Source organism: Azospirillum agricola, from assembly GCF_020005195.1.
Taxonomy (GTDB): Bacteria; Pseudomonadota; Alphaproteobacteria; order Azospirillales; family Azospirillaceae; genus Azospirillum; species Azospirillum agricola.
Map to the genome: position 1 here is coordinate 2,170,288 of NZ_JAIFZR010000005.1, position 56,103 is coordinate 2,226,390.

General features: G+C 69.2%; 55 protein-coding genes (2 of these 55 cut by a window edge). 40 read left to right on the forward strand and 15 right to left on the reverse strand.

Annotation, left to right across the window (positions count from 1 at the left end):
- From fabG to JN22_RS25280, 5 genes are all read left to right on the forward strand, one after another.
- A protein-coding gene (gene fabG / locus JN22_RS25260) for a 3-oxoacyl-[acyl-carrier-protein] reductase (protein ID WP_085556512.1) crosses the window boundary here: on the forward strand, positions 1-12 show its 3' end. The gene continues 726 nt to the left of window position 1, outside the view; only the last 12 of its 738 coding nucleotides appear in the window; its start codon lies off the left edge, out of view; its stop codon occupies positions 10-12.
- Between the two features lie 182 nt (positions 13-194).
- Entirely contained in the window at positions 195-434 is a 240-nt protein-coding gene (locus JN22_RS25265) for an acyl carrier protein (RefSeq protein WP_085556513.1), read from the forward strand.
- A 93-nt stretch (positions 435-527) separates the two neighbouring features.
- Positions 528-1,790 carry a beta-ketoacyl-ACP synthase II gene (fabF, locus tag JN22_RS25270; protein ID WP_085556514.1) on the forward strand — a complete coding sequence of 421 codons (1,263 nt, stop codon included), beginning with the start codon at positions 528-530 and terminating at the stop codon, positions 1,788-1,790.
- 5 nt (positions 1,791-1,795) lie between these two features.
- Positions 1,796-2,809 (forward strand): endolytic transglycosylase MltG, encoded by a 1,014-nt coding sequence (gene mltG, locus JN22_RS25275; RefSeq protein WP_085556515.1) that lies wholly within the window; start codon positions 1,796-1,798, stop codon positions 2,807-2,809.
- A 103-nt stretch (positions 2,810-2,912) separates the two neighbouring features.
- Entirely contained in the window at positions 2,913-3,206 is a 294-nt protein-coding gene (locus JN22_RS25280) for a DUF2934 domain-containing protein (RefSeq protein WP_085556516.1), read from the forward strand.
- Positions 3,207-3,250: 44 nt separating this feature from the next.
- On the opposite strand, the gene JN22_RS25285 is transcribed toward JN22_RS25280, so the two are convergent.
- Positions 3,251-3,499, reverse strand: coding sequence for a hypothetical protein (locus tag JN22_RS25285; RefSeq protein WP_085556517.1), 249 nt, complete (start codon positions 3,497-3,499; stop codon positions 3,251-3,253).
- A 277-nt stretch (positions 3,500-3,776) separates the two neighbouring features.
- The gene (locus tag JN22_RS25290) at positions 3,777-5,861 is read right to left on the reverse strand and encodes a HAMP domain-containing methyl-accepting chemotaxis protein (protein WP_223677879.1); all 2,085 of its coding nucleotides are present in this window, start codon (positions 5,859-5,861) and stop codon (positions 3,777-3,779) included.
- Between the two features lie 158 nt (positions 5,862-6,019).
- Between JN22_RS25290 and JN22_RS25295 the strand changes: the two genes are divergently transcribed.
- The 6 genes from JN22_RS25295 (at position 6,020) to recG (ending at position 15,356) form a co-directional block, all read left to right on the forward strand.
- Entirely contained in the window at positions 6,020-6,940 is a 921-nt protein-coding gene (locus tag JN22_RS25295; RefSeq protein WP_085556518.1) for a CheR family methyltransferase, read from the forward strand.
- Positions 6,940-8,367, forward strand: a complete 1,428-nt coding sequence (locus tag JN22_RS25300; RefSeq protein WP_085556519.1) for a chemotaxis protein CheW — start codon at positions 6,940-6,942, stop codon at positions 8,365-8,367. The genes JN22_RS25295 and JN22_RS25300 overlap by 1 nt, the downstream gene beginning before the upstream one ends.
- Positions 8,367-9,464, forward strand: a complete 1,098-nt coding sequence (gene cheB / locus JN22_RS25305) for a chemotaxis-specific protein-glutamate methyltransferase CheB (RefSeq protein ID WP_223677880.1) — start codon at positions 8,367-8,369, stop codon at positions 9,462-9,464. The genes JN22_RS25300 and cheB overlap by 1 nt, the downstream gene beginning before the upstream one ends.
- A gap of 12 nt (positions 9,465-9,476) precedes the next feature.
- Complete coding sequence (locus JN22_RS25310) at positions 9,477-9,899, forward strand: response regulator (RefSeq protein WP_085556520.1); 423 nt, start codon at positions 9,477-9,479, stop codon at positions 9,897-9,899.
- Between the two features lie 24 nt (positions 9,900-9,923).
- Positions 9,924-12,890 carry an ATP-binding protein gene (locus tag JN22_RS25315; protein ID WP_085556521.1) on the forward strand — a complete coding sequence of 989 codons (2,967 nt, stop codon included), beginning with the start codon at positions 9,924-9,926 and terminating at the stop codon, positions 12,888-12,890.
- A gap of 384 nt (positions 12,891-13,274) precedes the next feature.
- Positions 13,275-15,356 (forward strand): ATP-dependent DNA helicase RecG, encoded by a 2,082-nt coding sequence (gene recG / locus JN22_RS25320; RefSeq protein ID WP_085556522.1) that lies wholly within the window; start codon positions 13,275-13,277, stop codon positions 15,354-15,356.
- Here the strand turns inward: recG and JN22_RS25325 are convergent.
- Together JN22_RS25325 and JN22_RS25330 are read right to left on the reverse strand one after the other, a co-directional pair.
- Positions 15,308-16,072: a DUF502 domain-containing protein gene (locus JN22_RS25325; RefSeq protein ID WP_085556523.1), complete on the reverse strand. Its 765-nt coding sequence runs from the start codon at positions 16,070-16,072 to the stop codon at positions 15,308-15,310. The genes recG and JN22_RS25325 overlap by 49 nt on opposite strands.
- 99 nt (positions 16,073-16,171) lie before the next feature.
- Complete coding sequence (locus JN22_RS25330) at positions 16,172-16,558, reverse strand: hypothetical protein (protein WP_085556524.1); 387 nt, start codon at positions 16,556-16,558, stop codon at positions 16,172-16,174.
- A gap of 188 nt (positions 16,559-16,746) precedes the next feature.
- On the opposite strand from JN22_RS25330, the gene JN22_RS25335 reads away from it, so the two are divergent.
- Complete coding sequence (locus JN22_RS25335; RefSeq protein ID WP_143268413.1) at positions 16,747-17,460, forward strand: Crp/Fnr family transcriptional regulator; 714 nt, start codon at positions 16,747-16,749, stop codon at positions 17,458-17,460.
- A 150-nt stretch (positions 17,461-17,610) separates the two neighbouring features.
- Here JN22_RS25335 and JN22_RS25340 read toward each other — a convergent pair whose 3' ends face one another.
- The gene (locus JN22_RS25340) at positions 17,611-17,805 is read right to left on the reverse strand and encodes a hypothetical protein (RefSeq protein WP_085556525.1); all 195 of its coding nucleotides are present in this window, start codon (positions 17,803-17,805) and stop codon (positions 17,611-17,613) included.
- Between the two features lie 41 nt (positions 17,806-17,846).
- Positions 17,847-18,041, reverse strand: coding sequence for a hypothetical protein (locus tag JN22_RS25345; protein WP_085556526.1), 195 nt, complete (start codon positions 18,039-18,041; stop codon positions 17,847-17,849).
- Between the two features lie 299 nt (positions 18,042-18,340).
- On the opposite strand from JN22_RS25345, the gene hisE reads away from it, so the two are divergent.
- Positions 18,341-18,736, forward strand: a complete 396-nt coding sequence (gene hisE, locus JN22_RS25350; RefSeq protein WP_085556527.1) for a phosphoribosyl-ATP diphosphatase — start codon at positions 18,341-18,343, stop codon at positions 18,734-18,736.
- A 22-nt stretch (positions 18,737-18,758) separates the two neighbouring features.
- Here hisE and JN22_RS25355 read toward each other — a convergent pair whose 3' ends face one another.
- Together JN22_RS25355 and JN22_RS25360 are read right to left on the reverse strand one after the other, a co-directional pair.
- Complete coding sequence (locus JN22_RS25355) at positions 18,759-19,352, reverse strand: hypothetical protein (protein WP_085556528.1); 594 nt, start codon at positions 19,350-19,352, stop codon at positions 18,759-18,761.
- Complete coding sequence (locus JN22_RS25360) at positions 19,349-19,990, reverse strand: hypothetical protein (RefSeq protein WP_143268415.1); 642 nt, start codon at positions 19,988-19,990, stop codon at positions 19,349-19,351. The genes JN22_RS25355 and JN22_RS25360 overlap by 4 nt, the downstream gene beginning before the upstream one ends.
- A 300-nt stretch (positions 19,991-20,290) precedes the next feature.
- Here JN22_RS25360 and JN22_RS25365 point away from each other — a divergent pair, with 300 nt between their 5' ends.
- The 4 genes from JN22_RS25365 (at position 20,291) to JN22_RS25380 (ending at position 24,258) form a co-directional block, all read left to right on the forward strand.
- Positions 20,291-22,048 (forward strand): ATP-binding response regulator, encoded by a 1,758-nt coding sequence (locus tag JN22_RS25365; protein ID WP_085556530.1) that lies wholly within the window; start codon positions 20,291-20,293, stop codon positions 22,046-22,048.
- A gap of 172 nt (positions 22,049-22,220) precedes the next feature.
- A complete protein-coding gene (locus JN22_RS25370; RefSeq protein WP_085556531.1) occupies positions 22,221-22,772 on the forward strand; it encodes a SiaB family protein kinase in 552 nt (183 codons plus the stop codon).
- Positions 22,773-22,801: 29 nt separating this feature from the next.
- A complete protein-coding gene (locus tag JN22_RS25375) occupies positions 22,802-23,200 on the forward strand; it encodes a DUF1987 domain-containing protein (RefSeq protein ID WP_085556532.1) in 399 nt (132 codons plus the stop codon).
- Complete coding sequence (locus JN22_RS25380) at positions 23,197-24,258, forward strand: sensor histidine kinase (protein ID WP_085556533.1); 1,062 nt, start codon at positions 23,197-23,199, stop codon at positions 24,256-24,258. Before JN22_RS25375 ends, JN22_RS25380 begins: the two co-directional genes overlap by 4 nt.
- 15 nt (positions 24,259-24,273) lie before the next feature.
- On the opposite strand, the gene JN22_RS25385 is transcribed toward JN22_RS25380, so the two are convergent.
- The 5 genes from JN22_RS25385 to ftsH form a co-directional block, all read right to left on the reverse strand.
- Positions 24,274-25,029 carry a response regulator transcription factor gene (locus JN22_RS25385; RefSeq protein ID WP_085556534.1) on the reverse strand — a complete coding sequence of 252 codons (756 nt, stop codon included), beginning with the start codon at positions 25,027-25,029 and terminating at the stop codon, positions 24,274-24,276.
- Between the two features lie 165 nt (positions 25,030-25,194).
- A complete protein-coding gene (locus JN22_RS25390; RefSeq protein ID WP_085557347.1) occupies positions 25,195-26,790 on the reverse strand; it encodes a SpoIIE family protein phosphatase in 1,596 nt (531 codons plus the stop codon).
- Positions 26,787-27,572 (reverse strand): substrate-binding periplasmic protein, encoded by a 786-nt coding sequence (locus tag JN22_RS25395; protein WP_085556535.1) that lies wholly within the window; start codon positions 27,570-27,572, stop codon positions 26,787-26,789. Before JN22_RS25395 ends, JN22_RS25390 begins: the two co-directional genes overlap by 4 nt.
- A gap of 111 nt (positions 27,573-27,683) precedes the next feature.
- Positions 27,684-28,298, reverse strand: coding sequence for a helix-turn-helix domain-containing protein (locus tag JN22_RS25400; protein ID WP_085556536.1), 615 nt, complete (start codon positions 28,296-28,298; stop codon positions 27,684-27,686).
- A 161-nt stretch (positions 28,299-28,459) separates the two neighbouring features.
- Positions 28,460-30,262, reverse strand: a complete 1,803-nt coding sequence (gene ftsH, locus JN22_RS25405) for an ATP-dependent zinc metalloprotease FtsH (protein WP_085556537.1) — start codon at positions 30,260-30,262, stop codon at positions 28,460-28,462.
- 257 nt (positions 30,263-30,519) lie between these two features.
- Between ftsH and JN22_RS25410 the strand changes: the two genes are divergently transcribed.
- The 4 genes from JN22_RS25410 to JN22_RS25425 all read left to right on the forward strand — a co-directional run bounded on the left by JN22_RS25410 (position 30,520) and on the right by JN22_RS25425 (position 33,786).
- Positions 30,520-31,344, forward strand: coding sequence for an ABC transporter ATP-binding protein (locus tag JN22_RS25410; RefSeq protein WP_085556538.1), 825 nt, complete (start codon positions 30,520-30,522; stop codon positions 31,342-31,344).
- A gap of 7 nt (positions 31,345-31,351) precedes the next feature.
- The gene (locus tag JN22_RS25415) at positions 31,352-32,155 is read left to right on the forward strand and encodes an ABC transporter permease (RefSeq protein ID WP_085556539.1); all 804 of its coding nucleotides are present in this window, start codon (positions 31,352-31,354) and stop codon (positions 32,153-32,155) included.
- 29 nt (positions 32,156-32,184) lie between these two features.
- Positions 32,185-33,213 carry an ABC transporter substrate-binding protein gene (locus JN22_RS25420; protein ID WP_085556540.1) on the forward strand — a complete coding sequence of 343 codons (1,029 nt, stop codon included), beginning with the start codon at positions 32,185-32,187 and terminating at the stop codon, positions 33,211-33,213.
- A gap of 135 nt (positions 33,214-33,348) precedes the next feature.
- Positions 33,349-33,786, forward strand: coding sequence for an ArsC/Spx/MgsR family protein (locus JN22_RS25425; RefSeq protein ID WP_085556541.1), 438 nt, complete (start codon positions 33,349-33,351; stop codon positions 33,784-33,786).
- A 137-nt stretch (positions 33,787-33,923) separates the two neighbouring features.
- Here the strand turns inward: JN22_RS25425 and JN22_RS25430 are convergent, their stop codons facing one another.
- Positions 33,924-34,598, reverse strand: a complete 675-nt coding sequence (locus JN22_RS25430) for an exopolysaccharide biosynthesis protein (RefSeq protein ID WP_223677881.1) — start codon at positions 34,596-34,598, stop codon at positions 33,924-33,926.
- Positions 34,595-36,490, reverse strand: coding sequence for an ABC-F family ATP-binding cassette domain-containing protein (locus JN22_RS25435; protein ID WP_085556542.1), 1,896 nt, complete (start codon positions 36,488-36,490; stop codon positions 34,595-34,597). The genes JN22_RS25430 and JN22_RS25435 overlap by 4 nt, the downstream gene beginning before the upstream one ends.
- Positions 36,491-36,696: 206 nt before the next feature.
- Here JN22_RS25435 and ndk point away from each other — a divergent pair, with 206 nt between their 5' ends.
- The 19 genes from ndk to JN22_RS25530 all read left to right on the forward strand — a co-directional run.
- A complete protein-coding gene (ndk, locus tag JN22_RS25440) occupies positions 36,697-37,119 on the forward strand; it encodes a nucleoside-diphosphate kinase (protein ID WP_085556543.1) in 423 nt (140 codons plus the stop codon).
- A 176-nt stretch (positions 37,120-37,295) separates the two neighbouring features.
- Positions 37,296-37,799: a hypothetical protein gene (locus JN22_RS25445; RefSeq protein WP_085556544.1), complete on the forward strand. Its 504-nt coding sequence runs from the start codon at positions 37,296-37,298 to the stop codon at positions 37,797-37,799.
- Between the two features lie 190 nt (positions 37,800-37,989).
- Positions 37,990-40,566 carry a hybrid sensor histidine kinase/response regulator gene (locus JN22_RS25450; RefSeq protein WP_085556545.1) on the forward strand — a complete coding sequence of 859 codons (2,577 nt, stop codon included), beginning with the start codon at positions 37,990-37,992 and terminating at the stop codon, positions 40,564-40,566.
- A 51-nt stretch (positions 40,567-40,617) separates the two neighbouring features.
- Positions 40,618-42,504 carry a response regulator gene (locus tag JN22_RS25455; RefSeq protein ID WP_085556546.1) on the forward strand — a complete coding sequence of 629 codons (1,887 nt, stop codon included), beginning with the start codon at positions 40,618-40,620 and terminating at the stop codon, positions 42,502-42,504.
- A gap of 211 nt (positions 42,505-42,715) precedes the next feature.
- On the forward strand, positions 42,716-43,375 hold the full coding sequence (locus JN22_RS25460) for a hypothetical protein (protein ID WP_143268419.1): 660 nt from the start codon (positions 42,716-42,718) through the stop codon (positions 43,373-43,375).
- Between the two features lie 603 nt (positions 43,376-43,978).
- Complete coding sequence (locus tag JN22_RS25465; RefSeq protein WP_143268420.1) at positions 43,979-44,317, forward strand: hypothetical protein; 339 nt, start codon at positions 43,979-43,981, stop codon at positions 44,315-44,317.
- Positions 44,317-44,778, forward strand: coding sequence for a phage baseplate assembly protein V (locus tag JN22_RS25470; protein ID WP_085556549.1), 462 nt, complete (start codon positions 44,317-44,319; stop codon positions 44,776-44,778). The genes JN22_RS25465 and JN22_RS25470 overlap by 1 nt, the downstream gene beginning before the upstream one ends.
- Positions 44,779-44,792: 14 nt before the next feature.
- Positions 44,793-45,872, forward strand: a complete 1,080-nt coding sequence (locus tag JN22_RS25475) for a DUF6402 family protein (protein ID WP_143268422.1) — start codon at positions 44,793-44,795, stop codon at positions 45,870-45,872.
- The gene (locus tag JN22_RS25480; protein ID WP_143268423.1) at positions 45,869-46,420 is read left to right on the forward strand and encodes a hypothetical protein; all 552 of its coding nucleotides are present in this window, start codon (positions 45,869-45,871) and stop codon (positions 46,418-46,420) included. Before JN22_RS25475 ends, JN22_RS25480 begins: the two co-directional genes overlap by 4 nt.
- Positions 46,421-46,470: 50 nt before the next feature.
- The gene (locus JN22_RS25485; RefSeq protein ID WP_223677882.1) at positions 46,471-46,800 is read left to right on the forward strand and encodes a GPW/gp25 family protein; all 330 of its coding nucleotides are present in this window, start codon (positions 46,471-46,473) and stop codon (positions 46,798-46,800) included.
- The gene (locus JN22_RS25490; RefSeq protein WP_085556552.1) at positions 46,797-47,639 is read left to right on the forward strand and encodes a baseplate assembly protein; all 843 of its coding nucleotides are present in this window, start codon (positions 46,797-46,799) and stop codon (positions 47,637-47,639) included. Before JN22_RS25485 ends, JN22_RS25490 begins: the two co-directional genes overlap by 4 nt.
- On the forward strand, positions 47,636-48,820 hold the full coding sequence (locus tag JN22_RS25495) for a phage tail protein (RefSeq protein ID WP_179166221.1): 1,185 nt from the start codon (positions 47,636-47,638) through the stop codon (positions 48,818-48,820). Before JN22_RS25490 ends, JN22_RS25495 begins: the two co-directional genes overlap by 4 nt.
- A gap of 19 nt (positions 48,821-48,839) precedes the next feature.
- Positions 48,840-49,577 (forward strand): hypothetical protein, encoded by a 738-nt coding sequence (locus JN22_RS25500; protein ID WP_085556554.1) that lies wholly within the window; start codon positions 48,840-48,842, stop codon positions 49,575-49,577.
- A gap of 14 nt (positions 49,578-49,591) precedes the next feature.
- Positions 49,592-52,762, forward strand: coding sequence for a DUF4815 domain-containing protein (locus JN22_RS25505; RefSeq protein WP_085556555.1), 3,171 nt, complete (start codon positions 49,592-49,594; stop codon positions 52,760-52,762).
- Between the two features lie 14 nt (positions 52,763-52,776).
- A complete protein-coding gene (locus tag JN22_RS25510; protein WP_085556556.1) occupies positions 52,777-52,956 on the forward strand; it encodes a hypothetical protein in 180 nt (59 codons plus the stop codon).
- A gap of 9 nt (positions 52,957-52,965) precedes the next feature.
- Positions 52,966-53,802, forward strand: a complete 837-nt coding sequence (locus tag JN22_RS25515; RefSeq protein ID WP_085556557.1) for a hypothetical protein — start codon at positions 52,966-52,968, stop codon at positions 53,800-53,802.
- Positions 53,802-55,004, forward strand: coding sequence for a discoidin domain-containing protein (locus tag JN22_RS25520; RefSeq protein ID WP_085556558.1), 1,203 nt, complete (start codon positions 53,802-53,804; stop codon positions 55,002-55,004). Before JN22_RS25515 ends, JN22_RS25520 begins: the two co-directional genes overlap by 1 nt.
- 35 nt (positions 55,005-55,039) lie before the next feature.
- Positions 55,040-55,747: a hypothetical protein gene (locus tag JN22_RS25525; protein WP_143268425.1), complete on the forward strand. Its 708-nt coding sequence runs from the start codon at positions 55,040-55,042 to the stop codon at positions 55,745-55,747.
- Between the two features lie 83 nt (positions 55,748-55,830).
- Positions 55,831-56,103: the beginning of a phage tail sheath C-terminal domain-containing protein gene (locus JN22_RS25530; protein ID WP_085556560.1), read on the forward strand. 1,143 nt of this gene lie beyond the right edge of the window; 273 of the gene's 1,416 nt are visible here — the first part of the coding sequence; it begins with the start codon at positions 55,831-55,833; the stop codon falls past the right edge of the window.

Genomic DNA, 56,103 nt, shown 5'->3' on the forward strand with positions numbered 1-56,103 from the left:
GCCATGATCTGAGGCGGTAAGCCTCTTGTGAAGCTTCGCGGCCCCCAGCCCCCGCGGGCGCTGGTCAAGGCTGCGGAAATGTGTTATCGGACGGGGCTTTTCGCAGCAGGACGGCACGCAGGCCGCGTGTCGCTCCGACCGGATTATCCCGAGCGGTTTCCCGAGCGATTTCAAGGATTGGAAGGTCAGATAAGATGAGCGACATCGCCGAGCGCGTGAAGAAGATCGTTGTGGACCACCTGGGTGTCGAGGAGTCGAAGGTGGTGGAGAACGCCTCCTTCATCGACGATCTGGGCGCCGACAGCCTCGACACCGTCGAGCTGGTCATGGCCTTCGAGGAGGAGTTCGGGGTCGAGATCCCCGACGACGCCGCCGAGAAGATTCTGTCGGTGAAGGACGCCATCGACTTCATCAAGGCGAACGCCCCGGCCTGATCGGGCAGGGACGCCTTTACCGGTGGCCAGGCGATCCGCGACGCGGTGGCCTGGCCGTCGACGTTTTTTCGAGGATAGGTCAGGAAACAGCTCATGAGACGTGTCGTCGTCACCGGCCTCGGTCTGGTCACGCCGCTTGGCGTTGGCCACACGGTGAACTGGGAGCGGCTGATTGCCGGTCAATCGGGAATCCGCGCGATCACGGGCTTCGAGACGTCCGACCTCGCCTCCAAGGTCGCTGGTCAGGTTCCGCGCGGTACGGGCGACGGCGATTTCAACGCCGATTCCTTCGTGCCGCCGAAGGACCAGCGCAAGATGGATGACTTCATCCTCTACGCGATCGCGGCGGCGCAGGAAGCCATCCGGGATTCCGGCTGGACTCCGCAGACCGACGAGGAGCGCGAGCGCACCGGCGTGATGGTCGGCTCCGGCATCGGCGGCCTTCCGGGCATCGCCGACGGCGCCGTGACCCTGCACGAGAAGGGGCCGCGCCGCCTGTCGCCCTTCTTCATTCCCGCCTGCCTGATCAATCTGGCGTCGGGCCACATCTCGATCCAGCACGGCTTCAAGGGCCCCAACCACTCGGTGGTCACCGCCTGCTCGACCGGCGCGCACGCCATCGGCGACGCCGCCCGCCTGATCATGTGGGACGACGCCGACGTCATGGTCGCCGGCGGCACCGAGGCGGCGGTCAGCCGCCTGGGCGTGGCCGGCTTCGCCGCCATGCGCGCCCTGTCCACGAATTTCAACGACACGCCCGACAAGGCGTCGCGCCCCTACGACAAGGACCGTGACGGCTTCGTCATCGGCGAGGGTTCGGGCGTCGTCGTCCTCGAGGAGCTGGAGCACGCGAAGAAGCGCGGCGCCACCATCTACGCCGAAATCGTCGGCTACGGCCTGTCGGGCGACGCCCACCACATCTCCGCCCCGGCTGAAGACGGAAACGGCGGTTTCCGGGCGATGAGCGGGGCGCTGAAGCGTGCGGGCCTGACCCCGGCCGACATCGATTACGTCAACGCCCACGGTACCTCGACGCCGCTCGGCGACGAGATCGAGCTGGGCGCCGTGAAGCGGCTGTTCGGCACCGCCATGGACAAGCTGGCGATGTCCTCCACCAAGTCGGCCATCGGCCACCTGTTGGGCGCCGCCGGCGCGGTCGAGGCGATCTACTCGATCAAGTCGATCAACCACGGCATCGTGCCGCCGACCCTGAACCTGGAGAACCCGTCGGAGAGCTGCCAGGGCGTCAATCTGGTGGCGAAGGTCGCCCAGGAGCGCCGGGTCCGCGCGGCGCTGTCGAACTCCTTCGGGTTCGGCGGCACCAACGCGTCGCTGGTCTTCAAGGAGTTCGCGTAAGCGGCATGGGCTGGGGCCTCCGGATCATCGCGGGGGCGCTGGTCGTTGCCGGCGCCACCGTCGGCGTCGGCGTCTGGGGTGCCATGCGGGTCATGGCCCCCGGTCCGCTCGAGCAGCCGGAAACCGTGGTCATCCCGCGCGGCAGCGGGATCGAGGCCATCGCGATCACGCTCGGCGACGCCGGGGTGATCGATTCGCCGCTGCTGTTCGTCGCTGGATCCAAGCTGATGGGGCTGATGGGGCCGGTGCGCGACCTGAAGGCGGGCGAATATCTGTTCCCCGCCGGAATCAGCATGGAAGCCGTGCTGGAGCAAATGCGCCAGGGCCGCACCGTGGTGCGGCGCTTCACCGTGCCGGAGGGGCTGACCTCGGCGCAGGTGGTGGCCCTGCTGGACAAGGAGCCGGCCCTGACCGGCGAGTTGGGCAAGGTGCCGAGGAACGGCGCGCTGCTTCCCGAAACCTACCATTACGCCTATGGCGACAGCCGTGCCGCGCTCGTCGAGCGGATGCAGACCGCGATGACCCAAGCGCTGGCCGAGGCGTGGAAGGGGCGCGAGGACGGCTTGCCGATCGAGACGGCCGAGCAGGCCTTGACCCTGGCCTCCATCGTCGAGAAGGAAACCGGCGTCGCGGCCGAGCGCGCCAGGGTGGCGGGTGTCTTTCTCAACCGGCTGGAAGCCGGGATGAAGCTGCAATCCGATCCAACGGTGATCTACGCCCTGACCGATGGTTCGGGCGAGTTGGGCCGGACGCTGACCCGCAACGACTGGAAGTTCGAGTCGCCCTACAACACCTACCAGATCAACGGCCTACCGCCGGGACCCATCGCCAACCCCGGCAAGGCGTCGCTTCTTGCGGTTGTGAAGCCGGAGAAGCATGACTTCCTTTATTTTGTCGCCGATGGTACCGGTGGGCATGTTTTCGCCAAGACGTTGCCGGACCACAACCGCAACGTCGCCCGCTGGCGTGAACTCCAGCAGAGCAGGCCTGGCGGCCACGGAGAAACGTCATCGGATTGATGGCCGATGCGCCGATATCGTTTCGCCCGGTTGCGGGATGTTGTCTCGTCCGGCACTCTTCGCGTCGCAACAGAAATTGTCACGACCCAGCGAGGAGAGTGTGATGAGCCTGGATGTCGAGCGGCGCATCCGCGATCGCGCCTACGCGATCTGGTTGGAGCAGGGCTGTCCGGATGGTTGCGACGCCGATCATTGGTTGCAGGCTGAACGCGATGTCGCGGCTCAGGCTGAGGAGACGACCGCACCGGCGAAGGCGGCGCCGCGCAGGGCGGTGAGGAAGGCCAAGGCCGAACCGGTGACGACCCTGTCCGCCGCGGTCGAGACGGCGGCACCGGAACTGGTCGCCGAATCTCCCAAGACGCGCAAGCCACGCGCCCGCAAGACGGTTCCGGCCTGACCGGCCGGTTCCCGCAATCGGAACAGTGAAACCGGCGCCGCCGTTCAGGCGGCGTTGGATGCCGCCAGGGCGATCGGTTCGCCGCTCGACGCCGCGACGACGACGCCGGCAACCCCGCCATAGGATTTGCGGGCGGCGCGCAGACGCTCCAGCGATTCCTGAAGACTCTCCTGGGCAAAACCGGGGGCAAGGCCGGCCAGTTCACCTTCCGTCAGGGCGATGAAACCATCCAGGAGGCGCGCGTGGATGCGGCTGGCCGTGCGGACTTCATCGGCGATCATCGGAGTGGGCATGTCGGCTTCCCTTGTCTTGGGTTGATCTCTGGGTGATCCGTGAATCGAAGGCCGGGATTGATCGTCCCGACGCCCCCAATAAGCCGCCAACACGGTTAAAACAAACTTAAATGCCATCTAACGCCGCGAAGGGAATAGGAATTACCACTTTTTCCCATTCGCTCGCCGATGAATTTTATTTCAGCCAGCCGCAGCCGCTTCGCTCGCTTCTTGAAAGCGATCTTCATCTCGTCATCCCCGCGCTCCGCGTGGGGCACCAGCGGCGAGTTCCAGGGTCTCAAACCGCCTTGAAGCGGGCCACCTGCCGGCGGGTTTCATCGGCCAGCCGCGAGAGGTGGACCATGGTCGCGGCGATCTCCTCCGACGCCGCGGCGTTCTTCGAGGCCACGGTGCGCACGCTCTCGACCGACCGCTCGATCTCCCTGACCGATGCCTGCTGCTGCTCCATCGCCACGGCGACGGACTGGAACGCCTTGTCGATGCGGGCCACCCGCTCGGCCAAACCGTCCATCATGCGGCGGGCCTGCTCGGTGACGGTCATGCCCTCCTGAGCCATGGCCGCCGCGGTTTCGACGATGTCGGCGATCTGACGGGCGCTCTCGACGGCGTTGTCGGCGAGCTTGCCGACCTCCTCGGCGACGACCTCGAAGCCCTTGCCCTGCTCGCCGGCGCGGGCGGCCTCGATGGAGGCGTTGACGGAGAGGATGTTGGTCTTCACCGCGATCTGGGTGATCGCCTCGGTGATGCGGCCGATGCGCCGGCTGTTCTCGGCGATGGTCTGCGAGACGCGCAGCAGGCGGGCCATGTCGTCGCGGCCCTTGTCGGCGAAGCCGGCGGCGTCCTTGACCATGTCCGAGGCGTCGCGGGTGCTGTCGGTGACATGGGCGATGGCGCGGGCCGACTGGCCGACGGCGGTGGCGACCTGATCGAGGTCGTCGGTCTGTTCCGACGCGCCGTCCGAGACGTGGCCGATGGCGGTGCTGGCCTGCCCGGCGGCGACGGCGACCTGGGTCGCCTGTTCGCCGATCCTCTGGAAAGCCGAGCCGGTGTCCTTCAGCAGCGCGATCATCTCGCCGTAGGCGCCGTGGAACTCCGATGCGGTCGCCGTTCCGGCCGCGCCGGTGGTCACGCCGGACAGCCGGTGCATCTCGTGGTGCAGGCCGTGCAGCACCTGGATCACGCTGACGGTGGCGCGGCCGATGGCGCCCAGCTCGTCGCGGCGGCCGGTGCCGGGCACGGCGGTGGAGAGGTCGCCTTCCGACAGGCGCTGGATCGCCCGCGTGGTCGCGGCGATCGGGCCGGTCAGGCTGCGGGCGATGACGATCGACAGCAGGATGCCGACGCCGAGCGCGCCGAGCGCGCCGCTCCACAGCAGGAAGGCGGCGCGGGCGCGGCCGGTTTCGCGTTCGGTCATCTGCATCTCGACCAGATGACCGACCCGCTCGCTGACGGCGGCGGCGGCGTCGCGCATCGCCGCGCGGGCGTTCAGCCGGCTCTGGATGATGTCGACGACGAGCAGGAACTCGGTCTCCACCCCCAGGACGCTGGCGGTCAGATCGTCGACCGCCTTCAGGGCGTCGGGATCGGGCGCGCTCCTGCGCATGTCGCCGACGACGTGGAGCAGCCTGTCGATGCCGGCGTTCAGCGCGGTGCCGCCCGATCCGCCATTCTCGATCAGGAACTGCTGGACGTCGAGCAGGGCGCCCCGCGTCTCCTGGACCAGCCGGCCGGCGATGCCGCCGAGCCGCACCGACGAGTCCAGCGCCGCCAGCGCCCCGTCATCGGCCGGAGCCTCGCGCAGCCGCGCCAGGAGCGTCCGGTAACGGTCCTCCTGCGCCGCCGATACGCTCTGCGCGGCCTCCAGCAGCACGGAGGTCTGCCGGCGCAGCTTGGCGAGTCCGGCGAACTTGTCGGCCTCCAGCTTCACCACCTCGTCGAAGGATTTGCGGTAGGTGGCGAGCTTGTCGAGCGCCTCGGACAGGATCTGGTGGTCCATCGGATGCGTGCGGTCGGCGAGCAGGGACTCGACGTCCGCTCTCAGGGCGTCGGTCAGGGCGCGGACCTGACGGCTCGCCGCCGGCTCGACGTCCAGCAGATAACGGGCCTCCTCCAGCCTTGCCTGGTTCAGCCGGGTGTCGAGCGCGGCGGTCCGGCTGGCGACGTCGACATGCTCCGCGTAGCTGTTCAGCCCCCGCCAGCCGATGACCGCGACCGTCACGGTCAGCAGAAGAACGGCGGCGAAGCCCATGGCGATGCGGGTCGAGATCGACATCCCGGCGGTGTCCTGCGTGGCGGTGGCGTCCATGGCGGCGGGGTGGCGAAGCGTCGGCCAGCCGCTCTTCGCCACCTCCTCCGATTTCACCTTGCGTCGGCCATGGTGCTTCCGGCAAGTCATTACGAACGGATGCCGTGATCCTGGGTTGTCTGTGAGGACCCTGTTGCCATGCCCGCTTCGGAACGCCAGCATGTTTTTCTCGAATTCGCTGCAATGGTGCGGCGTGGCGAACGCGTCCAGGCGCCATGACGGACGGCGGCGCCCTGGCTGGGGAGACGGCGGCCGGCGGAACCTCTCCCGGCGTTCTGGAAACGCTGGCCCGGCGCCTGCTGGCCGACGTGCGGCGCAAGGCGGGCATCCGCCATGACCGGCCGCTGGAGCGCAAGCTGGCCCGCATCCTGTCGGCGATGCCGCTGCCCGCGCTTGAGCGTTGGGTCGGACAGATCGAGGCGGCGCCGCCGGACAGCGCCGACTGGCTCAGCCTGATCGAGAATCTGACGATCCATGAAACCTATTTCTTCCGAGACAAGCCGCACCACGAGCATCTGCGCCGCCATGTCCTGCCGGCCCTGATCGCCGCGCGGCGGCCGTTGCGGACGCTGCGCCTGTGGAGCGCCGGCTGCGCCACCGGGGAGGAGGCCTACAGCCTCGCGATCGTCGCGCTGGAGGCCCTGGCCGACGCCGGCGAGGCGCGGCGCTCCGGGGACGGCGTGGCCACCGGCTGGAACCTCGACGTGCTGGGCACCGACCTCAGCCGGATCGCGGTGCGGCAGGCCCGCAACGCCTGCTACGGCGGGGAGGGGCTGAGCCCGTTCCGCGACCTGCCCGAGGAGTACGCCGGCTGGTTCGTGCCGCTGGGCGGCGAAGCACCGCTCCACCGCCGGGTGCGGGCGGATGCCCGCGCGGCCGTCCGCTTCGACCGGCACAACCTGATGGATCCGGTGCCGCCCGGATGCGGTTTCGATCTCGTGTCCTGCCGCAACGTCATGATCTATTTCGACGAGAACGGCCGGACCCGGGCCCTGCGGCAATTGACCGGCGCGGTGGCGGCGGACGGCTGGCTGGTGCTGGGCACCACCGACCGGCTTCCCGACGACGCGCCTTTCGACCGGCACCGCGGCGACCGTGCCCTGGCCTTCCGGCGCCATGGCGGGGGGGCGGGGTGATGGGCGGCTTTCTCGGCTTCGACATCGCCGGACTCGCCTTCGCCGTGGAGAGCGACCGCGTGGAGGAGGTCGCCGAGGCGGTCCGCACCACCCGGCTGCCGTTCGCGCCGCCGCATGTCGAGGGGCTGGCCAACGTCGCCGGGCGCATCCTGCCGGTGATCGACCTCACCGGCCGGATGCGCCCGGCGACGGGGACGGCGCGGAGCGATGGGAGCGAGGGTGGGGTGCTGGTCGTGCTGCGGACGGGCAGGGGGCTGCTGGCTTTGCGCGTGGGGCGCGTCGGTGGGAACCTGCCGGAGGAACGGGTGACGCGAACCGCTCCGGCGCCGGAGGATGCCGGCTTGCCGGTCGCGGCGCGGCTGGTCCAGGACGACCGTTCTCTGCGGCTTCTGGATCCCGACCGGCTGGAGATGGGCCGGCTGGAGATGGGCCGGCTGGAGCTGGGCCGGGACGTGGCCCTTGCGGGGCCGGCTGAGCGGCAGGGATTGGCCGGGGCCGCCGCCGCTCCACCCGCGAGCGCGAGAGGGCGCGCCACCGTCCGGCTGCTGATCGTCGAGGCGGGAGGACGCGCCCACGCGCTCGCCATGGACGAAATCCTGCTGGTCTCCCCGATCGGGGAACCGCGCCCGCTGCCCGACGCCCCGGCGCTGGTCTGCGGCATGGTGCTGGTGCAGCACCGGCCGCTGTTGCTGACCGATCCACTTGGCGCGGCGCCCGGCGCCGGGGGCTACGCGGTGGTTCACGCGACCCGTTGCGGGCCGGTCGGGGTGCGGGTCGACGCGGTGCGCGGCATGGTGCGCCTTCCCTTGGAGCATGGGGAGGAAGGCGGCGCCGACGTGGCGAACAGGAGCGTGGAGCAGGACGGCGTGCGGCTGGAGGTGAGGACCGCCTCGCGCATGCTGGGCGAGCATCTGGACGGGATCGGCCGCCTGGTTCCGCAGGGCGGCGATCCGGCCGGCCACCGCCTGCCGCGGCGCTTTCATCGCCGCTTCCTGACCGTCCTGGTCGACGAGCGTGTCTACGCGTTGGAGTTCGAGAGGGTCCGCCGGGTCGTCGGGGCGTCCGGCCGCCTGCGTCTGCCCCGGGGACGGGGCGGGGAAACCGGCGGCTTCGATGGGCTGACCGAGGTGGACGGCGCCATCCTGCCGGTTGTCGACCTGCGCCTTCTGCTGGCGCGTCGTCCGGTCGTAAACCCGCCCGCGGGTTCCGGCGTCGCCGTTCTCCTGGAGATCGGCGGCGGCATGGTCGCGCTGATCGCCGATGCGATCCAGCGCATCCGCAGGGTCGCCGGCGATGAGGTCGATCCCGTGGCGGACCATATGACCGCCGCCGTCATCCGGCTGGACGGCGCGCTTGTCCCGGTGCTCCGCCCGGAGGGGCTGGTCGCCGGTTCGGCCGGACCGTTCCGCATGACGGAGGACCGCTGATGATGGACGGTCCGCGCATCCGCCTGCTGGTGGTGGACGACAGCAACTTCGTCCGTGCCGCCCTGCGCAAGATGCTGGAGCCGGCCTCCGACATCGAGATCGTCGGCGAGGCGCGCGACGGCGCCGAGGCGCTGCGCCTGTCGCGCCGTCTGAAACCGCACGTCGTCGCCATGGACCTGAACATGCCGGTGATGGACGGCATCGAGGCGGTCCGGGCCATCGCGCGGGAGAAGGGGCCGCCCTGCATCATGGTGTCCAACGAGACGTCCGAGGGAGCCGGGGCGACCATCCGCGCGCTCGAGGCGGGGGCGGTCGATTTCGTCTGCAAGAACAGCTCCTTCATCAGCTTCGACATGGCCTCCATCGAACGGCAGTTGACCGAGAAGGTGCGCCATTGGGGGCGCTGGCGCATGGCGGCGCCGGGGGAGGGCGTCGTGACGTCCCCTCCGCCTTCCCCTCTCCCGCCCGTCTCCATGGATCACCCTGTGGATCATCCGGCTTCCCGGCACGGCTTCCACCATCGTCCGGATCTGGTGGTGATCGGCGTCTCCACCGGCGGTCCGGTGACGCTGGTGGAACTGCTGGGGGCGCTCGGCCCGCTGCCCTGTCCGCTGGTGGTGGCGCAGCACATGCCGGCGAGCTTCACCGCCGGCTTCGCCGCCTCGCTGGCGCGCACCCTGAAGCGCCCGGTCGCGGAGGGCGGCGATGGCATGGCGCTGGTGCCGGGCAGGATCGTCATCCTGCGCGGCGGCGCCGACTGGGTGGTGCGGCGGTTGGTCGATGGGCGCTTTGTCCTGCTCGCGGCGCCGGGCGGCGGCGCCATCCACCACCCCTCGGCCGACCGGCTGTTCCGCTCCGCCGGGCAGGAGGCCGTGTTTCCGGTCGCCGTCATCCTGACCGGCATGGGCGACGATGGCACCGCCGGCGCCGGCGAACTCGCCGCCCGCCGTTTCCCGGTGCTGGTGCAGGATCCGGACTCCTGCGCCGTGGGCGGCATGCCCGGAGCCGCGATCCGGGCCGGGGTGGCGACGGAGGTCCTGTCCGTCGCCGCCATCGCCCGCAGGCTCGACACCCTGTTCACCCCCACGCAAGCATAGGAATCCTGGTCCATGGCGAAGCCGACGATTCTGCTGGTCGACGATTCGGTGCTGATGCGCACCATCATCGGCGACATCGTGCGCTCCGACGAGGAGCTGTCCCTCGTCGGAGCGGCGGAGAACGGCAAGGTGGCGCTGGAGATGGTCAAGTCGCTGAAGCCCGACATCGTGCTGCTCGACATCGAGATGCCGGAGATGTCAGGGCTGGAGGTGATGGAGCATCTGTCGCTGACGTCGCGCGCCAAGGTCGTCATCATCTCCTCGGTGGCCCAGGTCGGCTCGCCGGAGGCGGGCGAGGCCCGCGCGCTGGGCGCGGTCGAGATCATCGCCAAGCCGTCCGGCACGATGAGCCTCGATCTGGCCCACAAGAAGGGGCACGACATCGTGGTGGCGATCCGCCGCGCCGCCGGCCTGCCCCTGCCGGCCCGGCCCTAGCGCCGCTCCCGCCATGGGCGAAGCATGAGCGAACTGATCGAAACCCTGTGGCGGCAGTTCGGCGTCGAGGCCGGCGAACATCTTGACGCCATCGAAGCGCTGTTGGCCGCACCGCCCGGCGGGACGGATGGGCCGCAGGGCATCGCCGCGCTGTTCCGCGCCTTCCATTCGCTGAAGGGCGCGGCGCGGGCCATGGATCTGTTCGCGATGGAGGCGGTCGCCCACCGCGCCGAAACCATACTGGGCCGGATCCGCGCCGGATCGTTGGAGCTGACGGGCGCCACCGCCGATCCATTGCTGGAGGCGCTGGACGCGCTGCGCGGGCTGGTCGAGCAGGCGGCCCGCGACCGCCGCGACGGCGTGGCGCCCGACGGGCTGCTGGCGAAACTCGACGCGCTGGGCGGGGGGAAGGGGACCGGCAAGGCCACGGCCGACCCGCCGAAGCCGCCGAACCGGCTGCATGGGAACGACAAGCTTCTCGGCCTGTTCGTCGGGCTGCTGCATGACGGGATGGCGACGCTGACCCGCGGACTCGACCCGGCGGCGCTGGACGGGGAGGAGCTTCGTGCGGTCGACGACACGGCGGAGCGGCTGGAGATCGCCTGCGAGCGGCTGGATTTCCTGCCTTTCGCCGACACGATTCGTGGTTTCCGCGCAGCGCTGGCCGACCGGGACTCCGACGCGGCCCTGCGCGCGCTTCAGGCGGTGGCGGTGGCAAGCGCCCGCGTCGGCCGCCTGTCGGGGCGGGACGCCGGGGCCGCGATCCTCGTCACCCTGCTCGCCGATCACAACGCCCAGACACTGGAAAGCAGCGCCGCCCGCGCGCTTGAGTTGATGGCCGACCCCCGCCTGGCGGAACCGGCGGTGGGCGTGGCGACGGGCGCGGAACTGGCCGGCGCGCTCGACCGTGTCGCCGCGACGCTGGACATCGTCACGCTGCCACGCGCGGCGGCGCTGGTCCGCGTTCTGGCCGACGTGACGCGGCACGCGGCTCCGTTCGGGCAGGCCGGCTGGCCGGACCTGCTGGCCGATTCCCGCATGGTGGTGGAGCGGCTGGCCGCGCTGGCGATGCTCGACCCGCCGGAGGATCTCGACGATGGCACGGCGGCGGAACTGGAGCGGCGACTGCGCGCCTACGTCGACGGGGCGTCCGCCGACGCGCGGTCCGGCGATGCCGGCGCCGGCCGGCCCTTCACCGCCGCCGAGTTGACGGATCTCGGCCTCGATGCCGGCCTGCTGCGCTTCCTGTCGCCGGACAGCGCCGCCGACCTGCGCGCGGCGGTCGCCGATCCGGCCATCGGGCTCTGCGAAGTCACCGCCTTCCTGGAAACCTCCGCCGAGGTGGCGTCGGGATTCGTCGCCTGGCTGGGCTCGCGGGTGCAGGCCATCACCAACTGGCCCGAGTTCATCGACGGCAAGACCTGGCTGAAGCTGCTGGTCGCCTCGCCGCTTGGTCTGGACGAGCTGCGCGGCGGCCTGTCCGCCATCGACCCCGGCGGGGAACTCCTGCGGATCCGCCGCTGTGTTCCCGGCGGGGCCGTGACGGACGATCCATCCGCGGCGATGCGGGAGCCGGATACGGCTCTCCCTTCGCCGGTCCCGCCGCAGCGGAGGCCGGCGGACCCCTCCGCGCCGCCGGCCGCTGTTGCGCCGGCCCAGCGGGCCCGGCAGCCGGCCGTGTCCGCCGGTGTGCTGCGGGTGCCGGGCGAAGTGGTGGACCGTTTCATGGCGCGCATCGACGGGATGGTTCTGCTCTCCGGCGACCTCAACGCCGCCGCCAGGGATACTGGGCTGGAGCAGGCGCTCGCCGTCCTCGCCGACCGGCTGGGGGCCGGTGATCCCGGCCTGCGCGCGGTGCAGGAGGCGATGGAGCGGCATCGGCGCGATCTGCTCGACCTCGACGCCCGGCTCAGCCGCTCGGTGGACCGGCTGCGGGAGACGGCGCTCGACCTGCGCGTGGTGCCGGTGGAAACGTTGTTCACCCCGTTTCCCCGCATGGTCCGCGAACTGGCGCGCGCCCAGGGCAAGTCGGTGCGCTTCGCGACGGACGGCGGCGATGTCCGCATCGACAAGAGCATGGTCGAGACGCTGCGCGACCCGCTGATGCACATGGTCCGCAACGCCATCGACCATGGCGTCGAACTCCCGGCCGAGCGCGAGGCTGCCGGCAAGCCGCCGCAGGCGACGCTCAGCCTGCGCGCGGTCCAGCGCAACAGCCGGGTGGTGGTGGAGATCGCCGACGACGGGCGCGGCATCGCGACCGGCGCCGTGCGTGCCAAGGCCGTCCGCAACGGTCTGGTCGGCGAGGAGGAGAGCCGCGCATTGCCGCCCGAGGCCATCCACGATTTCATTTTCGCCCCCGGCTTCTCGACCGCCGAGGCGGTGACCGAAACGTCGGGGCGCGGCGTCGGCATGGACGTGGTGCGCACCGCCATCGCCCGGCTTGGCGGCAGCGTCGCCATTCGCACGGCCGAGGGGGAGGGGACCGCCTTCGCCATCGACCTGCCGCTGTCCGCCGCCATCCTACGCGCCCTGCTGGTCGAGGTTGGCGATCAGGTTCTGGCGATCCCCGACCGCTTCGTCGAGGAGGTCTGCGGCCTCGCCGGCGCCGCCTTCGATCGGGAGATCAACGGCTGGGCCGTCCGTCACCGCGACCGGGCGCTGCCGGTGGTGCGGCTGGCCGACACGCTGGGCCTTCCCACGGGCGGCGCCTGGCCCCCGGACGCGGCCAAGGGCGGCGAGGGGCAGGGAATGGTCGTGGTCCTGCGCCACGGCGACCGCCGCATCGGCCTGGCGGTCGACACGCCGCTGCGGCGCGGCGACCTGTTCGTCCGCGAAAGCCACCCCAGGCTGGCCGAGGTGCCGGGGGTGGGGGGCGTCTCCCTGCTGAACGACGGGCGGATCGTCATCATCCTGGATGGTGACGCGCTGTACCGGCTCGCCACCGCCGCGCAGGCCCGCCGGGCGGAGAGCGTGGCCGGCGGTTCATGAAAACAAATTCATGGTGCGGACAGGCGCGGGACACATCGCGGTTGCTAGTGTTTGTCTCGTGACGGGAACGGTTCTCCCCCCAAGCGCCGGGCCCGTCGTTGAAGCGTTCAGTCTTCTGTTGTCTCTTCCGGTGGTTCCCTGCCACCGACCGCTGCCGTCCGGTTTCTCCCGCAAGCCCCCCGGACGGCCTCCTTCGGCGGAGCGCGCCCTGGCCTTCCCCACGGCCATCGTTGCCCCCCACATGGCCGCCGGTCACGGCGCGCTCCGCCACCTTCCTTCCTCCTTTGTTCTTCTTTGCCCGATGCGTCGCGCGGTCTTGACGAGCGCCTCGCCAACCGGCTTTCTGGGCGCGAGCGTCCCCGCCACTGCCCGTGAATCCCGCCCGTGCGTCCAGCCATCCTCTTCCCGCTGTTCAAGCCGGTGACGGCTCTTCCCGGTCTCGGGCCCCGCCTGGGCAAGCTGGTGGAGAAGCTGGCCGGCGCCCATGTCGTCGATCTGCTGTGGCATCTGCCCTGCGGCGTCATCGACCGCCGCTTTTCGCCCAAGATCGCCCAGGCGCCGCACGGTCGCATCGCCACGCTGACCGTGCGGATCGATTCCCATGTCGCGCCGGTGAACCCGCGCCATCCCTACCGGATCCGCTGCACCGACGACACCGGGGTGCTGGAGCTGATCTATTTCCATGTGAAGGGCGACTGGCTGGCCAAGCAGATCCCGGCGGGCTCCACCATGGTGGTGTCGGGCAAGGTCGAATGGTTCAACGACACGCCGCAGATCACCCACCCCGACGCGGTCGTGTCCCTCGACTCGAAGGACGACATCGAGGCGGTCGAGCCGGTCTACCCGATGACCGCCGGGCTGCCGGCCAAGACCCTGCGCAAGGCGGTGCGCGCCGCCTTCAACGACATCCCCGATCTCGCCGAATGGCAGGACCCGGCATGGCTGTCGCGCCGCCAGTGGCCGGCCTGGGCCGACGCGCTGAAGCGCGCCCACACGCCCGACGACGAGGCCGACCTCGTGCCGACCTCGCCGGTGCGCAGCCGGCTCGCCTACGACGAGCTGCTGGCCAACCAACTGGCGTTGATGCTGGTGCGGGCCAGCCAGCGCCGGCTCGCCGGGCGGGCGACCGAAGGCGACGGGCGGCTGCGCGCGGCGGCGCTGGCCGCCTTGCCCTTCGCGCTGACCGGCTCGCAGAGCGGCTCGCTCGCCGAGATTTTCACCGACATGGCGGCGGAGCGCCGCATGCTGCGGCTGTTGCAGGGCGACGTCGGCAGCGGCAAGACCGTGGTCGCCCTGATGGCGATGCTGAACGCGGTGGAAACCGGCGCCCAGGCCGCCCTGATGGCGCCGACCGAAATCCTCGCCCGCCAGCACGCCGAGAGCCTCGCCCCGCTGTGCCGGGCGGCCGGCGTCGAGATCGGCCTGCTGACCGGCCGGGACAAGGGCAAGGCGCGGCAGGCGGTGCTCGACCGGCTGGCCTCGGGGGAGCTGCCGCTGCTGGTCGGCACCCACGCGCTGTTCCAGGAGGACGTCGCCTTCAAGGATCTGGCGCTGGCGGTGATCGACGAGCAGCACCGTTTCGGCGTCCACCAGCGTTTGCAGCTCTCGGCCAAGGGGCGGGCGGTGGATGTGCTGGTGATGACGGCGACGCCGATCCCGCGCACCCTGACCCTGACCGCCTATGGCGACATGGACGTCTCGCGCCTGACCGAGAAGCCGGCCGGCCGCAAGCCGGTGCAGACGGTGACCATCGCGTTGGAGCGGCTGGAGGAGGTCGTCCACGGCATCCACCGCAAGGTGGCCGAGGGCGCGCGCGTCTATTGGGTCTGCCCGCTGGTCGACGAATCGGAGCAGAGCGACCTCGCCGCCGCGACCGAGCGCCACGCCTTCCTGCGCGCCACCTTCGGCGACCGCGTCGGGCTGGTGCACGGCAAGATGCGCGGACCCGACAAGGACGCGGTGATGGCCGCCTTCGCCGAGGGGAGCCTGGATGTGCTGGTCGCCACCACGGTGATCGAGGTCGGCGTCAACGTGCCCGAGGCGACGGTGATGGTGATCGAGCACGCCGAACGCTTTGGCCTCGCCCAGCTTCACCAGTTGCGCGGCCGGGTCGGGCGCGGCGAGAAGCCGTCGAGCTGCCTGCTGCTGTTCGACGGCAACCTGACCGAGACGGCGCGCGCCCGGCTGAAGACCCTGCGCGACACCGAGGACGGCTTCGTCATCGCCGAGGAGGATCTGCGGCTGCGCGGCGCCGGCGAGGTGCTGGGCACCCGGCAATCCGGCCTGCCGGGCTTCCGGCTGGCCGATCTGGCGGTGCATGGCGAGCTGCTGGCGGTGGCGCGCGACGACGCCCGGCTGGTGGTGGACCGTGATCCGGAACTGGCGACGCCGCGCGGGCAGGCGCTGCGGACGCTGCTCTACCTGTTCGAGCGCGACGCGGCGGCCAAGACGCTGCGCTCGGGCTGACCGCCGCCGGCCAGAGGGGGAAGGCCGGTGGCAACGGTCTGCCGGTCCGGCGGGACGACGATGCCGCCGGACATCACCAGCTTCAGCCCATCCTCGACCGGCATGTTCAGCACCGTCACCTCATGGCGCGGCACCATCACCAGATAGCCGGCGGTCGGCGGCGCGCAGGGGATGAAGACGTTGACCATCTCCTCCTCGCTGACCCGCTGGACGTCGGGATGGGCGCTGCCGGTGATGAAGCCAAGCGACCAGACGCCGACGCGCGGGTACTGGAGCACGACCACCTCGCGGAAGGCGTTGGATTTCTTCGCGAGCACCGTCTCGAAGATCTGCTTCACGGCGCCATAGACGGAGCGGACGACCGGCATGCGCTCCACCAGCCCCTCGCCCAGCCCCAGCACCAGCCGGCCGACATAGCCGGCGGTGAAGGTGCCGATCAGGGTGACGACGATGATGACGGTGAGGACGCCGATGCCCGGAATCGAGAAGGGCAGGTAGTTTTCCGGGTTGTAGGCCGCCGGGATCAGCGGCCGGATGTGCCCGTCGATGAAGGACACGAACCACCACGCGATGTAGATCGTGATGGCGATGGGGGCGGTGACCAGAACGCCGGCCAGGAAATAGGCGCGCAGCCGGCCGACGAACCCGATCCCTTCGCGGCGCGGGCGCGGCGGCTCCGCAGGTTGCCCGTTCTTCTCCGTCGCGTCCCTGTCCACGCTCGCCCACCCGTCGAAAGCCGTTTCCGGCCATAGTGATGCAAGCGGGGACGCGGCTCAACCACCGCAATGCGGGAAAACGGCGTTCAGCCCCATCCCTCAGCCCAGGGCGATGCAGAACAGGGCGACCGCGCCAGCGATGGCGGCACCGTCGACATGGTTGGGGAAGGCCTGCCAGAACTCGTCCTTGGACAGCGGTTCCGGCGCGTCGAACTCGTCCAGCCACAGGCCGGCGGCCATGCCGCCGCCGATCCGCTCGGCGATGGCGCCCGACAGGTGGGCGGTGGCGACCGCCAGATAGCAGAATTTGGCGAACTCCAGCACGAAGGCCAGAGCGCCGCCGGCTTCGCCGATCGGGTCGGTGACGCTGCCGGTGGCGGCGACGGCCGCCGCCATGGCGATGGCCGCCGCCAAGGGGATCGCGACGACCGAGAGCAGCCGCTGGGAATCGACGCGGCGGGCGTTGGGGATGGTCAGCGAGGGCATGGCGGTCGGGCTCCGGTCGGGAGGGAAGGGGCGGCGCGGTCCCCTCTTTCTCGGCCGTTAGGGTTAACGTACGGTTGACGCACCCTTTTGGTCACAGTCCCTCCCACTTTTGCGCGGAGCCGGCTATTCTTCCGGGGGCATGCCTCCCGCATGTTCCCCCGTTTCGGATCGAAGGTCAGCCTCACCCCGTGTCAAAGCCAGCCGATCCGCCGCTCGGAAGCCTCGACCGCATCGAACTGCTGCGCCCCTTGTCGGCGGAACAGCGGACGGCGGTGGCGCGCCAATGCCGCTGGCGCCGCTTCGAACCGGACGAGCAGCTGATCGGCCATTGGGCGGAAACCAGCGACGTCGCTTTCGTCGTCGAGGGGCGGGTGCGGGTGCTCAGCCATTCGGCGAGCGGGCGCGAGATCAGTTTCCACGACATCGACGCCGGGCAATTCGTCGGCGAGATGTCGGCGCTCGACGGGCGCCCGCGCTCGGCCTCCGTCGTCGCGCTGGCGGAGGGGGCTCTGGTCGCCTTCCTGGCGCCGCGGCCGTTCCAGGAACTGGTCGCCGGCCATCCCGACCTCGCCCTGGCGATGATGGGGCGGCTCTGCGACAAGCTGCGGACGGCGACCGACCGGATCATGGAGCTGTCGACCCTGGGGGCCAACAACCGGGTTCATGCCGAGCTGCTGCGCCTTGCCAAGCGCGGCCGGGCCGATGGAGCGGCCGCGGTGGTCACCCCGATCCCGATCCATTCCGACATCGCCGCCCGTGTCAGCACGACGCGCGAGACGGTCGCCCGTGTGCTCAGCGATCTGGCCCGCGACGGCCTGGTCGAGCGGCGGCCGGATGCGCTGGTGATCCGCGACGTCGGGCGGTTGGAGGATCTGGTCGAGGACGTGCGCGGCGGTGCCTGACGCCGGCTCTGGCTTGACCTTGGCGGTTTGGCCTCGGTGGAAACGCGCAAAGCGCGTGCGCGGGACGCCGTTCCGTCTTGGACGGCGATCCCAGGCAACGCGTGGACACTCGATCGGCAATGGATCGCCGGGTGGGGCCGGCTCGGACGGTCAGCGGGACATCATCCGCAGAGCGATGGACATCGGAGTCGCCTCGAACCAGGCCTTCAGGAAGCGGCCGACCGGGGGCAGCAGAATGGCGGCCGGTGTCGCCTCGTACCAGGCGGCGATGAAGCCGGCGGCCGGGCCGTGGGACGGCGTGGACGCATGGTCGTGACCGGCTTGCGGGAAGGTGACGATGCTCATGATGGCCTCCAGGGCGGAAGATGAAGGGAGACGGGGCGGGATCAGTGGAACAGCGCGCGCAGGGCGATGCCGGCCGGGGTGGCATGGACCCAATCCGTCAGGAACCGTGCGACCGGGCGTAGGATGAGAAAGGCCGGGGTGGCCTGGAACCAGGCGACCGGGAATTCGGCGACGCTGTGAAGGGAGTGAGACGAGGACTGGTCGGCGCTGCCGTGCGGGAAGGTCGTCGAGATCATGATCGCTCTCCATCAAGCTGATGGGGAAACTATAATCTGGTACACCAGATGCCAAATACGCAGACTGTGCATTGCTGGCCGCCATAAAAATTACGGCTGGGCAGAGATTTTCTTTGCCGGATATTCATCGTCGAAGATGATTTGTTACACTGATGATGCGCGGGGTTGGCGATATGTGGAAAAGACTTCGCCGCCTGTTGCGCCGCCTGTTGCGCCGCCGGGCGCCCGTACGGCTTTGGCCGTGCTATGGCGAAAGGCTCCGCTTGACGCGGACGGCAGCGGGACCGACCTCTCGATCAATGGTTCACTACATCGGCCCCGATCCCCTTCGCACGTTGTATGAGGCGGTGCAGACGCTGCGGCAGGATCCGTCGCCGGACGGCTCCCGCACGGCCAAGCTGCTGGCCCAGGGGCGTGCCCGCATGGCCCGCAAGGTGGGGGAGGAGGCGATCGAGGTGGCGATCGAGGCCATGCGCGGCGACCGGAACGCCACCCTCATGGAGTCGGCCGACCTGCTCTACAATCTGGTGGTCCTGCTGTCCGACCTCGGCATTTCGCCCGACGAGGTGATGGCCGAGCTGCGCCGCCGTGAGCTGGCCTTCGGCATCGCCGAGAAGCTGCCGAAAGCCGACGATCCCCCGGCCCCGGCCCCGACCTCCGTCCAGCAGAAGCGCCGCAAGGGGACGAAGGGCTGAACGCCGCCGCGGTCCGTGCCGTTCAACCCGGCTCCCGCCCGGCGAACCGTCCGTCCCTGCGGGTGAAGAGGGCGGCGGTGTCCTTGTCGTCCAGCGACGTCCGCTTGCGGAACAGATGGCAGGCCGCCGCGCTGCCGACCTCGAATCCCTGGGTACGGGGAAAACGTTGGGCGGCGCGCTCCATCGCCTCGCGCGGGTTGGAGGCGACCAGCAGATAGGTGCGCGGCGCCGGCCATGCGGCGGCCAGCCGGGGATCGTTCGGCGCGTCGCCCGCCCGGCGGATCTCCAGCGACCAGATGGTGCCGGGACGGGCGTCGAGCCGGTCGAAGATGTGGTAGCGCTCGGCCGGGGCGGCGCGCGCCCGCTCGTAGCGCTCCGTCAGATGCTCGACCGCCAGACGGGCCTCGTGGATCTGGTCGTCCAGTCCGGCGGTGCGCTGCCGGGCCTGCTCCAGGATGCGGCTGTTGTCGAGGATGCCCTGATCCAACTGCCGCAGCCGGTCCTCGTCGCTCCTCAGCGCCTTGCGCGCGGCGGCCATGCGGCGCTGGCCGATCCGGTTGGCGATGACGCTCGCCGCCATCAGCAGGACGGCGCCGTAGAGGAACAGGGCGGTCATGCCGCCCGCGGCCTCGGCGCGGCGGCGGCCATGCGCAGGGCCGGTCGCGCCGGATCCTCCCTCTTCTCATCCGTCCCGCCGGTTTGGCGCGGAGGAACGGCGGCCCGCTGCATCCGCGCGGCGGTGATGCCGGACCGGGCGCTGAAGGCACGCTGCACGGCGGCCATCGCCGCTTCCGGCGTCTCTGCCCAGACATGGACGATGTTGCTGCGCTCCCAGATTTCGCGGGCGAAGACGACGCGGCGCGGCGTGTCGCGGCCGGCGCTCGATTCGCCGCCTTCGCTGTTCGCGCGCAGATTACCCTGGAACAGGACGGCGCCCGGCGCCGGCTCGCCAACCTCGTGCACCATCTCGATCTTGGACAGCGTCAGCGCGGTGGTCGCCGCCTGGATGCGCGACCGCTCCGACAGCAGGCCGTCGAGCGTCGTCCGCCGGGCGAGCGCCTCCGCCTCGGCGCCGTCGAGGCGCTTCCCGAGATCGAGCGCCTCGTGTTCCCGTGCCTGGATGCGGCGGCCGACCAGCGTCTTGCGGGCGGCGGAAGCGCTGAGCCGCGACGCCTCGAAGATCACCGAAAGCCCGAGGGCGGCCAATCCCAGCACAAGGACAGTGGCACCGAACACATCGACGGTTGCAGGCACGGCATCACCATCCGAAGACAAGAGGAAAGACAGACGATGTTCCCTGCGAGCCGGTCGCAGTCGTTGCGGGTTTCGTGACAGGGCGACTCTTGTGACACTATACGGAAGCGATTGCCATCGCGACATGGTCGGATGGCAAGGATTGCCGGCAACGGGAAACGACCTCCGGTGATTTGCAACAAATTGCAACGAAACCACCCCGCGTTGCGGTTCCGGCTTGGAACCGGCGGCGTCCGGTGGTTCCATCCCGCCGGATGCCCGCGCCGTCCGGGCGTGGGGTCGGGTCTTCAGGGGCGGAACATGGCTGGATTGGACGACGAACCGCTGTTCGGTCCGGAGGATGGCGCTCCGGCGACAGGCCGGCCGGACCGTCCGATGGGCGAGCCGTGGCCGATCCTGGTGGTGGACGACGACCCGCAGGTCCACGCGATGACGGCGGTTCTGCTGCGCGACTTCGATTTCGACGGGCGCCCGTTCGAACTGGTCGGCGCCTTGTCGGCGGCGGAGGCGCGGGCCGTGCTGGCCGAGCGGCCGGATATCCCGGTGGCGCTGCTCGACGTGGTGATGGAGACGGAGGATGCCGGCCTGCGGCTGGTCCGCCATATCCGCGACGAGCTTGGCAACCGGCGGATGCGCATCATCCTGCGCACCGGCCAGCCGGGGCAGGCGCCGGAGCGCGACGTGATCGTCGGCTACGACATCAACGACTACAAGGCCAAGAGCGAGCTGACCGCCCAGCGCCTGTTCACCACCCTGGTCAGCGCGCTGCGGGCCTGGCGCGACATCGTCACCATCGAGCGGAACCGGCAGGGGCTGGAGCGCATCCTCAGCGCCTCGGCCTCGCTGTTCGAGACGCGGTCGATGCGCGCCTTCGTCGAACGGCTGGTCGAGCAGCTCTCGCGCGTCGTCGACCCCGGCAGCGATCCGGCGGTGCTGGCCTGCCGGCGGATGGAGCGCGGCGATGGCCGCGACCAGACCGTCGTGGTGGCCGGGCTCGGCCGCCACGCCTGCGGGATCGGACTGCCGGTGGCCGAGGCGCTGCCGCAGCCGCTCGCCCTGGCGGTGGAGGAGGCCTTCCGGTCGCAGCGCAACCTGTACGACGACGGCTTCTGCATGCTGGTCTTCCGCACGCGCGAGCACGGAGTCACCGTGCTGACGCTGGAGCGGCCGGAGCCCTACACCGCCGACGAGCACCGGCTGCTGGAGCTGTTCTGCAACCGCGTCGCCATCGGCTTCGACAATGTTTGCCTGTACGAGGAGCTGGTTGCGCTGAACCGCTCGCTGGAGCAGCGGGTCGAGCAGCGGACGACCGAGCTGGCGGCCAACCAGCGGGCGCTGATCCTCGCCAAGGAGCGGGTGGAGCGGGCGCTGGAGCGCGAACTGGCCGCCCGCGACAACCAGCGCCAGTTCCTCGGCATGGTCAGCCATGAGTTCCGCACGCCGCTGGCGATCATCGACAGCGCGGCCCAGCTTCTGGCGATGCGCGCTGAGCGGGTGGAGCCGGACATGCTGGAGCGCCTGTCGGTCATCCGCGGCAGCGTCCAGCGGCTGACCGGCCTGATCGACTCCCACCTGACCGACGAACGCCTGCAAAGCAACGCCCTGGTGCCGGAACGCGGCCCGGTCGATCTGCCGGAACTGATCCGCAGCGTCGCCGACCCCTTCCGGGTCGCCTATCCGGTGCGCCGGTTCCTGCTGGATCTGGACCACGCCCCGCCCCGGGCGGAACTCGACGGCCATCTGATCGGGCTGGTGCTCGCCAACCTCCTCAACAACGCGGTGAAATACTCCGATCCCGACGGCCCGATCCTCCTGCGCTGCGAGGGGGAGGGCCCGACGGTGACGATCGAGGTCAGCGACCGTGGGCGGGGCATTCCGGACGCGGAGATTCCGCGCCTGTTCGACCGCTTCTTCCGCGGCTCGGGGGCGCATGGCGTGCCGGGCACCGGAATCGGGCTGCACACCGTCCAGCAGATCGTCCTGCTGCATGGCGGGGCGGTCACGGTGGACAGCGCGGTGGGGGAGGGGACGACCTTCCGCGTCATGCTGCCGGTGTGACGCCGGCGGGCCGGTTCGGTCGCCGCGGTGCGGTATTATTGGGGTATGGTCCTTTGCCGGGGAAGGTGAGATAGTCCCGATTGCGCCCCGCGGTTGTCCGGCGGCGCCCGGCCGACCGCGGCGTCGCGCGCGCCCGACCCGGCGTGGACTTCGGTTTGGAAAGCGAAAGCCGATGCTTGCCCAGCAATACGCCGCCATCAAACGCGACCTCGACGGCAAGGGAATCATCTTCTCCTTCAGCGGCTACCTGTCCGAAGGGATCCTCTATTCGCTGGGCGAGGCCCTGCGCGAGAAGATGACCATCGAAGAGGCCGACGGGCCGACCGTGCGCCGGGTCTTCTCCGTCTTCGTCGAGCAGATGCAGAACATCATCCGCTATTCGGCCGAGAAGGTGACGGGTGCCAGTTCCCGTTCGGTGGAGTTGAGCGCCGGGATGGTCACCATCGGCATGGAGCGGGGCAAGGTCTTCATCGTCTGCGGCAACACGGTGCTGAACGCCGACGTACCGCGCCTGAAGGAGCGGCTGGACCATCTGCGCGGCCTCGACCGCGAGGGCATCAAGAGCTATTACCGCGAGCAGCTTCGCGAGGAGCCGGAGGACGGCAGCCGGGGCGCGACCATCGGCCTGATCGAGATCGCGCGGCGGGCCAGCGAACCCATCGATTACGATTTCGACCCCATGGACGGCGAGCGGAGCTTCTTCTGCCTCAAGGTCCGCATCTGAAGACCGCAGCGGGATACGGGCGAACCTCCATGGACATTCTGAGCATCGCCGCCACCGGACGCACACCGGGCGTGGCGTTCGACTTTCCGGCCGGACAGTTACGACTGACCGGGGAATCCTATCCCGACGACGTCGCGACCTTCTTCGGCCCGATCTTCACCGCGCTGCGCGACTATCTGGCGGTGCCCGGCGACACGCCGATCCGCTTCGACATGGAGCTGCTGTATTTCAACAGCTCCAGCGCCAAGGCGCTGATGAACATCCTCCAGATGCTGGAGGCGGTGGCGAAGGCCGGTCGGCCGGTCGCCGTTGTCTGGTCCCATGAGGAAGGCGATGAATCGATGCGCGAGCTTGGCGAGGATTTCGCCGAGGATCTGCGCCATGTCGCCTTTTCCCTGCGGGAAGTGCCGATCGGCGAAATCGGATGAGCTTCAACCTCTTCGCCGCCGAGGAACAGGCCGTCGAGCAGGCCCGCGCCCTGGGGGAGAGGCTGAAGGAGGTCGCGCCGGACTGCGTGGCCGGGTTCGAGGCGCTGATCGAGTCGTTCCAGCGCAGCATCCGTGAGCAGCGCCGCCTGCTGCGGGTCAGCGACCGGCTGCAAGCCCAGCTCGGCACCGCCAACCAGGAACTGGAGCGCCGCCGGCAGGAGGCCGAAACCGCGCTGGTCGAATTGCGCGAGGCTCAGAGGGCCATGCTGCAAGCGGAAAAGCTGGCCTCGCTCGGCGCGCTTGTCGCCGGGGTGGCGCATGAGATCAACACGCCGGTCGGCATCGCGGTGTCCTGCGCCTCCCATCTGGCCGACGCCACTGTCCGCCTGAAGGCGATGAGTGAGAGCGGCGGGATCAGCCGCGGCGACTTTTCCCGCTACCTCGCCACGGCGGCCGACACCAGCGACCTGATTCTCGCCAACTGCCAGCGGGCGGCGCAGCTCATCGCCGGCTTCAAGCAGGTCGCGGTCGACCGGGCGAGTTCGGAGCGCCGCCGGATCACTCTCGGCTCCTACATCCACGAGACCTTGGTCAGCCTCCAGCCGAAGCTGCGTCCGGCCGGGCACGGCGTGTCGGTGTCCTGCCCGGCCGACCTGGAACTGGACAGCTATCCGGGGGCGCTGTCGCAGATTTTGGCGAATCTGGTGATGAACGCGCTGACCCACGCCTTCGCCGAGGGGCGGTCGGGGGGCATGGCGATCGAGGTCGCGCCGGCCGAAGGCGACATGGTCCGCCTGACCTTCCGCGACGACGGCCGGGGAATGACGGACGAGCACCGGAACCGCGTCTTCGAGCCCTTCTTCACCACGCGCCGCGGGCAGGGCGGCAGCGGGCTCGGTCTGCACATCGTTCACAATCTGGTGGTCGGGGTGCTCAAGGGAAGCATCACGGTGGACAGCGCCCCGGATCGCGGCACGGCCTTCACCCTGCTGTTCCCCCGCTGCACCCCGGACGATCCGGCCCCGCCGGCGGAAGCGCCGGTGAATCCGCCCGCTTAGGATCCCCGCGTGGGATCAGGGGCCGCCCAGCACACGGATGGGGGCGGAAAAGACATAGCCGACGCCGTGCACCGATTTCAGCGGCGCCGTGCCGCCGATGGCGCCCTCGACCTTGTGGCGCAGACGGCCGACGACCGTGTCGATGGAACGGTCCTCGGGATTCCAGCGCCGGCTGTAGAGGGCCTGCGAAATCTGGTCGCGCGTCGCCGGCTTGCGCGCTTGACCGGCCAGCAGGCTGGTCAGCTTCATTTCCATGCTGGTCAGGCTGATGCGGGCGCCGGCCGGGCTGGTCAGCGACCATTCGGTCGGGTCGAGCGTCCAGCGCGCCTCGTCGCCGCCGTCCGCTCCCTGCGTCTCGGCGGAGGCCGCGGGCGGCAGTGGCGAGGGCGTCTCGGCGGCGCGTTCGCTGAGGCGCCGCAGCAGGGACTTGACCTGCGCCTCGAGCTCGCGCAGTTCCACCGGCTTGACCAGATAGGCGTCGGCGCCGATCTCCAGCCCGACCACACGGTCGACTGTGGAACTGCGCGCCGTCACCATGATGATGCCGGCCCCCTGGGTGTCGCGCAGCCGCGCCGCGATCTTGAATCCGTCCTCGTCGGGCAGGTTGACGTCGAGGATGACGACCGAGGCCGTGCGCTCGCCCAGGATCCGGTCCAGTTCGGCGCCACTGCGGGCACCGACGGCGTCGAACCCGCAATTGGCAAGGTACTCGATCATATCGGATCGCAGGGAGTTCTCGTCCTCGACAACCACAATCGTCGGTGCCGCCATGCTTTCCGCCCCTTCCGTCACCCGACCGGGTTGAACATATCGCATAATGTATAAAATTAAAAATAAATCCGAACGACGAAGAGTTCGCTACAAACCGTCGCATTTCGTGTCATATCGATAACATATTCCCGCACCTGTCCGAGGGAAGATTTTCGGGTCGCGGCATCAAGCCGCGTGGCGTGCCCCGCTGTCCGCCGAATGGCGGGTGCCGCCGCTCAGGCGCGGACGGAAGCCGAACAGCGTGATGTCGTCGCGCTGCGACCGCCCGGCCTGATGCCGGTCCAGGCTGTGCTCCAGTTCGGCCCGCAACTGGTCGAGCGGCTGGCCTCCCATGCGCTCCAGGGCTTCGCGCAGCCGCTTTCTGCCGAAGCTGCGGCCCCGCTCGCCGCCGTCCTGGTCGGTCAGCCCGTCGGTGCCCAGGCAAAAGGTCTGGCCGGGAAGCAACGCCATGCCATGATTTGTGAAGCGGACCTCGGGGGCGCCGGCCTCGCGCCGGTAACCCAGGCTGTGACGGTCGCCCCGCAGTTCGCCGACGCCTTCGGCGGTGACGATCAGCAGCGGGATGCGGGCACCGGCGAAGGTCAGCCGGCGCCGCGCCGGATCGACGTGGCAGAGCGCCAGATCGAGGCCGTTGTCGAACTGCTCGGCCAGGCTGCGCGCGAGGCCGTCCTGGTGCAGGGCGGCGCGGACCTTGCGGTCGACCACCGACAGCACGGCGGCCGGATCGCGGCCTCCCATCTGGTCGAGGGCGTTGTCGAGCATGGCGCTGGCGGTCATCGTCATGAAGGCGCCGGGGACGCCGTGGCCGGTGCAGTCGGCGACCGCGACGACGAAGCCGTCCGCCACCGCGCGGCACAGGTAGAAATCGCCGCTCACCACGTCGCGCGGGCGCCACAGCACGAAATGCTCGGTCAGGGCGGCGGCCAGCGTGTCGGCGTTCGGCAGGATCGAGGACTGGATGAGGTGCGCGTAGTTGATGCTGTCCATGATGGCGCGGTTGGTGGCGGCCAGCGCCTCGGTCCGCTCCTCCACGCGGCTTTCCAGGGTGCGGGTGTGGTCCTGGACGGTCTCGGCCATGCGGTTGAAGCTGTCGGCCAGCAGGCCGATCTCGTCGGCCCGGTCGGTCGCCATGCGGGCGCCGTAGTCGCCGCGCGCCATTGCGCGGGACAGCTGGGTCAGGCGGCGCAGCGGCCCCAGGACGATGCGGTTCAGCGTGATCCCCAGCACGGCGACGGCGCCGAGCAGCGACAGCAGCAGCAGCCCGACCACCGGAACCAGCGCGTCGATCGTCGCCTGCACCACCTCCGCCGCCGAATAGACGACGGTCAGATGGCCGACCGTTTCGGTGCGGCCCTCGCGGTTGCGCAGGATGATGGGGCGGTCGACGGTCACCCGCTCGGCGCCGTCGTCCGAGCCGGCCCGCGGGGCGGCGTCGGCCCTGGCGAGCGGCGCCTCGCGGTTGATCTCGTGCACGGCGATGGCGCGGATGGCCGGGTCGCGGGCCAGCAGCGCGTCGATCATGACCTGGGCGGCGCGGTCGTCCAGCTCCCACACCGGGCCGCTCAGCGCGTCGGCCTGGGTCGCGGCGACCAGTTCGGCGCGGCGCAGCAGATCCTGGTGGCGCTGGCCCTCGATGATGCGTTCCGACAGGCCGACGGCGACGACCCCGACCGTCACCGTGGTCACGAGGATCACCACCCCGACGCGGGCAAGCAGCGAGCCGCCCCGCCAGACGGACGCCTTGTGGAAACTGTCGCTCACGGCGTGATCCCGTTCCGGGTCCACAGGGCGCCCAGGCGTCCGTCGGCCTCCAGCCGGTCGAGCAGGGCGTTCAGCGCCTCCACCGTCACCGGACCGCCGCGCCGGACCAGGATGGTGTGCTCATAGATCTGGTCGGTGCGCTCGGACACCAGGATGCGTCTGGCGAGATCCGGCTCGCCCTTCAGGAACTGGTTCAGGAAGGACCGGGTGACGATGGCGAAGGTGGCGCGGCCGGCGACGACGTTGCGGACGTTGCCCTCGTGGGTGACGGTGACCCGCGTGTGATGGCGCTGCTCCAGAGTCTTCGGATCGGAGTCGAAGTTGGCGAAGGCGTAATGGTAGCCGAGCCGCCCGAGGATCGTCTTGCCCTCCAGGCTGTCGAAGATCGACTGGTCGATGCCGGGACCGGCCTTGGCGACGAACACCTCGGCGTCGCGCAGGAAGACGCGGGTGGCGTCGACCGGGCGCCCCTTCCAGCCCCAGGCGAGGCTTTCGAAGGCGATGGCGTCGAAGCGGCCCTGCTCCAGATCCTCGTAGCGCCGCTGCGGCGAGGTCGGCACCAGTTCGAAGCGCCAGTCGTCCTGGGCGGCGTTCAGCAGGTCGAGCAGATCGCGCGTGAGGCTGGGGCCCGAATCGGTGACGTAGGGGGGGAACTCGTAGGCGCCAACCTTGACCAGCGTGGCGGCTTGGGCCGGATGGGCAATCAAGGCGGGCATCACCGACAGAAGCGCTGCCGAAAACACCGCCGACAGCGCGACCCTGCGGGCGACGAACCCCGTCATGCTGCCCCTCTCGCGATGGATTGTCTTTTGTTCCTTTCACTCTAGCCCGGCATTGCCGCGGGTCGCAACGAAACAGAGACTTGTGCGGAGTGGGATGGAGTGGGGCATGGTTCAGGCGAACAGCGGTTCGACGTAGCTCATGACCAGATACAGCACCGCCTCGCGGTCGCCGGGGTTGCGGTAGGCATGGGGAGCGTCGGCCTCGAACAGGATGGAATCGCCGGTGTCCAACCTGTGTTCACCGTCGGCGGTGACGATCTCGACCGATCCGGAGGCGACGGTGATGTTCTCGGCCGTGCCGGCGGCGTGCGCCTCCGCCTCCTCGACCGTGCCGGGGGCGAGGCGCAGCTCATAGAACTCCACGCGCCGCTCCCCTTCGAAGGGAAACAAGGCCCGGGAGGTGAAGCCACCGTCCTGGGACGCCAGGACTTTCGACTCGGAGCGGCGCAGCACGGTGGTGCCGCTGGCCGGCCCGGCGCTGAACAGGCTGGAGAAGGGAATCTCCAGCGCGTGGCTCACCTTCCACAGCAGCGCGATGGTCGGCACGCCGCCGCCCTGCTCGATGGCGTCCAGTTCGGCGCGTCCGACCCCCGACAGGGCGGCCAGCCGCTCCACCGACAGGCCCTGGCCGAGGCGGAAGCGGCGCAGGTTGACGGCCAGGGAGCGGGACAGCGCCTCGCCCCCGTCCGCCGGCGGCTGCGGTGGCTGTGGCGTGGTGGCGGTCATCGCTGAAAACTCCAATTTCCAAGTGTTTATTGTCAGTATATCCCATTAACAATATAGGAAATAAAAAACGGCGCAACGATGCCGGAGAGGAATTCCGGGCAGCGCTGCGCCGTATGGGTGACCGTCCGCGACGGACGGAGGGAAAGGGGGAAGCCGGGGCGTCACGCCGCCTCGGTCGCGCGCTCCTCGGTGATTTGCTCCGCCAGATCCATCAGTTCGGGGCCGCTCAGCGTCTCGCGCTCCAGCAACGCCTGGGCGATGCGGTCGAGCGCCGCGCGGTCGGCGCGCAGCATCCGGCGGGCCTGCTCCATGCCTTCGTCGGTGATGCGGCGGATTTCCTCGTCGATGCGCCACGCGGTGCGCTCGGAGCGGACCGCCGCCGGGTCGTTGCCGGCGTGGGCGACGAAGCCGATGGCGTCGCTCATCCCCCAGGAGGCGACCATGCGGCGGGCGAGGTCGGTCGCGGCGCGGAAATCGGCCTCGGCGCCGGTGGTGACGCGGTCGGCGCCGAAGACGATCTCCTCCGCGGCGCGGCCGGCCATGGCGACGGCGATGTCGGTCAGCAGCTTGGCGCGCGACACCGACACCCGGTCGCCTTCCGGCAGGCGGACGACCATGCCGAGCGCGCGGCCGCGCGGAATGATGGTCGCCTTGTGGATCGGGTCGGCGTCGGAACAGCGCAGCGACACCAGCGCGTGGCCGGCCTCGTGGAAGGCGGTCAGGCGCCGCTCCTGCTCGGACAGGGCGAGGCTGCGGCGCTCGGTGCCCATCAGCACGCGGTCCTTGGCGGCCTCGAAATCGGCCATGGTGATGGTGACGCGGCCCTGGCGGGCGGCGGACAGCGCCGCCTCGTTGGTCAGGTTGGCCAGTTCGGCGCCGGAGAAGCCCGGCACGCCGCGCGCCACGGTGCGGGCGCAGACGTCGGGCGCCAGGGTGAGGCGGCCGGTGTGGGAGCCGAGGATGGCCTCGCGCCCGGCGAGGTCGGGCAGCGAGACGTGGATGTGACGGTCGAAGCGGCCGGGGCGGGTGATGGCGGGATCGAGCATTTCGGCCCGGTTGGTGGCGGCGATCACCACCACGTCGCCCTCGCCGACGATGCCGTCCATCTCGACCAGAAGCTGGTTCAGCGTCTGCTCGCGCTCGGAGTGCGAGTTGGATTCGCCGCGCTTGCCGGCCAGCGCGTCGATCTCGTCGATGAACAGCAGGCAGGGGGCGGCGGCGCGGGCGGTCTTGAACAGGTTGCGGACGCGGGCCGCACCCAGCCCGACGAACATCTCGACGAAATCCGACCCCGAGGCGGCGAAGAAGGGCACGCCCGCCTCGCCGGCCGCGGCCTTCGCCAGCATCGTCTTGCCGGTGCCGGGGGGGCCGACCAGCAGGATGCCCTTCGGCACCCGCGCGCCGGCCATGGCGAAGCGGCGCGGATCCTTGAGGAATTCCACCGTCTCGCGCAGCTCCTCCTTGGCCTCGTCGACGCCGGCGACGTCCTTGAAGGCCGTCCTGGTGTCCTGCGGACGGATGCGGGTGGCGCGGCCCATGCCGAAGAACTGCCCGCCGCCCAGCGCCAGCCCGGCCACCAGCAGGCCCAGCACCAGGAAGGGGGCGGCGCGGTCGAGCACGCCCATGGTCTGCGGCACCAGCCCGCCGGGGCCGTCGTCGAAGGTGATGGCGACCTTGCGCTCGCGCAGCTCCTTCAGCAGGTCGTCGGTGACCGGCATGACGACGCGGTACTGCGTGCCGTCGGCGGCGACCGCGAGTCCGGTTCCCGCCCCCCCGGCTCCGGCGCCAAGGGTGATCGAGGCGATGTCGCCGCGCCCGGCCATGTCGATCAGCGCGCTGTAGGTCGCCGGCCGCTCGTCGCGCTGCCCGGCGTAGTCGCTCCAGGCGGCGAAGCCGAACCACGCGGCGAAGAGGGAGACCAGGGCGGCGAGGACCGCCATCAGGCGTTTCGGCATCGGGGGCATGGCGGTTCCGCGCTCTGAAAGGGAAGGGGATGGCTTTCGGCCTATGCCATTGATGAGGGAGCCGCTTGCCGCCCCGCAACCGATATCGGCCGGAGTCCCTTCTTTGTCGCCGCCCCGCCTTCCGCGCTTGCGGATTGTACGTAGTCCGGATCGTATTGCTCCTCAGCAGAGCTTCGGCCAGTATGGCGGGCCGCAGGCGGACGGACATGATGCCGACACGAACGAACCCCGCAACGACGAACAGGGACGACACGCCGATGCCCGAGGCCGCCGTAATGGCGCCCGCCCTCTCGCTGGAGGGCGTGACCTGCAGCTTCCCATCCCCCGACGGCCGGGGTCAGGCCTACACGGCGGTGCGCGACGCCAGCTTCACGGTGGCGGACGGCGAGTTCGTCTCCATCGTCGGGCCGACCGGCAGCGGCAAATCCACCCTGCTGAACGTCGCCGCCGGGCTGCTGCGCCCCAGCGCCGGGCGGGCCCTGTCCTTCGGCGCCCCGGTGACGGGGATCAATCCCAAGGCCGGCTATATGTTCCAGGCCGAGGCGCTGATGCCCTGGAAATCGGCGCTGGAGAACGTCGCCGCCGGGCTGGAGTTCCGCGGTGTCGCCAAGCGCGAGGCGCTCGACCGCGCCCGCCCCTGGCTGGCCCGCGTCGGGCTGGACGGCTTCGGCGACCGTTACCCGCACCAGCTGTCCGGCGGCATGCGCAAGCGGGTGGCGCTGGCCCAGACGCTGATCGTCGATCCGAAGATCGTGCTGATGGACGAGCCCTTCTCGGCGCTCGACATCCAGACCCGGCAGATGATGGAGAACGAGCTTCTCGATCTGTGGGCGTCCGACCGCAAGTCGGTGGTCTTCATCACCCACGACCTGGAGGAGGCCATCGCCATGTCCGACCGCGTGCTGGTGCTGTCGGCCGGGCCGGGGGCGCGGCTGATCGGCGAGTACCGGATCGACCTCGACCGCCCGCGCGACGTCGCGGAGATCCGCATGACCCCGCGCTTCCTGCAACTGCACCAGGAGATCTGGAACCAGCTGCGCGACGAGGTGCTGAAGGGCTACGCCCAGACCAAGCTGCGGTGACGACACCATGAGATCCCACGCCAAACGCCTGCCCAGCCGTCCGGTCATCCTGCTGCTGCAAATCTGCGTTCTGATCGGCTTCTTCGGGCTGTGGCACGTGCTGACCGTCAGCACCAACCTGCTGAGCCCCTTCTTCTTCGGCACGCCGGGGGCGGTGCTGGAGCGGACCTTCAAGGACTTCGCCTCCGGGGTGATCTGGTACCATCTGGGCATCACGCTGCTGGAGACGGCGCTGGCCTTCGTCATCGGCACGGTGGCCGGCATCGCCTTCGGCTTCTGGTTCGCCCGCGCGCCGTTGGTCTCGGTCGTCTTCGACCCCTACATCAAGGCGGTGAACGCGCTGCCCCGCGTCGTGCTGGCGCCGATCTTCGCGCTGTGGCTGGGGCTCGGCATCTGGTCGAAGGTGGCGCTCGGCGTCACGCTGGTCTTCTTCATCGTCTTCTTCAACGTCTACCAGGGCGTGAAGGAGGTCAGCCCGGTGGTGCTCGCCAACGCCCGCATGCTGAGGGCGAACTCGCGCCATCTGTTCCGCCACGTCTATCTGCCCTCGGCCTTGTCCTGGGTCTTCTCGTCGCTGCACACCGCCGTCGGCTTCGCCATGGTCGGGGCGGTGGTCGGCGAGTATCTCGGCTCGGCCGCCGGGCTCGGCTACCGCATCCACCAGGCGGAAGGCGTGTTCGACACGGTCGGCGTCTTTTCCGGCATGCTGGTGCTGACCATCTTCGTCGTCGCCATCGACGCGGCCGTCACCGCCATCGAGAAACGCCTGCTGCACTGGCGCCCTCAGGAGGCGCAGACGACGCAGACCTGAACAAGAAAAGCGGGAGGAAGGAAGAGACCATGAAGACGTTGAAGACCCTGATCGCTGTGGCGGCCGTCGCCCTGACGCTGGGGGCCGCCGGATCGGCCGCCGCCCAGGCGCTGGAGAAGAAGGACATCAAGATCGCCGTCGGTGGCAAGCCGCTGCTCTATTACCTGCCGCTGACGCTGGCGGAGCGGCTCGGCTACTTCAAGGAGGCCGGGATCAGCGTCGAGATCAGCGATTTCGGCGGCGGCGCCAAGAGCCTCCAGGCGCTGATCGGCGGCTCGGCCGATGTGGTGACCGGGGCCTACGACCACACGGTGCAGATGCAGGCCAAGGGCCAGCCGATCGTCGGCGTCACCCAGCTCGGCCGCTACCCCGGCATCGTGCTCGCCTACGTCAAGAAGAACGGCGCGATCACGTCGGTCAAGGATCTGAAGGGCAAGAAGGTCGGCGTCACCGCCCCCGGCTCCTCGACCAACTTCATGATCAACTACCTGCTGGCCAAGGAGGGCATGAAGCCGGAGGACGTGTCGATCATCGGCGTCGGCGGCGGCCCCAGCGCGGTCGCGGCGGTCAAGCGCGGCGAGATCGACGCCATCGTCAACCTCGATCCCGTCATCAGCCAGTCGGAATCGGACGGCGACATCGTCGTCATGGCCGACACCCGCACCGAGAAGGGCACGCTCGACGTCTATGGCGGTCCGTACCCGGCGGCGGTGCTCTACACCACCCCGGCCTTCATCCAGGCCAACCCGAAGACCACCCAGGCGCTGGCCGACATCTTCGTCAAGACGATGCTGTGGCTGAACAAGGCCAGCACCGAGGAGGTGCTGAAGGTGCTGCCGGAGGAATATTTCCTCGGAAACAAGACGCTCTACGCCCAGGCCTTCGAGCATTCCAAGCCGACCTACTCGCCGGACGGCCGCTTCACCCAGGACGGCGCCGAGGCGGCGTTGAAGGTGCTGAAGGCGTTCGACCCGGCGGTGGCCTCGGCAACCATCGACCTGTCCAAGACCTACACCAACCAGTATGTCGAGGACGCGCTGAAGCGGTTGGCCAAGTAAGTCACGCCAAATAACCTTACAAAAAATGTGGGCGTGGCCTTGTGCCACGCCCTTTTTGATGGCAGGCTTCCGGTGGATCGGACGGAAATGGTCCTGATTGACGACCATGACCCACCACGACGCGGAGCGCATTCCATGGCTGACGTGATTTTCTACGGCCTCGCCGACTGCCCGGCGAACGCCAAGCAGAAGCAGCAGTTGCTCGCCGCCGGGCACAGCCTGACCGAGCGCGATCTGGCGACCGCCCCCCTCACCGCGGCGGAACTGCGCGCCTTCTTCGGCGACAAGGAGCCGGACCAGTGGTTCAACCGCCGCGCCGCGGCGATCAAGAGCGGGGCCGTCAAGCCGGCCGCCCTCGACGAGGCCGGGGCGCTGGCCGCCCTGCTGGCCGACCGCGATCTGATCCGCCGCCCGCTGATCCAATCGGGCGAGCGGCGGGAAGCCGGCTTCGACCCGAACACGCTGCACGCCTGGATCGGCCTGACCTCGGCGGAAAGCTGCGACGACAAGCACGCGCGCGGCCAGTGCGACCACGGCCACCAGCATTTCGTGAAGCCGCCCGTCGCGGCGTGAGGGGTGCGGCTCAGCCGCGCCGATACTCCCACACGGAGGCCGGCGGCAGGTTCGGCGGGGTGAAGCCGACACGATCGCCGGCCAGCCCCAGCGCCGCCCGCTTCGGCCCGGTGCGGAAGACCGGAACCGCCAGTCCCTTACGGCGTTGCTGCCAGAAGTTGGTGACCGGCGTATGACAGGCTGCTGGCGACCAGGAAGAAAAACACCAGCGCCGCGACGCTCAGCCCCAGCCCGACGCCGATGGCGCGGCCGTCGCGCTCGATCAGCCCCAGTGAGATCAGCACCAGCGCGAAGCCCGGCAGCCAGCCGGTCAGCGGCAGCGGCACGATGCAGGTCAGCGTCAGGATGAACAGCAGCAGCCCGAACCAGCGCTCGCCGTCGATGTGGGCCAGCCGGTGGGCGCGCGGCTTCAGCATCCGCTCGATCCACAGCAGCCGGGGCATCGCCGCGTCGAGCGTCCGTCCGGCCAGCGAACGGCCGACCGACCGCTTGAGCAGCCAGTCGGGCAGGCGGGCGCCGTGCCGCCCGAAGGCGAGTTGCGCCGTGTAGAGCATGATCGGCAGATCGAACAGGCAGGACACGCCGAGCGGCACCGGCGCGATGGTCGGCAGCGCCAGCGCCAGCAGGATGGTGCCGAGCGAGCGGTCGCCCAGCGCCCGGATCAGGTCGCCCAGCGAGACGCGGCCCTCCGGCAGGTTGGCGCGGAACTTGGCGATGACGTCGGAGGTGCGCTCCTCGGCATGGTCATGGATCGACGAATCGACCGGCGAATCCGCCAGCACCACGCCGTCCGCGTGCGAGCGGCCGGTCAAGCGCCGGCCTCCGCCGCGGCACTCTCGTAGGCTTCCAGCGCCTCCAGCCACGTCTCCTCGGCGCTCGCCAGCTTCTTCTCGATCACGCCGAGGTCGATCTGGAGCTTGGTCAGCTTCTCGGCCGGGCCGGTGTAGAGCGCCGGATCGGCCATCTTGACCTCGATCCTGCGCTTTTCCTCGGACAGCTTGTTGACCAGCGCCTCGGCGTCGGTCGCCTTGCGCTTGAGCGGGGCGAGCGCGGTCCGCGCCTCGGCGGCGGCGCGGCGCTGGTCCTTCTTGTTCGGCCCGGCGTCGCGGTCGGACGCGCCCTTGGCGACCGCCCGCTCGGCCTTGGCGCGGTCGAGCAGGAAGCGGCGGTAGTCGTCGAGGTCGCCGTCATAGGCCTGCACCGTGCCGTTGGCGACCAGCAGCAGCCGGTCCACCGTCAGCTCGATCAGGTGGGGGTCGTGGCTGATGATGATGACGGCGCCGGGGAAATCGTTGATCGCCTCGATCAGAGCCTCGCGGCTGTCGATGTCGAGGTGGTTGGTCGGCTCGTCGAGCATCAGGATGTGCGGGACTTCCCGGCTCATCAGCGCCAGCAGCAACCGTGCCTTCTCGCCGCCCGACAGGCTGCCGATCTTGGTCTCCGCCTTGGCCTGCGGGAAGCCGAAGCGGCCGAGATGGGCGCGCACCTTCTCCTCCAGCGCCAGCGGCATGATGCGCTGGGTCTGCTGGATCGGCGTCAGCGACAGGTCCAGCTCCTCCGACTGGTGCTGGGCGAAATAGCCGATGCGCAGCTTGGATGGACGGCGCATCTCGCCGGCCATCGGCTGCAGGCGGCCGGCCAGCAGCTTGACCAGCGTCGACTTGCCGTTGCCGTTGGCGCCCAGCAGGCCGATGCGGTCCTCCATGTCGATGCGCAGGTCGACGCGGCGCAGGATGGTCTTGTCGCCGTAGCCGATGCTCACCCCCTCCAGCGCGATCAGCGGCGGCGCCAGCTCGTCGGGGTGGGGGAAGTTGAAGACGACCTCGGCGTCGTCCTCCATCAGCGTGACCGTCTCCATCTTCTCCAGCAGCTTCAGGCGGCTCTGCGCCTGACGGGCCTTGCTGGCCTTGAAGCGGAAGCGGTCGACGTAGGCCATCATGTGCTTGCGGCGCGCCTCCTGCTTGGCGGCCATCGACTGGAGCCGCTCGGCGTTGGCGCGGCGCTGGCGCAGGAACTGGTCGTAGTTGCCGGAGTAGGTGACCAGCTTGCCGTTGTCGATGTGGATCGTCGTCGTCGGCACCGCGTTCAGCAGCTCGCGGTCGTGGCTGACCAGCAGGATGGTGTGCGGGTAGTTCTTGAGATACCCCTCCAGCCAGATCGTCGCCTCCAGATCCAGGTGGTTGGTCGGTTCGTCGAGCAGCAGAAGGTCGGGGCGCGAGAACAGCACGCCGGCCAGCGCCACGCGCATCCGCCAGCCGCCGGAGAAGTCCGAGCAGGGGCGCTGCTGCGCGTCCGCGTCGAAGCCCAGGCCGGAGAGGACCTGCGCCGCGCGGGCCGGCGCGGAATGCGCCTCGATGTCGGCCAGCCGGTTGTGGATCTCGCCGATGCGCATCGGGTCGGTCGCCGTCTCCGCCTCGGCCAGCAGGGCGGTGCGCTCGACGTCGGCGGCGAGCACGGCGTCGATCAGCGTGGTCGGGCCGCTTGGGGCCTCCTGCGCGACCATGCCCATCCGCATTCCGGCCGGCAGGGACACCGCCCCGTCGTCGGTCTGGAGCTGCCCGGAGATCACCTTCAGCAAGGTGGATTTGCCGGTGCCGTTGCGCCCGACGAGGGCGACGCGATGGCCCTTGGAGACGACCGCGGTGGCGTGGTCGAACAGGACGCGGCCGCCGAAGCGGAAGGTCAGATCGTTGATGTGCAGCATGACGGCGAGGATGTAGCACGGGCACCCCCGGATTTGAAGACGCCGAAGGCGCGCGGCCCTTTCTTGACATTGCGGTGACGGCTGTCGGAACGGGGTTGCCGCGCCGTGAAAGCGCCTCTATAAAGCCGCGCAATCGGCGCCCCGCACCAACGGTCGGCGCCTACAGGCTTTTCACCACCAAGCTTTTCATCGCAGGAGTTCCCGCCATGGCCGTTGAACGCACTCTCTCGATCATCAAGCCCGACGCCACCCGCCGCAACCTGACCGGCAAGATCAACGCCAAGTTCGAGGACGGCGGCCTGCGCATCGTGGCCCAGAAGCGTCTGCAACTGTCGAAGGCCCAGGCCGAGCAGTTCTACGGCGTGCATCGCGAGCGTGGCTTCTTCAACGACCTCGTCTCCTTCATGATCTCCGGCCCGGTGGTCGTGCAGGTCCTGGAAGGCGAGAACGCCATCGCCCGCAACCGCGAGATCATGGGCGCCACCAACCCGGCCAACGCCGCCGAGGGCACCATCCGCAAGGAGTTCGCCGAGTCCATCGAGGCGAACTCGGTCCACGGTTCGGACGCGCCGGAGACGGCCGCCCAGGAGATCGCCTACTTCTTCTCGGGCACCGAGATCGTCGGCTGATTTCAGACCGATCCGAGACATTCGGGCTCCGGCCCGGACTTTTCGAGAAGGACCGCCCCGAAAGGGCGGTCCTTTTGCGTTTTCTGGACAGAAGGCGCAATCTCGCGTATTCGGAAATTCCATCATTCCACGCGGATCCGGTCGTTGGTCCGGGTGATTTCTCAGGAGTTGGCGCGATGGACCCCATCCCCACCAAGCCCATCATCGCAGCCCTTCTGGAGCCGTTGCCCCCCCTGAAGCAGGGCCGCAACGATCTGGCCGACGAGTCCATCGTCCGCCTGCTGGTGCGCGGCTTCATCGACCAGAGCCTCGCCGCCTTCCAGGAGGTGCTGCACGGCCGGCTGGGCGAGGACGAGGCGATCGACGGCATCAACCGGCAGGCCACGGCACTGAACAGCGTCTTTCTCGGCACCAGCGGCCTGGACAGCGTCGTCACCCACCCCTGGAATTCGCCGGACCAGCTCGGCGCCTTCCTTCAGGATGTGGTGGCGCTGGAGTATCCGGAGGACGACTGCGTCCGCGCCATGCTGATCCATCTGGCGACCCAGCTCATGCACGCGCTGCGCCTTCCCGACGAGGAGCGCAACGAGGAGGTCGAGGCGCTGACGCTCGATGCCGCCGATCTTCTGCTCGGCCGCGCACCCGAAGAGGATGACGGCTTCGACATCGACGGCGAGTGAGACGCCGGCAACGGCCCGGCATGACGCGAACAAGTCGTGTTTCGCACACGCCAAGTCGATGCCGGCCGCTCGTCTCGTAAAAATCAGAAATTTTTTCTGCGAAACTTGATGTTAACGGCTTCCTTCTAAGACAAGTGGGGTCCGGTGGAGCGTCACCGGCCGACTGCCCTCTTGGCCCGACGGAGGTCCCGTGGACGTTGCAGACGCCGCCGAACCGATCCGCAATACGGTCAGCGACCCGGCAAGCCCCGCATCGGGCCACCGGGCCGCGTTGCCGGAGGTGTTGGCCGCCCTGACCGGCGCCGGAACGGCTCTGGCGCTGCTGGTCCAGGGCGGGGCGGTGAACGCGCCGGCCGTCGGCGCGCTGTCCGTCATGACCGGGTTCGCCCTGTGGAGCGCCCGCCGTGTCCTCGCGAGCAGCGCCGCCCTGCGGCGATCTGCCGCGGATCGGCGAACCGTCGCCGCTGCCCTGGCCGCGTCCCGCCGCCGCGCCCGCGACTTCGCCGAATCCTCGTCCGACTGGTTCTGGGAAACCGGGCCGGACCATCGCTATGTCTATGTTTCCGATCGGTTGGCCAGGATCCTCGGCCGCGATCCCCGCACGGTGTTCGGCGAAACGCTGCTCGACCTTGCCCGGCTGGTCGAGGATGCCGCCACCTGGGCCGAATATGAGGCCGACATCGCCGCCGGGCGCGCCTTCCGCGAGCTGGAGATCAACATCGACGACCCCAGCGGGCGCAGCTTCTTCCTGCGGATCAGCGCCGTTCCGGTGCTGGGGCCCGACGGGCGTTTCATCGGCTATCGCGGCTGCGGCGTCGACGTCACCGCGGAGACGCTGGCGCTGGTCGACGCCCGCTTCATGCAGACGGTGGTCCACGACGCGGTCGACAGCGTTTCCGAGGGTTTCGTCCTGTTCAGCGCCGACGGCCGGCTGCTGATCTGCAACGAGCGCTACCGTCAGGCCTATCCCAACATCGCCGACCTGCTGGTTCCCGGTGTCACCTTCGCCGAGATCCTGCGCGCGGCGGCCGAGCGCGGCGGCTGCGAGGACGGCGACGTCGGCGACTGGGTGGAGCAGCGGCTGAAGCGCCACCTCGATCATTCCGCCCCGGTGGACGGCCTGCTGTCCGACGGCCGCTGGTACCGCATCAGCGAGCACGCGACCGGCACCGGCGGCGTCGTCAAGATCCTGATGGACATCACCGAGCTGAAGACCCGCGAGGAGGAGTTGGCCGGCCAGACCTCGCGGTTGGAGCGCACCGTCTCGGCGCTCCAGGAGAGCGAGCGGCGCTACCGCCAGCTCGTCGAACTCGCCCCCTACGGCATCGTCATCTGGGACCGCGCGGCGATCCGTTTCGCCAACGGCGCCGCCGCCGAGATCCTCGGGGTCGAGGCCGGCGGGCTGGAAGGCAGGCCGCTCGCCGGCTTCCTGGAGGACGGCCACGCGCTGGAGGCCCGTCTCGCCGTGGCCGCCGAGGGCAGGGGGCAGCATCTGGAATGCGAGGCCATCCGCCCGTCCGGCGAGCGCCGCTTCCTGGAGGTCGGTGCCTCGCCGGCCGTCTACCGGCGCGAGCCGGCGGCCCTGCTGGTGCTGAACGACGTCACCGACCGCCGCCGGGTCGAGGGCGAGTTGCAGCGCGCCCAGAAGATGGAGGCGGTCGGCCGCATGGCCGGCGGCATCGCCCACGAGTTCAACAACATGCTGACCGCCATCGGCGGCTTCGCCCGTCTGGCGGAGCGCAACCCCGGCGACGCGGCGCGCGTGCTGACCTGCGTGCAGGAGATCGCCAAGGCGTCGGAGCGCGCGGCCGCCTTGACCGGCCAGCTTCTCGACTTCTCGCATCGCCGGGTGTCGGACGAGCGCGAGGTGGTCGGCGTCGCCCAACTGCTGCGCGACCTGCGGGTGTTCCTCAAGCCGTTGATCAGCGCCGGCATCGACGTCTCCATCGAGATCGGCGACGAGGGCGCCCACACGCTGGTCAACCCGGTCACGCTGAACCAGGCCCTGCTGAACCTTGCGCTGAACGCGCGCGACGCCATGCCCGACGGCGGCGCCCTGACCATCGCGCTGACGGTGGAGACGCCCGACGCCGCCTTCTTCACCCGCCATGGCGGTCTGTCCGTCGGGCGCTACATCGTCATCCGTGTCGCCGACCAGGGCTGCGGCGTGCCGGAGGCGATCCGCGACCGGGTGTGGGAACCCTTTTTCACCACCAAGGAGCCCGGCAAGGGCACCGGGCTCGGGCTGTGGATGGTCTACGGCACCGCGCAGCAGGCCGGCGGCGTCGTGGAGATGGAGAGCGAGGAGGGGCAGGGCACCGTCTTCTCCCTTTATCTGCCGGCCACCGCCCCGCCGGTGCCGGTTCCCGGCCTGGAATCCCTGCGCATGGCCGAGGGCGAGAGCGCGGCGATCCTGCTGGTCGACGACGAGGAGTCCGTCCGCACCTATCTGCGGTTGGCGCTGGAGGAGGCCGGCTGCGTGGTGACCGAGGCCGCCGACGGCATCGAGGCGCTGGAGCGCTACGACGAGGCCGGCGGCCTGTTCGACGCGGTGGTCAGCGACGTGTCGATGCCGCGCATGAACGGCCCGGACCTCGGCCGCGCGCTGGAGGAGCGTAACCCTGACTTGCGCATCCTCTTCCTGACCGGTTATGCCTCGAAGGAGACGGCGGCGGGGCTGACGGCGCAGACCGGACGCACCATCGTCATGAAGCCGGTGACGCCGGAGCGTCTGCTCCAAGCGCTGCGTGACCTGCTGGCCAACTGACCGCGCCCAACAAGAACAAACCAGAACGATTGCCACGGGGAGTGGACGCGCATGGCGTCGGAGAATGCCGCAACCGAAGGTGTGGAGAGCGAGGCGGCGCTCGAAACCGCGGATTGCCGCGATCCGGCGGATTTTTACACCGCCGTGGCGCGTGACAGCGTCGGCCGCTTCTGCCGCCGCTTTCTCGACGAGAACGCCCTGACCGCGACGGAACTGCTGCACAACAACCGCCACCAGAACGCGCTGTCCAACACCGCGACCTTCGTCGCCATCCTGACCCAGGCCGAGCGGACGATGGAGCGCAAGGGGGCGCTCACTCCGCTGGTGAACGAGATCGCCCGCCTGACCCGTGAGCGCGCCAAGGAAAATCCGCCGCCCGACCTGACGCCGGAAACCTACGCCGGCGTCGCCGCCGGATTGCTGGCGGGGGGTGGGTTCCTCGGGCGTTTCCTGCTGGACGCGGCGCTGTCCCAGCACATCGTCACCGGCCGCAGCTTCGCCGACAAGGCGAAGGCGCTGCTGGCGCTGGCGTCCGCCCCCGATATCGCCGAGCAGCATCCCGAAACGCTGGCCCCGATCGAGCGGCTTCTCGGCGAGATCCTGCGCAGCGACGCCGGCACCGCGTCTTGCGCGCAGGACGCGCCCTTCGCCGATTTGATCGGGCTGATCGTGACCCTGGTGGCGGGCGACCGGGCCCTGCCCGACACCGCCCCGCCGGTGTTCCGCGAGCTGGACGCGCTTATGCGGCGCACGCCGATGCCGGCCCTGCGCGACAGCCTGATGGTCGCCTTCCGGCGCGAGATGGGCAAGCCGGCCTGCTTCACGATCGCCAGCGCCGGCGACATGTTCGGCATCGAGGCGGTGCAGCGGGAGATCATGGCGCTGAGCGAGCTGTCCGGCCGCCTGCGCGACGCCGAGGGCGCCTATCACGGCGGCGCCAAGACCGAGGCGGCGTTGCAGCGCCGCACCGCGATCCTGGTGAACGAGGACACCGTCCCGGAGATCACCAAGGGCCGCAACTTCGTGCAGAAGCTGCGCATCCTGTTCGTGTTGCAGAAGATGCCGCTGTCACCCACCGCCGCGCGGGCGGTCAACGACTATCTGCGGAGCTTCTTCGACAGCCGTGACTTCGCCGGCCGGCTGCTCGACTGCTGGAAGGAACGGGCGGACAAGTTGAAGGGGCTGGCGGAGGTGCAGAAGATGGTGCTGGCCAGCGCTTTCTCCGAGGAGGATCGCGACTGCATCGCCGGGCAGGTGGACGACATCCAGAACGCCTTCCTGCGCACCCAGCGGGTCCTCGCCCCCCTGGTGCAGACCAAGGAGGACCCGTCGCCCGAGGCGGTGCTGGAGATCGTCCGGCTGGCCGGCGACGGAGCCTTCTGCACCGGCAAGAGCCGGATGGCGGTGGCCCGCGTCCTCTACCGCCAGACCCACCGCCCACGCTTCGTCCGCGGCTTCCTGCTGAACGCGCCGACCCCGCGGGAGAGGCTGGCGCGGGTGGGCTGGCTGCGGCAATCGCTGGCGATGGTCGGGGTTCCCTTCATCGACCTGGGGAGCCAGCGCGTGCTGGCGGTGGATGACGAGGAGGGGCCGCGCAAGCTCGTCGCCTCGGTCCTGCGTGATCTCGGCATCGGCCGGGTCGACATGGCGGCCGACGGACAGGAGGCGCTGGAGCGTCTGGCCGCCAACAAGGCCGAGTATGACCTGATCATCTGCGACTGGATGATGCCGCGCCTGAACGGGCTGGATCTGCTGAAGCATGTCCGCGAGATGCGGACCGATCTGCCCTTCCTGATGGTGACGGCGCTGGCCACCCTGGAGGCTGTGAAGCGGGCGCTCGCCCATCAGGTCAGCGGCTACATCGCCAAACCCTTCACGCCGGACCAGTTGGAGGAGAAGGTCTTCCTGGTCCTGGCGCAGAAGGGAATGACGGAGTGAGGCCGGCGGTGCTCCGGTTCCGTGGTGGGCACCGCCTTTCCTGATCTCCGCGCGGCCGGCCCGAGCCTCCGAACCCGGCTGCGCGGGTTGTTCCGTCGTGGCGCGGCGTCCTGAACGTTGAGCGCTCGGGGAAAATTCAAGATTTCATGACGGCGATCCTTCCATAGGTATAAATTCATGCCGTGAAACGGCATGACATGGAGGCAGCGTCATGGGCAAACGGAGCGGCAAGCCTGCGCAGCGAAAGGACGCCGCGAATCCGCGAGCGACGATTCCGCCCGCCGTGGAGGAAGCCTTGCAGACCACGACACCGGAACGGCTGAGGCAGTCCCTTCACGTGGTGGAGGTCCGGGACGGGGAGGGCCGCGGCCGCCAGCCGTCCCTGGGGGTTCGGATGCTGGACGCGACGCCGCTGGACGCCTATCGGCGGCGGGGGGTGGTGGACGAGCGCCAGCACGAGGCCGGCGTGTGGCTGGCCCGCTGCTTCCGGCGGGCGGTGCTCCAACCATCGATGATCGCGGTCTACGGCGAGAGGATGGGCGGCGGGGGCGGCGCGGACCCGATGCTGGATGGGCGGAACACGTTGTGGAATTTTCTCCTGGCCAGCGGGCTGGCCGTGAGAGGGGGCGGGGCCGAAGTGGCCAAGGCCGATGCGCGGGTGCGTGAAGCGCTTCCGGGGGCTCGCTCCCCGCTGGTCGTCACCCCCTTGGGACATGTGGCGCTTTCCGTCTGCGGGCTGGAGGAATGGGCCGGCGGCACCCGCAACCTGAACAAGCTGCGCTCCGCCCTGGACAAAGTGGCGGATCACCTTCGGATCGGCCACGGAAGCCCCGCCGTCGGCACGGTCCCCGCCGCCAAGCCGGCGTTCTGAGCGAGCGGAGACGGAACGGCCGCAGGGCGTGATTCCACGAGCGTCGCGCATCATCGGCAACCCCTTGTTTCAACAGGCAATTAGGAATAAATACGCAAAACCTATTGATCGATGTGCATGTTTTCCGATACGGTTTCGCTACCGTGGCAATCGGTGTCGCTGAGCGGCAATCAACCTGGAAGCGCCGCCCGGTGCGCGGGCTTCGATGAATCGGCTGGACCGTGGCGGTTCGACCTCCCTGCGTTGTCGCTTCGGATCGTGAGGCGTTCCTGATCCGAAGCCGGCGTCCCTAAGGCCCGCAGCGCGGGCCGGTCGTCCGCCCAATTCGGCGTCAAACGCATCAACCGAGCCTCTTCCCGAGAGAGGCGTCAGAATGAGGTGGTCACGATGCACCCCAAGACCGCGATCCGGCACGCCCTGGTCGACCATCTGCGGGATCCGCTGTCCGGCTCCCCGCCATCGAATCACCGGACCGCCGCCCAGGGCAGGGTGTTTCCGAACCGCGTCCCCGCATCGACCCCCTTTCCCTGCCTTGCCGTTCGCACGGAGGGGGACAAGCGGGATCCGAGCCATCCAGTGAACGCGGACGGCCCGGTTCGACGCTTGCTCACCATCCTGGTGGAGGGAACGGTCGCCGGGGGGGACGCCGAAGACGACTTGGACGCCCTGTGCCTTGAGGTCGAGGACGCCTTGCGGGCCGACCCGACGCTGGGCGGCCGGCTGGAGAAATTCCACTGGGAGGAAACGGCGGTCGCCGGTGGCGAGGGAGGGACGATGGTGGCCAGGATGAGCTTCTCGGCGGCCTATTATTCCCATCCGCCATCGGAGGACGGCCCGTTTCCTCCCCGCCATGTCTATGGCTCCTGGGAACCGAACACCGGGCCGCCGCATCTGCCCGATTACCGCGAGATCGCGGACGGCCGTCCACCGGAGATGGTGTGATGGCGGACCCCGTGGAAACCGAGCGCCGGCTGTCCAACGTGGTTCACTACGGCACCGTTGAGGAGGCGGACTACACCAAGGCGCGTTTGCGGATCCGCATCGGCGAGAACGTCACCACCTGGATTCCATGGGCCGCCAGCCGGGCCGGCGGGGATCGCTCGTGGCATCCGCCGGAGGTCGGCGAACAAATTCTGCTGGTGGCGCCCGGTGGCGACCTGAACCAGGCCTGCGTGCTGGGCTCCGTCTACCAGACCAAGCATGGGGCGCCGGCCGACAAGGCCACCGTCACCCGCACCGTGTGGAAGGACGGGGCGACGCTGGAATACGACCGCGAAACCCACGCCTACGCGCTGGACGTGCCGGTCGGCGGCACCATCGAACTGCGCTGCGGCGCGTCCTCACTGCGCATCGGCAACGACGGAATCGTGCTGAAAGCTCCCCGCATCGATTTGAATCCATAAGGGAATCCCCGGAAATGCCGAATGTCTGCCGTCTGGGGGATGAGTGCACCGGGCATGGATGCTGGCCGCCCCGGCCGAACGCAGGGGCGAGCGGCGATGTGTTCGTGAACGGCCGGGGCGCCCATCGCGTCGGCGACGCCTGGGCGGCGCACACCTGCCCGGAAAAGCCCGACACCCACGCGGGAGTCCAGGCGACGGGGGCGGCGGCGGTGCATGTGAACGGCCGCCGATTGGCGCGCGTCGGCGACGCGGTGTCCTGCGGTTCGGCGGTTGCCGGCGGGTCGTCCGACGTCGTCTGTGGCGACAACGCGCCGCAGCCGCTTCCTCCGCCTCGCCGCGATCCGGAGGGCGAGGCGTGCAGCGTGGAAATCGTCCCGCCCATCATGCGCAACAAGGGATGGCCGGTTGCCGCGGCGCTGCTGGAGCGCTGGTTCGCCGGCCCCGCCAACGACAAGGCGTTGGATGGTGAGCCGGACACCTCCACGGTGCCGCTGGATTGGGTGCTGTCCTTCCCCCGCGCCAGGATTCACTATGACCGGCTCCTGGGGCGGTCGGGCGGGGCGCCGGCATGGCTCACCACCGCCGCAATGTCTCTTTTGCAGGAGCGGTTGGTGGAGAACGGGGTGTGGGACGGCGGGGCGTTCAACCCCTTCGCCGTCCCACTGCCCGAGGCGCATCGGCGCTGGTATGTGCAGACCCATAGGGTCGAGACCGCCTGGTATCAGGATGCGATTTCCGAGATCGACGAGTTGGACGCGGCGCTCCACAATTTCGCCTTCCACCTGTTTCCGGTGGGGAAGGTGAGCGTCCTCGACAACAGGATCCGATCGGTGGTGATCGATGGCGTCGGCGTGTACATGCGGGACAATTTCGATTTCGGCGGCGGTTGGAACATCCCTGGCCTTCCCGATCTGGGGTCTTGGGGATTGCCGGATCGTGTCTCGAAGTCGCCTCTTTCCGGTCTGTGCCCGATAACCAACGAGATGTTCCGCGGCTGGCGCCGCCGTCACGGACGCGGGCATGATTATCTCGTATTCTCCGACGTGCGATACGTCGCGGAAGTTTCTCCTGTCAGGGTGCTGTACGATCCATGACACCGATGCTGGAATGGATCGGCCACATCATCGCCAACGGAATGCCGCTGCCGCTCGCCCTGTCGGCCGCCCTGTGCATCGTCTTCGGGTGGGGAAGGGAGTGGGACGAGCGTGCCCGCCACCGGTCTTGGTTGTCGGCGGCCCAGGTGACGGCACTGTCGATGGCGGCAAGCCCTTTGGTCTCGATGTTTCTGTTCACGTCCTTGCCCTGGATATTGCGGAATCTCGCAATCTGGACTTTTCTAAAACCACTTACGGAAATATTCATTGTCGTATACGCGCCTTTATTGACCTATTTCATCCTATTGACCTTGCCTATTCATGGAATGTTGCACGATATGCATGTGGGGACGCATGTCTACTGCTCGATGCGTGACTGCGGATTTTTGACGGATTGGCGCCGCAGTTACAGTTTCAACGAATGGGCGGTCATCACCGAAACCGTGCGCCTGTTCGCCGCCTATGCTCTGCAAACCCTTCTGTCCTTCCTGCTGATCCGCGCCGCTTTGGCGGTGCGTGCGCGTCGCTCCCGGCCGGAGCGGCCGTAACCAGCGCGTTCTCTCCCTTTCCCTGAGCATCGGAGCTTTCCATGCGCGGCATGAACGCTGCAGACGGCACCGCTTTGTCCGGGTTGAACCACCTGCGGCAAAGCATCCGCGACATCCTCACCACCCGCACCGGCACCCGCGTGATGCGCCGGGACTACGGATCCGACCTTCCAGCCCTGGTGGACCGGCCGATGAACCCGGCCCTCGCCATGGACCTCTACGCCGCCACGGCCAAGGCCTTGCGGCGCTGGGAGCCCCGCTTCCGCACGCGCCGGGTCGCCATCACCGAGGCCCGGCCGGGCCGCGTCGTCCTCTATCTGGAGGGGCTCTACCTGCCGGACGGCAAGGAAATCACCCTGGATGGGGTGGTGGTGCAATGACCACGACCATCGACCTGTCCCATCTGCCGCCGCCGACGATCCTGGAGGCGCTGTCCTACGAAGCCATTCTCGCCGGCATGAAGGCGGATCTGAAGGCCCGGCTTCCCGACTGGACGGCGGACCTGGAAAGCGACCCCGTCAACAAGCTGCTGGAGGCCTGCGCCTACCGGGAGTTGCTGCTGCGGCAGCGCGCCAACGAGGTGGTGCGCGCCAACCTGCTGGCCTTCGCCGCCGGCGCCGACCTGGATCATCTGGCCGCCTTCTACGGCGTCGCCCGTCTGGAGGGGGAGACCGACGCGGCGCTGCGGCTGCGCATCCAGAACCGTGTCCAGGGCTGGGCCAACGCGGGGGGCGCCGCGCATTACCGCTATTGGGCCCTCTCCGCCAGCCCGGATGTCCAGGACGCCGCGGTGTCCAGCCCCTTTCCCGGTCGTGTCCGCATCGCGGTGCTGGCCCGCACCGGCGACGGCACGCCGGACGCGGCCCTGCTGGACGCCGTCAAGGCGGTGGTCCTGCGGGACGACGTGCGGGTGCTGACCGACACCGTGGAGGTGGTGGGCGCCACCATCAAGCCGGTCGACCTCACGGCGCGGCTGTGGCTCTACCCGGAAACCCCGGAGCAGGTGTTCACCGAAACCGTGGCGGCCTTCCCCTCGACCCTGGCCCAGGCTCGCGGCATGGGATGGGATCTGACCCGCTCCTGGGTGATCTCCCGCCTGCATGTCGGCGGTGTCCACCGGGTGGAACTGGATGGACCGGCCGCCGACGTGGCCTGCGGGCCGGATGAATGCGTGGCGCTCGGAACCATCTCCATCACCCTGGAGGGCCGCAACCGATGACCGCCACCCTTCTGCCGCCCAGCGCCTCCGCCTTCGAGCGGGCCGTGGAGGCTGCCACCGCCGTCGACGACCGGCTTCCCAGCCTCGCGCCGCTGCGCCGGGCCAAGCTGGAGGCGGCGTCGCCGCTGGTGCCGTGGCTGCTGTGGGAATACGGGCTGGGCGAGGTTCTGCCCTATCTGGAGGATCCGCAGCGGGCGATCCGCGAGGGCGTGCTGTGGCAGCGCATCCGCGGCACGCCCGCCGGTCTGCGGGTGGCCTTCGGTTGGCGCGGCCTGGATCGGGTCCTGGTCGAGGAGAAAGGGCCGGGCGTCCATTTCGCCGAGTTCATGGTGGACACCGGGCTGGTGCCGGATTCCCGCGCCGTGCTGGATCTGATCGGGCTGGCGCGGCTGGCCTCGCCGGCCCGGTCCCGGTTGGCCCGCATCTTCCATGGCTACGACATCCGCCGCTTCCGTCTGGATTCGTCCGGGCTGGACGGCGGCGGCCTGCTGTCGGACTATAGCGGCGTCGAGGGGCCGGAGGGCGTGCGCCTCTCCTTCGGTCGCCGCACGCCGGGGGAGGCCGAACTGGGCGGCGTCCGCATCCAGGCGGTTCCGGCGCCCATCCATGCGGCGCAGGCCGCCTATGTGACCGGCTTCCGGCTGGACCGCAGTGCCCTGGATGGACCCAGGCCGCGCCTGTGGCCGCGTCTCCAGCATCTGCGCCTCGTCACCGGGGCGAACGCCACCGGGGTGCCGCCCCCCGCCGGTCTGCGGCCGGTCCGCCGCTTCACCAAGGCCCAGATCGTGCTTTCGGACGGCCCGAGGCTCGGAACCGTCAACGCCTGCACCCAACCCTTCCGCTGGGTGCAGGAGGGACCGCGCTTCATCCTGTCCAGCGGCGCGCGCCTGTCCGGCACGCCGCGAAGGCTCGTCCGGCTGCCGATTCCGGAACGTTTCATCCGCCCGACCAAGGGGGGCTCTCCGGCCTATCCGGACCTGGAGACCGCCGCCGTGACGCGCCACGCGGAGCATGTGGGAACCGCCGTCGCGGGCGCTCCCGCCGTCCATCTCGACCGCACCGAAACCGGCCGGACCTTCTCCGCCGAACACCACGGGCAGCGGTGGACCGGCGCCTTCTGGCCGCGTTCCCGCTGGTCCGGCCTTCGCGAAATCATCGGCGCCTCGCACGCCACCGCCTGAATCCTTCGGAGTTTCCGCCATGACCATACTGACGCGCAGCGGGCGCGCGGCGCTTGCTGCCGCCATCAAGGCGCAACCCCTGCACCTTGCGCTGGGGGAGGGGAACGCGGACTGGGACACCACCCATTCCGCGATCTTCGCTTTCGCCGCCGACACCGTCGCGCTGCCGCACCGCAACCTGTCCGCCGTGACGGTCACGTCCCTGGACTACGACCCCGGCGAGGTGGATGGCGACGGCGCCGTCGTGGTGCCGCCCACCGGCACGCTCTACGCGGCCGGTACGGACTACACGCTGGACTCCGCCGCCGGCACCGTGACCCGTAAGGCCGACGGCGCCATCGCCGCCGGGGCGCAGGTCTTCATCGGCTACCACGCCGACCGTCCGGCGGAGGATCCCGCGGCGACCACCCTGCGGGCCGAGGTGGGCCGCCGGCTGGTCGAGGAGGTGGAGTTCGTCACCCCCGACCCCGCCGGCGGCATCGTGGTCCCCACCGGCCGCTACGCCGTCTCGGCGACGCCGACCCAGCATCTGTTCGTCCGGGTCCGCTTCGACTTCACCGACGCGGCCACCGCCACCGTGCGCGAGCAGGCCCTGTTCGTCGGCAGCGCGACCGACCCGGCCCTGCCGGCCGGCCAGCGCTACTTCACCCCGGCGGAGGTGGATGCTCCCGGCATCCTGCTTCTGCTCCAGCATTCCGTTCCCATCGTCCGCCAGCCGTCCACCCGCGAAACCTTCGAGTTCGTGGTGACGTTCTAAGGAGCCGCCGAGATATGACCCTGGACCGTTACTACAACCTCTTCGACGCGGCGAAGCGTCACGAGGAAATCCTGTTCCTGGCCGGCGAGGGCCTCCAGGCCCGCGAGCTGAACGAGCTGCAATCCATTCTCGGCAACCGCATCGCCGGGCTGGGCGGCGCCATCTACAAGGAAGGCGACCCGGTGAAGGGCGCCGACATCGTCGCCGATCCCGACAACGGCGCCGTCACGCTGGAGGCCGGCGAGATCTTCCTGCGCGGCGCCATCCGCCCGGTGCCGGCCGGTGCCTTCACCATCCCGACCGTGGGCCGGGTTGCCATCGGCGTCCGCTACAGCGAAAGCACCGTCACCCATCTGGAGGACCCCGCCCTGCGCGATCCGGCGGTGGGGACGGATGGCTATCTGGAGCCCGGCGCCGCCCGTCGTGTCTTCTCCCTCGTCTGGGGCTGGGAGGGCGGCGCCTCCAGCGACGGCGGCGGCGGGGCCTTCCACGCCATCTACACCGTGACGAACGGTGTTCTCGACAACCGCGTGACGCCGCCGGCCATGGACGCCGTCACCACCGCGCTGGCCCGCTACGACCGCGAGGCCAACGGCGGATTCTACGTGGTGTCCGGCCTGTCGGCCGCCTTCCTGGAGACCAACGGCGGCGACCATCTGTTCTCGCTGGCCGAGGGGCGCGCCAACATCAACGGTTACAAGGTGGAGCGGGTTCACGGCGCCCGTCTGCGCTACCCGGCCGACCCGGACCTCCAGGAGGTGGAGTCGGAGCCGCACGTCTTCGCCAACGCCGGCGGCGGCTCCATGCGGATCGCCCTCAACCGCGCGCCGCTGGCGGTGGTGCGGGACGTGAAGGTAACCAAGGAGAGGACCGTCACCGTCACCCACGGCGCCTACACCGGCGCGGTCGACACCCTGCCGGACAGCACGGTGGTTCAGGTGGTCTCGGTCGCGCAGGGCGGCACCACCTACGCGGTGGGCACCAGCTACACGGTGTCGGGCGACGAGATCGACTGGAGTCCCGGCGGGGCGGAGCCGGCTCCCGGCAGCACCTACACCGTGACCTACCGCTACATCGACAGCGCCGCCTGGAGCGCCGCCGACGACGACGGCTTCACGGTGTCGGGCGTGGTGAACGGCACCACCGTCTATGTCGATTACGCCTGGAAGATGCCGCGCGTCGACATGCTGGTGATGAACCAGGGCGGTGAGGTGTCGCGCCTGAAGGGCGTCTCCCGCACACGGCAGCCGTCGGCGCCGGTTCCCCCGTCCGACGCGCTGGCGCTGGCCTCGGTCACCCACGACTGGCGGCTCGCCAACAAGCCGGTGGTCCGCAACATCGCGGTGCGCGCCATCCCGGTGTCCGACATCGAGGACATGCGCGGCCACATCATGGAGCTGTACGGCCTGTGGGCGACCTCCACCCTGCGCACCGACGCCAGCATCCGCGAGGCCGGCGCCAAGAAGGGCGTGTTCGTCGATCCCTTCATGGACGGCAGCGGGCGTGACGCCGGGGTGGTGCAGTCGGCGGCGATCGTCGGCGGCATGCTGACCCTGCCGATCGGCGTCAACGGCATCTACACGGCGCCCTCGGGCTTCACCACGCTGGACTACACGCTGGTCCCGGTGCTGGAGCAGGTCCAACGCACCGGCTCGATGAAGGTGAACCCCTACCAGGCGTTCGACCCGGTTCCGGCGAAGGTCACCCTGACCCCGGCGGTCGACGAATGGACGGTGACCAACACCAGCTTCACCGACGACAGCACCGAGCGCTTCATCCGCACCGGCCATTTCGTGCCGGGCGTGTCGCGCGCCGTGTCCTCCAGCACCGAGGTGTCGGAGACGGTGGTGGCGCTGTCCTCGGTGTCGGCGCAGTTCCTGCGCCAGCTCACCGTGCAGTATGTGGCGGAGAATTTCGACCCGGCCGAGCGGCTGGATTTCCTGAAGTTCGACGGCATCGACCTGACCCCCGGCACCCGCCCGGCGGCCAACGGCTCCGGCGTGCTCAGCGGATCCTTCACCATTCCGGCCGGCGTCCCCGAGGGGGCCAAGCGCGTCGAGTTCCGCGGCCAGAACGGCAGCTACGGCGTCACCACCTATGTCGGTCGCGGCGTCATCACCACGGAGACGCGCCGGCGCATCGTCACCATCTCCGAGTACCATGTCGATCCGCTGGCCCAGACCTTCATGCTGCCGGACACCCGCGTGCTGCACGCGGTGGACCTGTGGTTCACGGCGAAGGGTGGCCCATCGCCGGTCATCGTGCAGATCCGCGAGACGGAGAACGGCATCCCGACCCGCACCGTGCTGACGGAGGGGCGCATCGCGGCCTCGGCCATCGTCACCGGCGGCGGGCAGACCCGGATCGTCTTCGACCCCTTCGTCGCCCAGGGCGGCCAGGAATACGCCCTGGTGATCCTGACCGACGACGCCGACCACGCGGTGGCGGTGGCGGAACTGGGCAAGTACGACCCGGTCAACGGCTGGGTGACGCGCCAGCCCTACCAGATCGGCGTTCTGCTGTCCTCCAGCAACGCCGTGACCTGGACCCCGCACCAGGAGAAGGACCTGACCTTCCGGCTGCTGGCGGCGGAGTATTCGAGCACGCCCAAGGAGATCACGCTCGGCACCTACAGCGTCACCGCCGTCTCGGACATGATCGCGCTGGCCGCGGTGGAGCGTCCGGCGGCGAGCACGGACGTCGAGTTCGTGGTGGTCGACGCCTCCGGCCGGATCCACACGCTGACGGAGATGCAGCCGCTCAACCTGGCGGACGCCATCACCGGCAACGTGACGGTCAAGGCCCGGCTGACCGGCGGCGGCGCCGTCTCCCCGGTGCTCTACCCGGCGGCCAAGACGGCGATGGGCAAGCTGGAGGTGACGGCAGACTACGTGTCGCGTCGCTTCCCGGCGGGCACTGGCTTCGCGCTCACCGTGGCGCTGGAATGCCTGCTGCCGGGGACGGCCACCGTGGCGGTCTACGCGGAGAGCGCCTCGACCGGCAACTGGGTTGCGGTGCCCTTCTCCAGCGGTTCGCCGGTGGGCGACGGGTGGGAGGAGCGGGTGTTCAAGGCCACCGGCCTGACCGGCGTCGGCACCGACAAGACCACGCGCCTGCGCATCGTGCTGAACGGCTCGCCGGCCAACCGGCCGTATTTGCGCAAGCTGACCGGCATCGCTCTTTGACGGGGAGGTTCGGCATGGCCGTTCCACACGACGACCGGACGGGGAGGGGGTACCCGCTCCCCCATCCGGACAATTTCCTGCACGACGACGCCAACCCGGCGGACGGCGACGTGATGCGCCTGCGCACGGCGCTGCGGACGATCAACGACGACATCGAAGAAGTCGAAATCCTGGCCTTGGCGCTGGGGAACTAGGAGGCACCCATGCCGCTTGACCTGACCAATCTTCAATCCGCGATCCAGTCCAGGGTCGATGCGCTTGGGTCGTCCTCGGACGAGAAGACCCTGCTGCTGCTGTCCAAGGCCATCGAAGCGGCGGTGGGGAACGTGGCGGTGTCGGAAATCGTCAACGCCACGGCGGAAGGCCTGTCCGATATCGAGGCAAAGCGCGTTGCCGAGGTGCAGGCCGTGCTTGACATGGCCGCTACGCGTATAGCGGCCATCAACGCCATGGATGCCGTGCTGAAATCCGGCAGTACGATGACGGGTGACCTGAGGGCGCCCGTGTTTTACTCCCCCGCGCATGTCGCGGAAGGGGGAAACCCCGTGCACAGTTGGAACGAAACCTACGCGGGGGCGAACGCGAAGCGCTGGGACATCATGGCGATTTCGGGAACGCTGACGTTCCGCATCGTGGATGACATGTACAACGCAGCCAAGTCTTGGATGGAAGTTGGCCGAACCGCCGTTTCCTCCGCATGGGTGCGTTTTACCACTGCTGTGCGGGCGCAAAGGATCGGATTGACGGATGGACCGTCCATCATACCCGATTTCAATGCCGGAAACGCGTTCACGGTGACGCTGACCGGCAACCGCACGCTGGCAAATCCGACCAATGTTCCGTCTGACCACCAGGGCGGCTCCATCACCATCCGGCAGGATGGGGCTGGAAACCGCACATTGTCCTTCGGGTCGGCATGGAAATTCACCAACGGGGCGATCCCCTCGTTGTCCACCACGCCGAATGCAGTGGACAAGCTTGTCTATGAAGTTTTCGGTCCGACGGAAATCCACGCCGATCTGCGCAAGGATTTCAGATAATGCTCATCGGCTCAATGATGCTTGGCGGAGCGCCATCGACTCCCCGTCGCTATCTGCGGCTCGCGTGGCCGGGGGCGTTCAATTCATACCAAGGCTTCAACAACGTCCGGTTCCTGATCAACGGTACGGCCTATCCCCCACCAATGACCGGGGCCAACACGCCGTTCCCATACGAGGTCAGGGGCTTGAACTTCATGAGAGATTTCTTCGGTGGTCAGGAGGAACCTTATGTTTGGCGCGCCTTCGACGACCCCTCTGCGAATTCGGTTTGGTACTATCCAGGCGCCGACGCGAACTGGCTCCAGGTCGACTTCGGTGTGGGGATGCGCGTTTGCCCTGACGCGATTTCGATCACGCCACGATCGCTCGATCCAAATTATCCGGGGGGCATCAAAAGCCCGTTCACCCTCCTGGGGTCGAACGACGGATCAACCTTTGTCGAAATGGCGGTTGTTTCGCACCCCGGCACGGCCTGGACGCCCGGGACATCGATGACGCTTTCCACGGGGTTGATTGGCCAAATCCTTGCCGCATCGGTCGTTCGTTACGGTTTCACAGGCGCAGACCAGGTCATCACGGTTCCTGCCGGAGTCACGAAGGGGCTGTTCTATCTGTGGGGCGCCGGTGGCGGTCACGGGGGCAGCACCGCGGGTGGCGAGGGTGGCTTCACGGTGGCCGAACTCTCCGTAACGCCGGGGCAGAGCTTCACGCTCATGGTTGGGGAGGCTGGTCGGAAGAATCAGACACGCGCCTATCCCAGCGGCGGCCGATGTGGCGATGTGAACTCAGGAGGCGGCGGCGGCCGTAGCCAGATATCCGATGGGACCGGCATAGTCTTGATCGCTGGCGGCGGTGGCGGGGGTGGGTGGAACGGTAACGGAGGACGGGGGGGCGGCCTCAACGGTGAGGGCGTCCCGAATTCCTCCGGGGGCGGCACACAGTCGGGCGGCGGCGGCACGAACGCCAACTATCTGTATGGCGGCGACACCGGCAACAGCGGCGGCGGCTACGGTGGCGGCGGCGATGGCCTGTATGGCGGTGGCGGCTCCGGCAGCGACAGCGGCGGCGGCGGCGGCTCCGGCTATGTGCGTTCGGGGCTGCAAGGTGCCACCGCCATTGGGCGGGCGGCCTTTCACCCTCTGACCCAGAGCGGAATTGGAACCTCGGGCAACCACGGCCAGATCGCCGTGGCGTGGCTTTAGGCATCTCCGCTCGAAGATTTCCGAAAGGGCTCGAAATGATTCCGATTCCTTGTGTCATTGTCGATGAAAGCAATGCGGTTGGGCGTGTCTTCAATTGGCCGGAAGATTTCGAAGGACCGGACGGCGTTCGCCATCCATCCGCTGTGTGGGCGTCCTGGACCCCTGACGGTTTCGCGGAGCGGTGCCCCGGCTGGACCGCCCGGCAGTTGATCGATGAGGCGCCGTCCGGCACAGGCAAGCGCGCCGAGCGATTGCCGCAAGATCAATGGAGAGTTGGCGCCAACGCCGTGACCGTCGCCTACGAACTGGTGGATTTGACCGTCGACGAACTGGCCGCACAGGCCGGCATTGCCGAAGCGGCGCTCAAGAACGCGCGCGCCGCCGCCGTTGCGGCCAACAACGCCGCCGCTGGTCGGGTTCGCGAGGCGTACTTGACCGCAGTGCCGGGGCAGGAAACCACATACGCCGCCAAGCAGGGCGAGGTCGCTCGCTGGGTTGCCGAAGGCCGCCCCGCCGACGTGAATCCCGAATTCTACCCATGGGCCGGCGACCGTGCCGAACTGCGGAACGTCACTGCTGCCGACGTGCTTGCGGAGTGGCAGACGGTCACCAACGGTTGGGAGGCGATCGGTCGGCAAATCGAAAAGGAGCGGGAACGTGTCAACGACATGATCGCCGCCTCCGGCAGTTTGGCTGACATCGAGGCAGCCCGCATGAGCGCCGTCTACCCGTCCTCCTCCTGACATTCCCTCTCTTCACCTTCCCATGCTCCATAGGCCCGGCTTCTTGCCGGTCTTTTTATGCCCGAATGAAAGGCGAGAGCTTCATGCCCGAACAGTTCCTCCATGGTGTGGAAGTTGTCGAGATTGACAACGGCCCGCGCCCGATCCGCACCGTCAAATCCTCCATCATCGGCCTTGTCGGCACCGCTCCCGAGGCGGACGCCATCGCCTTTCCTCTGAACAAGCCGGTCCTGGTCGCGGGCTCCCGCGCCCAAGCGGCCAAGCTGGGCGCCGCCGGCACCCTGCCGGCGGCGGTCGACGGCATCTTCGACCAGGCCGGCGCCATGGTGGTGGTGATCCGCGTCGCGGAGGGGACC

Excerpts from the sequence above, each read along its gene's own strand:
- JN22_RS25265 (WP_085556513.1), top strand. The coding sequence starts at position 195 with ATGAGCGACATCGCCGAGCGCGTGAAGAAGATCGTTGTGGACCACCTG.
- fabF (WP_085556514.1), top strand. The coding sequence starts at position 528 with ATGAGACGTGTCGTCGTCACCGGCCTCGGTCTGGTCACGCCGCTTGGC.
- mltG (WP_085556515.1), top strand. The coding sequence starts at position 1,796 with ATGGGCTGGGGCCTCCGGATCATCGCGGGGGCGCTGGTCGTTGCCGGC.
- JN22_RS25280 (WP_085556516.1), top strand. The coding sequence starts at position 2,913 with ATGAGCCTGGATGTCGAGCGGCGCATCCGCGATCGCGCCTACGCGATC.
- JN22_RS25285 (WP_085556517.1), bottom strand. The coding sequence starts at position 3,499 with ATGCCCACTCCGATGATCGCCGATGAAGTCCGCACGGCCAGCCGCATC.
- JN22_RS25295 (WP_085556518.1), top strand. The coding sequence starts at position 6,020 with ATGACGGACGGCGGCGCCCTGGCTGGGGAGACGGCGGCCGGCGGAACC.
- JN22_RS25300 (WP_085556519.1), top strand. The coding sequence starts at position 6,940 with ATGGGCGGCTTTCTCGGCTTCGACATCGCCGGACTCGCCTTCGCCGTG.
- cheB (WP_223677880.1), top strand. The coding sequence starts at position 8,367 with ATGATGGACGGTCCGCGCATCCGCCTGCTGGTGGTGGACGACAGCAAC.
- JN22_RS25310 (WP_085556520.1), top strand. The coding sequence starts at position 9,477 with ATGGCGAAGCCGACGATTCTGCTGGTCGACGATTCGGTGCTGATGCGC.
- JN22_RS25315 (WP_085556521.1), top strand. The coding sequence starts at position 9,924 with ATGAGCGAACTGATCGAAACCCTGTGGCGGCAGTTCGGCGTCGAGGCC.
- JN22_RS25330 (WP_085556524.1), bottom strand. The coding sequence starts at position 16,558 with ATGCCCTCGCTGACCATCCCCAACGCCCGCCGCGTCGATTCCCAGCGG.
- JN22_RS25340 (WP_085556525.1), bottom strand. The coding sequence starts at position 17,805 with ATGAGCATCGTCACCTTCCCGCAAGCCGGTCACGACCATGCGTCCACG.
- JN22_RS25345 (WP_085556526.1), bottom strand. The coding sequence starts at position 18,041 with ATGATCTCGACGACCTTCCCGCACGGCAGCGCCGACCAGTCCTCGTCT.
- hisE (WP_085556527.1), top strand. The coding sequence starts at position 18,341 with ATGGTTCACTACATCGGCCCCGATCCCCTTCGCACGTTGTATGAGGCG.
- JN22_RS25355 (WP_085556528.1), bottom strand. The coding sequence starts at position 19,352 with ATGACCGCCCTGTTCCTCTACGGCGCCGTCCTGCTGATGGCGGCGAGC.
- JN22_RS25365 (WP_085556530.1), top strand. The coding sequence starts at position 20,291 with ATGGCTGGATTGGACGACGAACCGCTGTTCGGTCCGGAGGATGGCGCT.
- JN22_RS25370 (WP_085556531.1), top strand. The coding sequence starts at position 22,221 with ATGCTTGCCCAGCAATACGCCGCCATCAAACGCGACCTCGACGGCAAG.
- JN22_RS25375 (WP_085556532.1), top strand. The coding sequence starts at position 22,802 with ATGGACATTCTGAGCATCGCCGCCACCGGACGCACACCGGGCGTGGCG.
- JN22_RS25380 (WP_085556533.1), top strand. The coding sequence starts at position 23,197 with ATGAGCTTCAACCTCTTCGCCGCCGAGGAACAGGCCGTCGAGCAGGCC.
- JN22_RS25385 (WP_085556534.1), bottom strand. The coding sequence starts at position 25,029 with ATGGCGGCACCGACGATTGTGGTTGTCGAGGACGAGAACTCCCTGCGA.
- JN22_RS25395 (WP_085556535.1), bottom strand. The coding sequence starts at position 27,572 with ATGACGGGGTTCGTCGCCCGCAGGGTCGCGCTGTCGGCGGTGTTTTCG.
- JN22_RS25400 (WP_085556536.1), bottom strand. The coding sequence starts at position 28,298 with ATGACCGCCACCACGCCACAGCCACCGCAGCCGCCGGCGGACGGGGGC.
- ftsH (WP_085556537.1), bottom strand. The coding sequence starts at position 30,262 with ATGCCCCCGATGCCGAAACGCCTGATGGCGGTCCTCGCCGCCCTGGTC.
- JN22_RS25410 (WP_085556538.1), top strand. The coding sequence starts at position 30,520 with ATGCCCGAGGCCGCCGTAATGGCGCCCGCCCTCTCGCTGGAGGGCGTG.
- JN22_RS25415 (WP_085556539.1), top strand. The coding sequence starts at position 31,352 with ATGAGATCCCACGCCAAACGCCTGCCCAGCCGTCCGGTCATCCTGCTG.
- JN22_RS25420 (WP_085556540.1), top strand. The coding sequence starts at position 32,185 with ATGAAGACGTTGAAGACCCTGATCGCTGTGGCGGCCGTCGCCCTGACG.
- JN22_RS25425 (WP_085556541.1), top strand. The coding sequence starts at position 33,349 with ATGGCTGACGTGATTTTCTACGGCCTCGCCGACTGCCCGGCGAACGCC.
- JN22_RS25435 (WP_085556542.1), bottom strand. The coding sequence starts at position 36,490 with ATGCTGCACATCAACGATCTGACCTTCCGCTTCGGCGGCCGCGTCCTG.
- ndk (WP_085556543.1), top strand. The coding sequence starts at position 36,697 with ATGGCCGTTGAACGCACTCTCTCGATCATCAAGCCCGACGCCACCCGC.
- JN22_RS25445 (WP_085556544.1), top strand. The coding sequence starts at position 37,296 with ATGGACCCCATCCCCACCAAGCCCATCATCGCAGCCCTTCTGGAGCCG.
- JN22_RS25455 (WP_085556546.1), top strand. The coding sequence starts at position 40,618 with ATGGCGTCGGAGAATGCCGCAACCGAAGGTGTGGAGAGCGAGGCGGCG.
- JN22_RS25460 (WP_143268419.1), top strand. The coding sequence starts at position 42,716 with ATGGGCAAACGGAGCGGCAAGCCTGCGCAGCGAAAGGACGCCGCGAAT.
- JN22_RS25470 (WP_085556549.1), top strand. The coding sequence starts at position 44,317 with ATGGCGGACCCCGTGGAAACCGAGCGCCGGCTGTCCAACGTGGTTCAC.
- JN22_RS25475 (WP_143268422.1), top strand. The coding sequence starts at position 44,793 with ATGCCGAATGTCTGCCGTCTGGGGGATGAGTGCACCGGGCATGGATGC.
- JN22_RS25480 (WP_143268423.1), top strand. The coding sequence starts at position 45,869 with ATGACACCGATGCTGGAATGGATCGGCCACATCATCGCCAACGGAATG.
- JN22_RS25485 (WP_223677882.1), top strand. The coding sequence starts at position 46,471 with ATGAACGCTGCAGACGGCACCGCTTTGTCCGGGTTGAACCACCTGCGG.
- JN22_RS25490 (WP_085556552.1), top strand. The coding sequence starts at position 46,797 with ATGACCACGACCATCGACCTGTCCCATCTGCCGCCGCCGACGATCCTG.
- JN22_RS25495 (WP_179166221.1), top strand. The coding sequence starts at position 47,636 with ATGACCGCCACCCTTCTGCCGCCCAGCGCCTCCGCCTTCGAGCGGGCC.
- JN22_RS25500 (WP_085556554.1), top strand. The coding sequence starts at position 48,840 with ATGACCATACTGACGCGCAGCGGGCGCGCGGCGCTTGCTGCCGCCATC.
- JN22_RS25505 (WP_085556555.1), top strand. The coding sequence starts at position 49,592 with ATGACCCTGGACCGTTACTACAACCTCTTCGACGCGGCGAAGCGTCAC.
- JN22_RS25510 (WP_085556556.1), top strand. The coding sequence starts at position 52,777 with ATGGCCGTTCCACACGACGACCGGACGGGGAGGGGGTACCCGCTCCCC.
- JN22_RS25515 (WP_085556557.1), top strand. The coding sequence starts at position 52,966 with ATGCCGCTTGACCTGACCAATCTTCAATCCGCGATCCAGTCCAGGGTC.
- JN22_RS25520 (WP_085556558.1), top strand. The coding sequence starts at position 53,802 with ATGCTCATCGGCTCAATGATGCTTGGCGGAGCGCCATCGACTCCCCGT.
- JN22_RS25525 (WP_143268425.1), top strand. The coding sequence starts at position 55,040 with ATGATTCCGATTCCTTGTGTCATTGTCGATGAAAGCAATGCGGTTGGG.